Source organism: Marinomonas sp. 5E14-1, assembly GCF_039939215.1.
In the GTDB taxonomy this organism is placed as follows: domain Bacteria; phylum Pseudomonadota; class Gammaproteobacteria; order Pseudomonadales; family Marinomonadaceae; genus Marinomonas.
In genome coordinates, this window is the sequence record NZ_JBDXMW010000017.1 from 1 (window position 1) to 57,671 (window position 57,671).

At 43.3% G+C, this 57,671-nt stretch carries 58 protein-coding genes, 4 tRNA genes, 1 rRNA gene and 1 pseudogene (1 of these 64 running past the window's edge); 54 read left to right on the plus strand and 10 right to left on the minus strand.

Annotated features, from left to right (window positions below):
• Positions 1–88 (plus strand): 5S ribosomal RNA (gene rrf, locus ABFY09_RS13535); the annotation flags it as partial.
• A 348-nt stretch (positions 89–436) separates the two neighbouring features.
• Here the strand turns inward: rrf and ABFY09_RS13540 are convergent.
• Positions 437–877: a GNAT family N-acetyltransferase gene (locus tag ABFY09_RS13540; RefSeq protein ID WP_347984830.1), complete on the minus strand. Its 441-nt coding sequence runs from the start codon at positions 875–877 to the stop codon at positions 437–439.
• A gap of 69 nt (positions 878–946) precedes the next feature.
• On the opposite strand from ABFY09_RS13540, the gene ABFY09_RS13545 reads away from it, so the two are divergent.
• From ABFY09_RS13545 to rplQ, 49 genes are all read left to right on the plus strand, one after another.
• Positions 947–2,125: an alpha/beta fold hydrolase gene (locus ABFY09_RS13545; RefSeq protein WP_347984831.1), complete on the plus strand. Its 1,179-nt coding sequence runs from the start codon at positions 947–949 to the stop codon at positions 2,123–2,125.
• 16 nt (positions 2,126–2,141) lie between these two features.
• Entirely contained in the window at positions 2,142–2,573 is a 432-nt protein-coding gene (locus tag ABFY09_RS13550) for a phytanoyl-CoA dioxygenase family protein (RefSeq protein ID WP_347984832.1), read from the plus strand.
• Positions 2,574–2,866: 293 nt separating this feature from the next.
• Positions 2,867–3,820, plus strand: a complete 954-nt coding sequence (locus ABFY09_RS13555; protein ID WP_347984833.1) for a biotin--[acetyl-CoA-carboxylase] ligase — start codon at positions 2,867–2,869, stop codon at positions 3,818–3,820.
• The gene (locus ABFY09_RS13560) at positions 3,804–4,538 is read left to right on the plus strand and encodes a type III pantothenate kinase (RefSeq protein WP_347984834.1); all 735 of its coding nucleotides are present in this window, start codon (positions 3,804–3,806) and stop codon (positions 4,536–4,538) included. The genes ABFY09_RS13555 and ABFY09_RS13560 overlap by 17 nt, the downstream gene beginning before the upstream one ends.
• On the plus strand, positions 4,535–5,239 hold the full coding sequence (locus ABFY09_RS13565; RefSeq protein WP_347984835.1) for an SPOR domain-containing protein: 705 nt from the start codon (positions 4,535–4,537) through the stop codon (positions 5,237–5,239). The genes ABFY09_RS13560 and ABFY09_RS13565 overlap by 4 nt, the downstream gene beginning before the upstream one ends.
• Before the next feature lie 74 nt (positions 5,240–5,313).
• A tRNA-Tyr gene (locus ABFY09_RS13570) sits at positions 5,314–5,397 on the plus strand.
• Between the two features lie 3 nt (positions 5,398–5,400).
• Positions 5,401–5,475, plus strand: a tRNA-Gly gene (locus ABFY09_RS13575).
• 2 nt (positions 5,476–5,477) lie between these two features.
• Positions 5,478–5,553, plus strand: a tRNA-Thr gene (locus ABFY09_RS13580).
• Positions 5,554–5,669: 116 nt separating this feature from the next.
• Positions 5,670–5,745: transfer RNA gene (locus ABFY09_RS13585), tRNA-Trp, on the plus strand.
• Between the two features lie 43 nt (positions 5,746–5,788).
• Positions 5,789–6,157: a preprotein translocase subunit SecE gene (gene secE / locus ABFY09_RS13590; RefSeq protein WP_347984836.1), complete on the plus strand. Its 369-nt coding sequence runs from the start codon at positions 5,789–5,791 to the stop codon at positions 6,155–6,157.
• A gap of 9 nt (positions 6,158–6,166) precedes the next feature.
• Positions 6,167–6,700 (plus strand): transcription termination/antitermination protein NusG, encoded by a 534-nt coding sequence (gene nusG / locus ABFY09_RS13595; protein ID WP_347984837.1) that lies wholly within the window; start codon positions 6,167–6,169, stop codon positions 6,698–6,700.
• A 50-nt stretch (positions 6,701–6,750) separates the two neighbouring features.
• Complete coding sequence (gene rplK, locus ABFY09_RS13600) at positions 6,751–7,185, plus strand: 50S ribosomal protein L11 (protein ID WP_317005406.1); 435 nt, start codon at positions 6,751–6,753, stop codon at positions 7,183–7,185.
• Positions 7,185–7,880, plus strand: a complete 696-nt coding sequence (gene rplA, locus ABFY09_RS13605; protein WP_347984838.1) for a 50S ribosomal protein L1 — start codon at positions 7,185–7,187, stop codon at positions 7,878–7,880. Before rplK ends, rplA begins: the two co-directional genes overlap by 1 nt.
• A 213-nt stretch (positions 7,881–8,093) precedes the next feature.
• A complete protein-coding gene (rplJ, locus tag ABFY09_RS13610; RefSeq protein ID WP_347984839.1) occupies positions 8,094–8,594 on the plus strand; it encodes a 50S ribosomal protein L10 in 501 nt (166 codons plus the stop codon).
• An 81-nt stretch (positions 8,595–8,675) separates the two neighbouring features.
• Positions 8,676–9,047: a 50S ribosomal protein L7/L12 gene (gene rplL / locus ABFY09_RS13615; RefSeq protein WP_347984840.1), complete on the plus strand. Its 372-nt coding sequence runs from the start codon at positions 8,676–8,678 to the stop codon at positions 9,045–9,047.
• 187 nt (positions 9,048–9,234) lie between these two features.
• Positions 9,235–13,335: a DNA-directed RNA polymerase subunit beta gene (gene rpoB / locus ABFY09_RS13620; RefSeq protein ID WP_347984841.1), complete on the plus strand. Its 4,101-nt coding sequence runs from the start codon at positions 9,235–9,237 to the stop codon at positions 13,333–13,335.
• Positions 13,336–13,400: 65 nt separating this feature from the next.
• Positions 13,401–17,603 carry a DNA-directed RNA polymerase subunit beta' gene (gene rpoC, locus ABFY09_RS13625; protein WP_347984842.1) on the plus strand — a complete coding sequence of 1,401 codons (4,203 nt, stop codon included), beginning with the start codon at positions 13,401–13,403 and terminating at the stop codon, positions 17,601–17,603.
• Between the two features lie 137 nt (positions 17,604–17,740).
• Complete coding sequence (gene rpsL / locus ABFY09_RS13630; protein WP_013659444.1) at positions 17,741–18,112, plus strand: 30S ribosomal protein S12; 372 nt, start codon at positions 17,741–17,743, stop codon at positions 18,110–18,112.
• Between the two features lie 99 nt (positions 18,113–18,211).
• Entirely contained in the window at positions 18,212–18,685 is a 474-nt protein-coding gene (gene rpsG, locus ABFY09_RS13635) for a 30S ribosomal protein S7 (protein ID WP_317005403.1), read from the plus strand.
• Positions 18,686–18,706: 21 nt separating this feature from the next.
• Positions 18,707–20,800, plus strand: a complete 2,094-nt coding sequence (gene fusA / locus ABFY09_RS13640; protein ID WP_347984843.1) for an elongation factor G — start codon at positions 18,707–18,709, stop codon at positions 20,798–20,800.
• Between the two features lie 35 nt (positions 20,801–20,835).
• Complete coding sequence (gene tuf, locus ABFY09_RS13645; protein WP_347984844.1) at positions 20,836–22,059, plus strand: elongation factor Tu; 1,224 nt, start codon at positions 20,836–20,838, stop codon at positions 22,057–22,059.
• A gap of 196 nt (positions 22,060–22,255) precedes the next feature.
• Positions 22,256–22,567 carry a 30S ribosomal protein S10 gene (rpsJ, locus tag ABFY09_RS13650; RefSeq protein WP_012071937.1) on the plus strand — a complete coding sequence of 104 codons (312 nt, stop codon included), beginning with the start codon at positions 22,256–22,258 and terminating at the stop codon, positions 22,565–22,567.
• 127 nt (positions 22,568–22,694) lie between these two features.
• Complete coding sequence (gene rplC / locus ABFY09_RS13655) at positions 22,695–23,333, plus strand: 50S ribosomal protein L3 (RefSeq protein WP_347984845.1); 639 nt, start codon at positions 22,695–22,697, stop codon at positions 23,331–23,333.
• Positions 23,334–23,345: 12 nt separating this feature from the next.
• Positions 23,346–23,951 carry a 50S ribosomal protein L4 gene (gene rplD / locus ABFY09_RS13660; RefSeq protein ID WP_347984846.1) on the plus strand — a complete coding sequence of 202 codons (606 nt, stop codon included), beginning with the start codon at positions 23,346–23,348 and terminating at the stop codon, positions 23,949–23,951.
• Positions 23,948–24,244, plus strand: coding sequence for a 50S ribosomal protein L23 (gene rplW, locus ABFY09_RS13665; RefSeq protein ID WP_191596020.1), 297 nt, complete (start codon positions 23,948–23,950; stop codon positions 24,242–24,244). The genes rplD and rplW overlap by 4 nt, the downstream gene beginning before the upstream one ends.
• A gap of 14 nt (positions 24,245–24,258) precedes the next feature.
• A complete protein-coding gene (rplB, locus tag ABFY09_RS13670) occupies positions 24,259–25,083 on the plus strand; it encodes a 50S ribosomal protein L2 (protein ID WP_347984847.1) in 825 nt (274 codons plus the stop codon).
• Between the two features lie 15 nt (positions 25,084–25,098).
• The gene (gene rpsS, locus ABFY09_RS13675; RefSeq protein WP_036163121.1) at positions 25,099–25,374 is read left to right on the plus strand and encodes a 30S ribosomal protein S19; all 276 of its coding nucleotides are present in this window, start codon (positions 25,099–25,101) and stop codon (positions 25,372–25,374) included.
• 14 nt (positions 25,375–25,388) lie between these two features.
• Positions 25,389–25,721, plus strand: coding sequence for a 50S ribosomal protein L22 (gene rplV / locus ABFY09_RS13680; RefSeq protein ID WP_110577367.1), 333 nt, complete (start codon positions 25,389–25,391; stop codon positions 25,719–25,721).
• A 14-nt stretch (positions 25,722–25,735) separates the two neighbouring features.
• Positions 25,736–26,416: a 30S ribosomal protein S3 gene (rpsC, locus tag ABFY09_RS13685; protein ID WP_317005398.1), complete on the plus strand. Its 681-nt coding sequence runs from the start codon at positions 25,736–25,738 to the stop codon at positions 26,414–26,416.
• Positions 26,417–26,426: 10 nt separating this feature from the next.
• A complete protein-coding gene (rplP, locus tag ABFY09_RS13690) occupies positions 26,427–26,840 on the plus strand; it encodes a 50S ribosomal protein L16 (protein ID WP_133004497.1) in 414 nt (137 codons plus the stop codon).
• Positions 26,841–27,032: a 50S ribosomal protein L29 gene (rpmC, locus tag ABFY09_RS13695; protein WP_317005397.1), complete on the plus strand. Its 192-nt coding sequence runs from the start codon at positions 26,841–26,843 to the stop codon at positions 27,030–27,032.
• Position 27,033: 1 nt separating this feature from the next.
• Positions 27,034–27,294, plus strand: coding sequence for a 30S ribosomal protein S17 (gene rpsQ / locus ABFY09_RS13700; RefSeq protein ID WP_013797833.1), 261 nt, complete (start codon positions 27,034–27,036; stop codon positions 27,292–27,294).
• Between the two features lie 51 nt (positions 27,295–27,345).
• Positions 27,346–27,714, plus strand: coding sequence for a 50S ribosomal protein L14 (gene rplN / locus ABFY09_RS13705; RefSeq protein WP_067020125.1), 369 nt, complete (start codon positions 27,346–27,348; stop codon positions 27,712–27,714).
• Between the two features lie 16 nt (positions 27,715–27,730).
• The gene (gene rplX / locus ABFY09_RS13710; RefSeq protein WP_317005395.1) at positions 27,731–28,048 is read left to right on the plus strand and encodes a 50S ribosomal protein L24; all 318 of its coding nucleotides are present in this window, start codon (positions 27,731–27,733) and stop codon (positions 28,046–28,048) included.
• A 17-nt stretch (positions 28,049–28,065) separates the two neighbouring features.
• Positions 28,066–28,605 carry a 50S ribosomal protein L5 gene (gene rplE / locus ABFY09_RS13715; RefSeq protein ID WP_347984848.1) on the plus strand — a complete coding sequence of 180 codons (540 nt, stop codon included), beginning with the start codon at positions 28,066–28,068 and terminating at the stop codon, positions 28,603–28,605.
• Between the two features lie 12 nt (positions 28,606–28,617).
• The gene (gene rpsN / locus ABFY09_RS13720; protein WP_347984849.1) at positions 28,618–28,923 is read left to right on the plus strand and encodes a 30S ribosomal protein S14; all 306 of its coding nucleotides are present in this window, start codon (positions 28,618–28,620) and stop codon (positions 28,921–28,923) included.
• 131 nt (positions 28,924–29,054) lie between these two features.
• Positions 29,055–29,447 (plus strand): 30S ribosomal protein S8, encoded by a 393-nt coding sequence (gene rpsH, locus ABFY09_RS13725; RefSeq protein WP_347984850.1) that lies wholly within the window; start codon positions 29,055–29,057, stop codon positions 29,445–29,447.
• 8 nt (positions 29,448–29,455) lie between these two features.
• Positions 29,456–29,989, plus strand: coding sequence for a 50S ribosomal protein L6 (gene rplF, locus ABFY09_RS13730; RefSeq protein WP_347984851.1), 534 nt, complete (start codon positions 29,456–29,458; stop codon positions 29,987–29,989).
• 10 nt (positions 29,990–29,999) lie between these two features.
• The gene (gene rplR, locus ABFY09_RS13735) at positions 30,000–30,350 is read left to right on the plus strand and encodes a 50S ribosomal protein L18 (RefSeq protein ID WP_347984852.1); all 351 of its coding nucleotides are present in this window, start codon (positions 30,000–30,002) and stop codon (positions 30,348–30,350) included.
• Between the two features lie 10 nt (positions 30,351–30,360).
• Positions 30,361–30,861 (plus strand): 30S ribosomal protein S5, encoded by a 501-nt coding sequence (gene rpsE, locus ABFY09_RS13740; protein WP_317005390.1) that lies wholly within the window; start codon positions 30,361–30,363, stop codon positions 30,859–30,861.
• Positions 30,862–30,867: 6 nt separating this feature from the next.
• Positions 30,868–31,053, plus strand: coding sequence for a 50S ribosomal protein L30 (rpmD, locus tag ABFY09_RS13745; RefSeq protein WP_036163144.1), 186 nt, complete (start codon positions 30,868–30,870; stop codon positions 31,051–31,053).
• A 1-nt stretch (position 31,054) separates the two neighbouring features.
• On the plus strand, positions 31,055–31,489 hold the full coding sequence (rplO, locus tag ABFY09_RS13750; RefSeq protein WP_317005389.1) for a 50S ribosomal protein L15: 435 nt from the start codon (positions 31,055–31,057) through the stop codon (positions 31,487–31,489).
• Positions 31,490–32,818 (plus strand): preprotein translocase subunit SecY, encoded by a 1,329-nt coding sequence (gene secY / locus ABFY09_RS13755; protein ID WP_347984853.1) that lies wholly within the window; start codon positions 31,490–31,492, stop codon positions 32,816–32,818.
• 22 nt (positions 32,819–32,840) lie between these two features.
• The gene (rpmJ, locus tag ABFY09_RS13760) at positions 32,841–32,957 is read left to right on the plus strand and encodes a 50S ribosomal protein L36 (protein WP_347984854.1); all 117 of its coding nucleotides are present in this window, start codon (positions 32,841–32,843) and stop codon (positions 32,955–32,957) included.
• 128 nt (positions 32,958–33,085) lie between these two features.
• Positions 33,086–33,442 (plus strand): 30S ribosomal protein S13, encoded by a 357-nt coding sequence (rpsM, locus tag ABFY09_RS13765; protein ID WP_347984855.1) that lies wholly within the window; start codon positions 33,086–33,088, stop codon positions 33,440–33,442.
• 65 nt (positions 33,443–33,507) lie between these two features.
• Entirely contained in the window at positions 33,508–33,900 is a 393-nt protein-coding gene (gene rpsK / locus ABFY09_RS13770; RefSeq protein WP_036163153.1) for a 30S ribosomal protein S11, read from the plus strand.
• 16 nt (positions 33,901–33,916) lie between these two features.
• Entirely contained in the window at positions 33,917–34,537 is a 621-nt protein-coding gene (rpsD, locus tag ABFY09_RS13775) for a 30S ribosomal protein S4 (RefSeq protein WP_347984856.1), read from the plus strand.
• A 33-nt stretch (positions 34,538–34,570) separates the two neighbouring features.
• On the plus strand, positions 34,571–35,575 hold the full coding sequence (gene rpoA, locus ABFY09_RS13780) for a DNA-directed RNA polymerase subunit alpha (protein WP_347984857.1): 1,005 nt from the start codon (positions 34,571–34,573) through the stop codon (positions 35,573–35,575).
• A 42-nt stretch (positions 35,576–35,617) separates the two neighbouring features.
• Positions 35,618–35,995, plus strand: coding sequence for a 50S ribosomal protein L17 (gene rplQ / locus ABFY09_RS13785; RefSeq protein WP_212653851.1), 378 nt, complete (start codon positions 35,618–35,620; stop codon positions 35,993–35,995).
• A 143-nt stretch (positions 35,996–36,138) separates the two neighbouring features.
• Here the strand turns inward: rplQ and uvrA are convergent, their stop codons facing one another.
• On the minus strand, positions 36,139–38,961 hold the full coding sequence (uvrA, locus tag ABFY09_RS13790) for an excinuclease ABC subunit UvrA (protein ID WP_347984858.1): 2,823 nt from the start codon (positions 38,959–38,961) through the stop codon (positions 36,139–36,141).
• 157 nt (positions 38,962–39,118) lie between these two features.
• Here uvrA and ABFY09_RS13795 point away from each other — a divergent pair, with 157 nt between their 5' ends.
• The 3 genes and pseudogenes from ABFY09_RS13795 (at position 39,119) to ABFY09_RS13805 (ending at position 41,975) form a co-directional block, all read left to right on the plus strand.
• Entirely contained in the window at positions 39,119–40,477 is a 1,359-nt protein-coding gene (locus ABFY09_RS13795) for an MFS transporter (RefSeq protein WP_347984859.1), read from the plus strand.
• A 49-nt stretch (positions 40,478–40,526) separates the two neighbouring features.
• Positions 40,527–41,228, plus strand: coding sequence for a single-stranded DNA-binding protein (gene ssb, locus ABFY09_RS13800; protein WP_347984860.1), 702 nt, complete (start codon positions 40,527–40,529; stop codon positions 41,226–41,228).
• Positions 41,229–41,310: 82 nt separating this feature from the next.
• Positions 41,311–41,975 (plus strand): annotated as a pseudogene (locus ABFY09_RS13805) (transposase).
• 238 nt (positions 41,976–42,213) lie between these two features.
• Here the strand turns inward: ABFY09_RS13805 and ABFY09_RS13810 are convergent.
• The 8 genes from ABFY09_RS13810 to ABFY09_RS13845 are packed head-to-tail and all read right to left on the minus strand — an operon-like array spanning position 42,214 to position 52,114.
• The gene (locus ABFY09_RS13810; protein WP_347984861.1) at positions 42,214–42,837 is read right to left on the minus strand and encodes a response regulator transcription factor; all 624 of its coding nucleotides are present in this window, start codon (positions 42,835–42,837) and stop codon (positions 42,214–42,216) included.
• Positions 42,837–44,180, minus strand: a complete 1,344-nt coding sequence (locus ABFY09_RS13815; protein ID WP_347984862.1) for an HlyD family type I secretion periplasmic adaptor subunit — start codon at positions 44,178–44,180, stop codon at positions 42,837–42,839. The genes ABFY09_RS13810 and ABFY09_RS13815 overlap by 1 nt, the downstream gene beginning before the upstream one ends.
• A 2-nt stretch (positions 44,181–44,182) precedes the next feature.
• A complete protein-coding gene (locus ABFY09_RS13820; RefSeq protein ID WP_347984863.1) occupies positions 44,183–46,357 on the minus strand; it encodes a type I secretion system permease/ATPase in 2,175 nt (724 codons plus the stop codon).
• Entirely contained in the window at positions 46,354–48,279 is a 1,926-nt protein-coding gene (locus ABFY09_RS13825; protein WP_347984864.1) for an EAL domain-containing protein, read from the minus strand. Before ABFY09_RS13825 ends, ABFY09_RS13820 begins: the two co-directional genes overlap by 4 nt.
• A gap of 33 nt (positions 48,280–48,312) precedes the next feature.
• Complete coding sequence (locus tag ABFY09_RS13830; protein WP_347984865.1) at positions 48,313–48,990, minus strand: transglutaminase-like cysteine peptidase; 678 nt, start codon at positions 48,988–48,990, stop codon at positions 48,313–48,315.
• 18 nt (positions 48,991–49,008) lie between these two features.
• Positions 49,009–49,893 carry an OmpA family protein gene (locus ABFY09_RS13835; protein WP_347984866.1) on the minus strand — a complete coding sequence of 295 codons (885 nt, stop codon included), beginning with the start codon at positions 49,891–49,893 and terminating at the stop codon, positions 49,009–49,011.
• An 18-nt stretch (positions 49,894–49,911) separates the two neighbouring features.
• Entirely contained in the window at positions 49,912–50,772 is an 861-nt protein-coding gene (locus ABFY09_RS13840) for a hypothetical protein (RefSeq protein WP_347984867.1), read from the minus strand.
• A gap of 13 nt (positions 50,773–50,785) precedes the next feature.
• Entirely contained in the window at positions 50,786–52,114 is a 1,329-nt protein-coding gene (locus tag ABFY09_RS13845) for a TolC family outer membrane protein (RefSeq protein ID WP_347984868.1), read from the minus strand.
• 320 nt (positions 52,115–52,434) lie between these two features.
• Here ABFY09_RS13845 and ABFY09_RS13850 point away from each other — a divergent pair.
• The coding region annotated (locus tag ABFY09_RS13850) for an Ig-like domain-containing protein (RefSeq protein WP_347984869.1) crosses the window boundary (this coding region is incomplete at its 3' end): on the plus strand, positions 52,435–57,671 show 5,237 of its 10,123 nt. 4,886 nt of the annotated region lie beyond the right edge of the window.

Consider the following 57,671-nt stretch of genomic DNA (forward strand, 5'->3'; position numbering starts at 1 on the left):
CCTGATCCCATCCCGAACTCAGAAGTGAAAAGCGCCATCGCCGATGGTAGTGTGGGAGATCCCATGTGAGAGTAGGTCGTCGTCAAGCTTTATTATATGAGAACCCCACATGGTCTATGCTGTGTGGGGTTTTTTATTGCAGATACGCATGTAAGAGAAGTAAGTCGTTAAGCTTATAATTAAGAGAAGCCCGTTCTGCTAACGCAGAGCGGGCTTTTTCGTTTTGGCCTATTTGGAAATGAGAAGGTCTGGTAGAGAGTGTCTTGCTGTTCATTTACTTGCGCCTGTTTCGTGAACTCAACGCGTCTGCGAAAACGACCACTAAGGGGCTCTACTGCCTGCCTCATTCTTCATGTGCCAATGTTAATTAATTTATCACCTATAACACCAGACCTTTCCCCACCAGTTTGGCGAGTCGTGTGGCTTTTTGTTTGGTCTATAGATTAGGTTGTTTATAGAGCATGGGAGTAATGTTTCGTCCTTGTGCTTGATAGGCTTTAAAGCGACCTAGTAAGGTGGCAGGTAATTCTTTGGGCAATATCCTAGTAAAGCCATTGTGCGTGTAAAAAGGAACAAGAGGGGTAAGGGCAAAGCAGTAGCTTGCTTGTTTGCTTAGTTCGTCATGTAGGCATTTAATGAGATGGCCGCCTAATCCTTTATTACGGTAGGATGGTTCTGTCACCATAGCGGTAAGTAGTTGGGCTTGGTCGAGTTGCTTTAGTCTTAATGAGCAAACTATTTTGTTGTTATCGCGAATTACCCAAATTGGGTCAGCTTTATTAGGTTTTCCGCTGGGGTAATGTTCTTGGTAGAACTTTTTTACGAGTGGAAACCAAAGTGAAGGAACAAGCTCTGCATCTGAGTAGTTTTTTTTCATGCTTTAATAGACTTGGGTGATGTTGCTTTGATTATAGCAAGTTTGCATGGTTCATAGTGAGGGTCTGGTATGTGGAAGAGTTTTGTCTTTTTGTGTGTTGTATTTATGGTTTTACCTGCCTATGCAGAAAAACATAAGCACCTTTTTTTCAAGTCTGATGAAGCGTTTTCCGATTATGTGGCAAGGGCTGAGATGTATTTGCAGGCGCATAAAGTATGGGTGAATCCGGATAATCAAATTCATGAGCTTGCTGCTGTGATGCCGTTTGAATTACTGCCTGATGCTTCTCGTTGTGATGGAGATCAGAAAGTAGGGGTTTTGTTGTCTCATGGGTTGTCTGATTCTCCTTTTTCTATGAGAGACCCTGCACGAGCATTGCAAGATACTTGCTATCATGTACGAGTAATTTTGTTGTCAGGTCATGGAACTGAGTCATCTAGTCTGCTGAGTGTGTCCAGAGAGGACTGGAGAGAGACCTTTTATAACGCAGCAAACCAATTTAAAAATGAAGTGGATTTTCTGTATGTCGGTGGTTTTTCTACCGGTGGTGCATTAGCGGCTGAATATGCATGGAAAAATCCGAATCAGCTTTCAGGTGTGCTTCTTTTTTCTCCTGTATTTAAGGTGAATAGTAGTATTGACTGGTTGTCTCCATGGTTGACTTTGGTGATGGACTGGCTCGATAACGAACCATCCGATGATTTTGCTAAGTATGCTTCCATTCCTGTTCCTGCTATTGCAGAGGTCTATAAACTGGCTAAAGAGGTACGTGGCTTCATTTTAGAAAACTCTAAGTCGCTTCCAGTATTTATTGCTATGTCGGATGAAGATCAGACGGTGGATTCTTCTGTTACTTTGGAAGTATTTGAGCAAGGAATGGTTGGATCGACGAGCCAGGTCGCACTTTATAGTCAAGATCAAAATAAAGTCAGTTCAGACCGAGTTAAGGTTTATAATTCCCATTGGCCTGAGTCGAATATTTTGGGTCTTTCTCATATGGCTGTTCATGGTGACCCAAATAATCCATATTATGGTGCGTTTGGGGAATACCGAATATGTGGTTGGTATCTATCAGACAAGGCTTTGTATGATGCTTGTCGAACAGATGAAAGTAACTGGTTTGGTGAGCGCTCTAAAGCCTTATTTGAAAAGAGCCCCCATGCTGCGAGAGTATCTTGGAATCCCGAGTTCGCGTCTTTGATGCAAGAAATGGTTACTTTCATGCGGTCAAATACATTGCCAAATTAAGAGGAAGTAAGGCGTTATGTCTGCAGATATCAAAATGTATTTACCTAACCTGACGTTGGCTCAACAACAGGTTGGGCAATATCACTGTGATGGTTATTTGATATTGGATTCCCTCATTTCTTCTGAAGTATGTGATGCGTTAAAAAGTAGAATGTCAGAGTTAATAGGCGGCTTCGGGACTGAATCTGTTCGCTCGATCTTTACAACCAATGAACAGGCTCGATATACAGATCAATATTTTATGGACTCGGCCGAGGTGATTTCTTTTTTCTTTGAAGAAAAGGCATTCGATGAGTCTGGGATTTTTAAGCAATTTTTAAGTGCTTCGGTCAATAAATTTGGTCATGCTCTTCGTGTAAAAGATGATGTCTTTCGTCAATTTTCTTTGGCGGCTGTTTGGGGAAATATACTTTGTCAATTGGGTATGGCTGAGCCTCACGCAGTATAATCTATGTGTATTTTTAAACAGCCAAATATTGGTGGCGTTAGAGGGGTATCAGTGGCATCAAGATGAATTAGTTGCTCTGCCTATACTAAAAGTGTCCTTGGTTATACTTAAATGGCGAATTTCCTCACCTCAGTTACGCCAACCGCTCGGATAAATCTCGTCATGCTTATGTTTTGCATGCGATAGATCGGGCTTGTGAGTATCTAAAAGGAAATTGGCTTCAATCTAATGTTAATAATGGTTTTCAGCTTTTTCATTTGTAGGGTTGAAACTTAGCTAAGTGGAAAAATAATATGCAAACGGTTCTTGCGTTACTTAGTGATAATGAATTTCACTCTGGGGAAGACCTAGGGGCTGCGATGGGAATAACTCGAGCGGCAGTATGGAAAAAGCTGAAGAAGCTTGAGTCTATTGGAGTTACTGTACATTCCGTTAAGGGACGAGGTTATCGCTTGCCAACGCCTATAGAGTTGTTGTCTGAGTTGGCTCTTCGTGATGGTGGTGTGCCTAACTCTGTTCAGCTGCAATTGGCTTTTGAAACAGAATCGACTAATAACGATGCAAAACAGTATATTAGTGAAGGTGGTCAACTGCCTGCGTTGTTTTCAGTGGAGCGTCAGACAAAAGGTCGTGGAAGACGTGGGCGCCAATGGGAGTCTGGTGTTGCGAAAAACCTTACCTTGTCTTTTGCTTGGGGTTTTGAAAATGGCCCAAGTGTTGTTGAGGGGTTGAGTTTGGCTGTTGGTGTTGCGGTTGCTAGGGTACTTAAAAAAGCGGGCATTCCCAATCCTGGCCTTAAGTGGCCAAATGATATCCAAGTAGATGGGCAAAAAATTTGTGGTATTTTATTAGAGATGATTGCTGATCAAGATGTGTGTCACGTGGTGATTGGAATCGGGCTTAACGTTGAGATGGATGAAGCCTTTATGGAAAGTGTGGATCAGCCGTGGACAGATTTGGTTTCTAGGTTAGAGAACCGCCCTAGTCGAAATCTCATTTTGGCAGAGTTGACGCAAGAGCTTGTTGGGGTGTGTACGCTATTTGAAGAAGGTAATGGAATGAAGCACTTTCAGCATCATTGGCAGGCTTATGATGTGTTATTTAATCAACCTATTACGGTCAGTACGGTTAATAAACAACGTCAGGGTATAGCGAGAGGGATTGATGAAAAAGGTGCGTTGTTAATCGAAGAGAATGGTGAGATTTCAGCTCTCCATGGAGGCGAGATTAGTGTTCGTCGCAACTAATGTATTGGTGATTGACGCAGGTAACACAAGTATAAAATTTACTGCCTTTGAAGGCGAAAAATTACTTTGGGTTGTTGCTGGCGCGCTTGATGTTTTGGAATCAGGTTTTGTGCCAGATGCGGTTTATTTTGCTAGCGTTCGTTCCAAAGAAGAAAGTATTGTTGAGATTGAAAGGGTTAAAGAGGCTTTTTCAAACTGCGCTTGGCTTGAGCTTTCAAGTCAGAGTCAAGCGTGCGGTGTCATGAATGCGTATTTCGAGCCGGCGCGGCTTGGAGTTGATCGTTGGCTTGGAGTGATTGCTGCTCATCATCTGTATAAAAAAAATGTGGTGGTTGTGGATGCTGGAACCGCAATCAAAGTTGACCTGGTCAGTGGGGGCGGTAAGCACTTAGGTGGGTATATTGTGCCTGGCCTTTCTATGATGGAGAAAGCGTTGTTATCTAACACTGCGCGCATTCGATATTCTGCTAGTGAAGTAGTGATGAGTGAAAGGCTTCCTAACTCGACAGCGAGAGCGGTAACAGAAGGTTGTCATGAGATGGCGTTAGGTTTTTTAGAGCGTATTTATCGTAACTACTCCGATAGTCAGTGGGTTGTGACGGGCGGGGATGCGCGTACTTTGTTGGATTTATTGAAAATACCATTGGATAGTCAGCCTAACCTTGTAGCTCTTGGGGCTAAATCGGTTGGTGATGAGTTAATGAGAGGCAAGGAATGAAGTGGCTGTTTTTGTTTATAGTGTTAATTAATGCTGCGTTTTTAAGTTGGCATAATTTTATTCAAGATAAGCCGCAGGTGTCAAAGGAGTCGGTATATGGCCCACCTGTTAGCGAGAAAATTTACCTGTTGTCAGAGGAAGTGCCAGTAACAGGATTAGAGTCTGAGGAAACAGTCGCGCGACAAGAGAGTTTTGAGGTTGCAATGGATAGGGCGGCTACTCAAGTTGAAGGTTCTACAGAGAGTGCATTTTGTCCTCATGTTGAAGTGGAGCGTCAGGTAGAGAAAGAGCAAATTCAGAATGCTTTGGATGATCTTGCTTGGTCTTATGAAATAAATGAAATTTCGGGTAAAAGAACAAAATTCTGGCTATATGTTGCGGCTCCAGAGACGCAAGCAAAAGCGAGAGAAATCGTGAAAGAGCTTACGTCGAAATCCATTGATAGCTTTGTGATCAATCGAGAAGAAATGAAAAATCGTATTTCATTGGGCTTATATTCTTCGGTCGAACGTGCGAATCAGGCTAAAAGTCGTATAGAGGAGCTGTCTGGTTATACTGTGAATATTTATGAGCATATGCGAAATGTTTCGCTGCAGCAGATTAAAGTAGGGCAGCCGATTGATGAAAAAGATTGGGCGTTATTTGTTTCACAGTTCGATCTTACACAGATGACAATAAAAGTTGAAAAAAATCCATGCTAGCCCTTGCATTTGCTAAAGCGATTCATATAATGGCTCCCACCTTTTGGGGTGTTGCGTTGCAGCGTTGAGTATGTGGAGGGGTTCCCGAGTGGCCAAAGGGAGCAGATTGTAAATCTGCCACGAAAGTTTCGGTGGTTCGAATCCACCTCCCTCCACCATTTGCGGGTATGGTATAGTGGCTATTACCTCAGCCTTCCAAGCTGAAGAGGCGGGTTCGATTCCCGCTACCCGCTCCAATGCTCATGTAGCTCAGTTGGTAGAGCACACCCTTGGTAAGGGTGAGGTCGGCAGTTCAAATCTGCTCATGAGCTCCAGCTATTCTGATGCAAAAGACAGGTGGTTTATCCACCTTTTTTATTGTCTGTTTTTTGGGCAGGTACCCTTGCAAGTTGGACTTTGTTTCGGTATTATCCTCCGCCCATACGAATGTAGGCCAATAGTTCAATTGGTAGAGCACTGGTTTCCAAAACCAGCTGTTGGGGGTTCGAGTCCCTCTTGGCCTGCCATCTTTCGTATCCTATTTTTTAGTTTTTAGGGATCACCTGAAGTATGAGTTCGAGTGCTGAAGCTCAATCATCTCGCGGAGATGTATTTAAGTGGGCGATTGTTGTTCTGCTAGTTGCGGTAGGCGTGATTGGTAATAACTATTATTCTACTGAGTCACTATTGTATCGTTTGATTGCTATATTGGTGTTGGCTGTAGTTGCTGGTTTTGTTGCGTTGCAAACTGTGAAAGGTCGGTCTTTTTTTACTTTGGCAAAAGAAGCTAAAGCCGAAATTCGTAGGGTTGTGTGGCCGACTAGGCAAGAAACTGTACAGACAACCTTAATAGTATTGGCGGTTGTTATTTTTATGTCTCTTGTACTGTGGGGAGTGGATTCGTTCCTTGGTTGGGGCGTTTCCTCGGTAATTAGTTAGGAGTTGCTCGTGACCAAACGATGGTATGTAGTACAGGCGTACTCAGGGTACGAAAAGCACGTAATGCGTTCGCTGATTGAGCGAGTGCAGGTTATGGGGCAAGAAGAGAATTTTGGCGATATTTTGGTGCCTACTGAAGAGGTGGTCGAGATTCGCGAAGGCAAAAAGCGCAAGAGCGAAAGAAAGTTCTATCCAGGTTATGTTTTGGTTCAAATGGATATGAATGATGACTCTTGGCATTTGGTTAAAGGTACATCTCGTGTGCTTGGTTTTATTGGTGGTACGGCAGATAAGCCATCTCCAATAACATCACGAGAAGCTGATGCTATTTTGCAGCGCGTTAGTGACGGTGTTGATAAGCCTCGTCCTAAGACATTGTTTGAAGTGGGTGAAGTGGTTCGAGTTAATGAAGGGCCGTTTGCAGACTTTAATGGTGTGGTTGAAGAAGTAGATTACGATAAAAGCCGAATCAAGGTTGCAGTGCTTATTTTTGGGCGCTCTACACCGGTTGATTTGGAATTTAGTCAGGTTGAAAAAGCCTGATTTTGTTGAACGGGTAGCCTTCGGGCAGTGACCCATCTGGAGTTAAAAAAATGGCTAAGAAAGTCCAAGCTTATATCAAGCTTCAAGTTAAAGCGGGTCAAGCGAACCCAAGTCCACCAGTTGGTCCAGCACTTGGTCAACACGGTGTGAATATTATGGAATTCTGTAAGGCATTCAACGCCAAAACTCAAGGTGTTGAGCCAGGTCTTCCTACGCCAGTTATCATTACTGTTTACAGTGATCGTAGCTTTACATTCGAAACGAAATCTACTCCTGCGTCTGTTCTGTTGAAAAAAGCAGCTGGTCTTAAGAGTGGATCTCCTCGTCCAAACACTCAGAAAGTTGGTACGGTTACTCGTGCTCAGCTAGAAGAGATTGTTGAGGCTAAGAAAGCTGACTTAACAGCAGCTGATATGGATGCAGCGGTTCGTACTATCGCTGGTAGTGCACGCGCTATGGGTCTTGAAGTTGAGGGTGTGAACTAATGGCTAAGCTAACTAAACGCGCTCGCTTGATCGCAGAAAAAGTAGAAGCAACTAAGTTGTACTCTGTAGAAGAAGCTGTTGCTCTTTTGTCTGAGCTTTCTACTGTTAAGTTCAAAGAATCTATCGATGTATCTGTTAACCTAGGTGTTGACCCTCGTAAGTCTGATCAGGCTGTACGTGGTTCTACTGTTTTGCCTAACGGTGCTGGTAAAGATGTTCGCGTTGCTGTATTTGCACAAGGTGCTAATGCTGAAGCTGCGAAAGAAGCTGGTGCAGATGTTGTTGGTTTTGATGACTTGGCTGAACAGGTTAAAGCTGGCAATCTAGATTTTGACGTTGTTATCGCTTCTCCAGACGCGATGCGTATCGTTGGTCAACTAGGTCAGGTTCTTGGTCCGCGTGGTCTGATGCCTAACCCTAAAGTTGGCACAGTAACTCCTGACGTTGCTACAGCAGTTAAAAACGCTAAAGCAGGTCAAGCGCGTTACCGTACAGATAAAAATGGTATTATTCATGCGGGTGTTGGTTCTATTGAATTTACTGCTGAATCTATCAAGGGCAACCTAGAAGCGCTTTTGGCTGACTTGCGTCGTGCTAAGCCTGCTTCTGCTAAAGGTGTCTATATGAAGAAAGTGACTTTGTCTTCTACAATGGGGCCTGGTCTACAAATTGATTTAGGTGCGTTAAGCTTCTAAATTATACACTTTGGGGTCTGCCTTTGAGCAGGCCGTCAAAGACCGCAGGAACCCCTTGAGGGTTTAATGAAATGTTGAAAAATATTTGTCCTGCGCAGATGGTGTGGCCCGATTCAGATTAACTGGATCTAACTCACCAGCAAGTACTTCGAGTAATCGGAGAGTTGGTAAAAAATAGGGGAATTTATTCCCTGCTAATCCAGGAGAAAACCAATGGCATTAGGTCTAGAAGACAAAAAAGCCATTGTCGCCGAAGTTAGCGAAGTTGCTAAAACTGCGTTGTCTGCAGTCGTAGCTGATTCTCGCGGTGTTACCGTGAGCGGCATGACTCAGTTGCGTAAAGAAGCACGCGAAGCAGGTGTTTATGTACGTGTCGTACGTAACACATTGGCTCGCCGTGCAGTTGAAGGCACTGACTTCGAATGTCTAGCTGAGAGCTTTGTTGGTCCTACGTTGATCGCTTTCTCTAACGAGCACCCAGGTGCGGCTGCTCGTTTATTGAAAACTTTCGCGAAAGATCAGAAAGAGTTTGAAGTTAAGGCGTTGGCGTTCAACGGTGAGTTGATCCCAGCAGGCGACATTGATCGTTTGGCAACACTGCCTACATACGAAGAAGCTATTGCGAAACTGATGAGTGTTATTCAGGGTGCAACAAGCAAGTTTGTACGTACTCTTGCAGCGGTTCGCGATCAAAAAGAGCAAGAAGCGGCATAATACGGATTTCCGTAACCCTTCTTGATAATTATTTTGTTTTATTGCCTTCGGGTAATTATAAAAATGCTAGGAATCTGAGTCATGGCTCTAACTAAAGAAGATATCATCAATGCAGTAGCAGAAATGTCTGTAATGGATGTTGTTGAATTAATTTCAGCAATGGAAGAAAAATTCGGTGTGTCTGCAGCAGCTGCTGTAGCTGCAGGTCCAGCTGCTGATGCAGGCGGTTCTGCTGAAGCGCAAACTGAATTTGACGTTGTTCTTACTGCTGCTGGCGATAAGAAAGTAAACGTAATCAAGGCTGTACGTGCAGCGACTGGCCTAGGTTTGAAAGAAGCTAAAGCTATCGTTGACGGCGCTCCAATGACTGTTAAAGAAGCAGTATCTAAAGAAGATGCGGACGCTCTTAAAGCAGCTCTTGAAGAAGCTGGTGCATCTGTCGAAGTCAAGTAATGATACTTGTATTTCCAGATTTCGACCAATAGTCGAAATGGCTGGTGACGTTTTTGTCACCGGCCTTTTTGGGTTTTTGAAACTCAAATAAAGCTTAAAGAATTTTTAAGTGGGAGATAATTCTCCCATAAATGGTAAGGCCTGATTTGGGCCTTTTGCGTCAATGTGCACAAGCTGGGGAATGCTGATGGCTTACTCATACACTGAGAAAAAACGTATCCGTAAGGATTTCGGTAAACTGCCGCCCGTTTTGGATGTGCCATACTTGCTGGCAATTCAGCTTGAATCCTACCGTAATTTTCTGCAAGAAGGTAAACCTCTTGCGGAGCGTGGGGAATTAGGTCTGCATGGGGCTTTTAAATCTGTCTTTCCAATGGTTAGTTTTTCTGGTAGCGCGGCGCTTGAATACGTCGATTACCGTTTAGGCAAGCCAGTATTTGATGTTAAAGAGTGTCAGTTGCGTGGTGTTACTTACGCGGCACCTTTGCGCGTTCGTGTACGACTTATCATTTATGATAAAGAATCGTCCAACAAGGCAATCAAAGACATCCGAGAGCAAGAAGTCTACATGGGTGAAATTCCGCTCATGACAGATAATGGTACGTTTGTTATTAACGGAACAGAGCGTGTAATCGTATCTCAATTGCATCGTTCTCCTGGTGTGTTTTTTGATCACGATCGTGGCAAAACACACTCTTCAGGTAAATTGCTTCATTCTGCCCGTGTTATTCCTTACCGCGGTTCTTGGTTGGATTTCGAGTTTGATCCAAAAGATTGCGTATTCGTTCGTATTGACCGTCGTCGTAAGTTGCCTGCAACTATTTTGTTGCGAGCTTTGGGTTATGGGGCGGAAGAGATTTTAGAAACTTTCTTTGATACAACACGTTTCTACATGAGCCGAGATGGCTTTGAGATGGATTTGATTGCAAATCGTCTGCGTGGTGAAACAGCATTGTTTAATATCGCTGACGCTAATGGTGAATTGATTGTTGAAGAAGGGCGTCGTATTACGGCTAAGCACATTCGCGTAATGGAGAAGGCTGGTCTTGAACGCCTATCTGTGCCGCTTGAGTACATGCTTGGTAAAGTAACGGCGAAAAATTTAACTCATCCATCAACTGGAGAGTTAATTGCGGAAGCAAATACTGAGTTGTCTGTTGATCTGTTAGAGGCTCTAGTTTCTTCTGGTATTACAGAAGTAGACACACTTTATACGAACGATCTAGATAATGGTCCATTCATTTCTGACACGCTTCGTATCGACCCAACAAGCAACCAGCTTGAAGCATTGGTCGAAATTTACCGCATGATGCGTCCTGGCGAGCCGCCAACCAAAGAGTCTGCTGAAGGTTTGTTCCAAAGCTTGTTCTTCTCTGAAGATCGTTATGACTTGTCTGGTGTAGGTCGAATGAAATTCAACCGTCGCTTGGGTCGTGAAGAAGATACTGGCGCTGGTATCCTAGATAGTGAAGACATTGTTGCTGTTCTTAAAACATTGCTAGACATCCGTAATGGTAACGGCATGGTTGATGATATCGACCACTTGGGTAACCGTCGTGTGCGTTCTGTTGGTGAAATGGCTGAGAACCAGTTCCGTGTTGGTCTTGTTCGTGTTGAGCGTGCTGTAAAAGAACGTTTGTCTATGGCGGAAGCTGATGGCTTGATGCCTCAGGATCTGTTGAATGCGAAGCCAGTTGCTGCTGCAATCAAAGAATTCTTTGGTTCTAGCCAATTGTCTCAGTTCATGGACCAAAATAACCCGCTTTCTGAAGTAACACACAAACGTCGTGTTTCTGCATTAGGGCCTGGTGGTTTGACTCGTGAGCGTGCGGGATTTGAAGTTCGTGACGTACATGCCACTCATTATGGTCGTGTGTGTCCAATCGAAACGCCTGAAGGACCAAATATCGGTCTGATCAACTCTTTGTCTACTTATGCTCGTACGAACAGTTATGGCTTCCTTGAGACACCATACCGTAAGATCGTCGATGGTAAGATGACAGATGAGACTGTTTATATCTCTGCGATCGATGAAGCGAAATACGTTATTGCCCAAGCATCTGCAACAGTAGATGAAGAAGGCCGTTTGGTGGATGAGTTGGTTCAGGTGCGTCATATGCACGAAACAACTTTGATTCCAAAAGAAAAAGTAAACTTGATGGACGTATCTCCTCGTCAGGTTGTATCTGTTGCGGCATCTTTGATTCCGTTCCTTGAGCATGATGATGCCAACCGAGCTTTGATGGGCTCGAACATGCAACGTCAAGCCGTACCAACGCTTAAGGCTGATAAGCCTGTAGTAGGTACGGGTATGGAGCGTAATGTCGCGAAAGACTCTGGTGTTTGTATTGTTGCTAGCCGTGGTGGTGTGATTGAGTCTGTAGATGCAAGCCGTATTGTTGTTCGTGTTAACTCGGAAGAAACCATTGCTGGTGAAGCCGGTGTTGATATCTACAACTTAACAAAATACGTTCGTTCTAACCAAAATACCTGCATTAACCAGCGTACTTTGGTCATGAAAGGTGAAAAAGTAGCGTCTGGCGATATTATGGCCGACGGTCCTTCTGTTGATATGGGTGATTTGGCACTTGGTCAAAACATGCGTATCGCTTTCATGCCTTGGAATGGTTTCAACTTCGAGGACTCGATCCTAGTATCTGAGCGCGTTGTTGAAGAAGATCGTTTCACGTCGATCCACATTCAGGAGCTAACCTGTGTGGCGCGTGATACTAAGCTTGGGCCTGAAGAGATTACATCTGATATTCCTAACGTAGGTGAAGGTGCGCTTTCTAAGCTTGATCAGTCTGGTATCGTTTATATCGGTGCTGAAGTTGAGCCTGGTGATATTTTGGTTGGTAAAGTGACACCTAAGGGTGAAACTCAGCTAACCCCTGAAGAGAAACTTTTGCGAGCGATCTTTGGTGAAAAAGCGTCTGACGTGAAAGACACGTCTCAGCGTGTTAAGACAGGTACGCGCGGTACAGTTATCGACGTACAAGTCTTTACTCGTGATGGCATCGAAAAAGATGAACGCGCTAAATCTATTGAGAAGGCACAGCTCGATCAAGTTCGTAAAGACTTGAACGAAGAATTTCGTATTGTTGAAAAAGCAACTTTTGAGCGTTTGGCTGAAGCGTTGGTTGGACAGCAAGCAGAAGGTGGCCCAAGTTTGGCGCGCAATGCAATCATTACGGAAGAATATCTATCAAATCTAGATCACCCCGAATGGTTTAACATTCGTGTTGCAAGCGAAGAAGCTAGCGAGCAGCTTGAAAAAGCGCAGGTGGCTCTGGTTGAGCGTCGTAAAGAGCTTGATGCGAAATTTGAAGATAAGAAACGCAAGCTGCAAACTGGTGATGATCTTGCGCCTGGCGTATTGAAAATTGTTAAAGTTTACGTAGCAATCAAACGTCGTATCCAGCCTGGTGATAAAATGGCCGGTCGTCACGGTAATAAGGGTGTTATCTCTAAGATCATGCCTGTTGAAGATATGCCGTACGATGAAAATGGTGACCCAGTTGATATCGTGTTGAACCCGCTTGGTGTTCCTTCGCGTATGAACGTTGGTCAGGTACTGGAAACTCACTTAGGTGCAGCCTCTAAAGGGTTGGGTCGTAAGATTAATGAGATGCTAGTCGTTGAGCGTGAGAAAGCAGAAGCAGTTGCTGAACTACGTGTTTTCCTAGACGAAATCTACAATGGCTACGAAGGCGACTTGCGTTGTGCACGTACTGAAGATCTAGAAAGCTTCACAGACGAAGAAATCCTAACCTTGGCACAAAACCTGACAGGTGGTGTACCAATGGCGTCTGGTGCTTTTGATGGTGCAAAAGAAGCTGAAATCAAACGTATGTTGCGCCTGGCTGGCATCAACGAAAGCGGACAGGTTAAGTTGTTCAATGGTCGTACGGGTGATGCTTTCGAGCGTCCAGTAACGGTTGGCTACATGTACATGCTTAAGTTGAATCACTTGGTTGACGATAAGATGCACGCGCGTTCTACAGGCTCTTACAGCTTGGTAACTCAGCAGCCATTGGGCGGTAAAGCTCAATTTGGTGGCCAGCGTTTCGGTGAGATGGAGGTATGGGCACTAGAAGCATACGGTGCCGCTTACACGCTTCAAGAAATGTTGACAGTTAAGTCCGATGACGTGAATGGCCGTACTAAGATGTATAAGAACATCGTAGACGGTGATCACAGAATGGAACCTGGCATGCCTGAGTCCTTCAACGTATTGGTGAAAGAGATTCGTTCTCTTGGTATCGATATCGAGTTGGAAACCGAATAAGCACGAATCACATTTGACCTGCTGGGGAGTAAGACTCCCCAGCCTTACGAGTGGGGCGAATACACATGAAAGACTTATTAGGTCTTCTAAAATCACAAGGGCAATCTGACGAGTTTGATGCGATCCGTATCGGCTTGGCGTCACCAGATATGATTCGTTCATGGTCTTACGGTGAAGTTAAGAAACCGGAAACTATCAACTATCGTACGTTCAAACCTGAGCGTGACGGCTTGTTCTGTGCAAAAATCTTTGGTCCTATTAAGGACTACGAATGTTTATGTGGTAAATATAAGCGTTTGAAACACCGCGGTGTTATCTGTGAGAAGTGTGGCGTTGAAGTGGCTCTGTCTAAAGTGCGTCGTGAACGCATGGGGCACATTGAACTTGCATCGCCAGTTGCGCACATTTGGTTTCTAAAATCTCTTCCATCACGTATTGGTCTTATCATGGATATGACTTTGCGTGACATTGAGCGAGTATTGTACTTTGAATCTTTCATCGTGATTGATCCAGGTATGACGACGCTTGATAAAGGACAATTGTTGAATGACGAGCAATATTTTGAGGCACTAGAAGAATTCGGTGACGAATTTGATGCCCGTATGGGTGCTGAAGCAGTTCAGATGTTGTTACGCGATTTGGACATGCCTGAAGAAATCAATCGCATGCGTGAAGAGCTAAATAGCACGAATTCTGAAACTCGTATTAAGAAGCTATCTAAGCGTCTTAAGCTTGTTGAGGCTTTCTATCATTCTGGCAACAATCCTGAGTGGATGGTGTTAGATGTATTGCCTGTTCTTCCGCCAGATCTGCGTCCTTTGGTGCCTCTTGAAGGTGGCCGTTTTGCGACGTCTGATTTGAACGACCTTTACCGTCGTGTGATTAACCGTAACAACCGTCTAAAACGCCTACTAGAGCTTTCTGCTCCAGATATCATCGTACGTAACGAAAAGCGTATGTTGCAAGAGTCTGTTGATGCATTGCTTGATAACGGTCGTCGTGGTCGTGCAATTACAGGTTCTAACAAGCGTCCTCTGAAATCTTTAGCAGATATGATCAAGGGTAAGCAGGGCCGTTTCCGTCAGAACTTGCTAGGTAAGCGTGTAGATTACTCTGGTCGTTCTGTAATCACAGTAGGTCCTTCTTTACGTTTGCATCAGTGTGGTCTTCCTAAGAAGATGGCACTTGAGTTATTTAAACCGTTTATCTTCTCTAAACTTGAACTTCGTGGCATGGCGACGACGATCAAGGCAGCGAAGAAAATGGTTGAGCGTGAAACGCCTGAAGTATGGGATATCTTAGACGAAGTTATCCGTGAGCATCCGGTTATGTTGAACCGTGCGCCAACACTTCACCGTTTGGGTATCCAAGCATTTGAACCAATGCTAATTGAAGGTAAGGCGATTCAGTTGCACCCACTTGTGTGTGCAGCTTATAACGCTGACTTCGATGGTGACCAAATGGCGGTACACGTTCCGTTGACGATTGAAGCACAGCTAGAAGCGCGTGCTTTGATGATGTCTACGAACAATATTTTGTCTCCAGCTAATGGTGAGCCAATCATTGTTCCTTCTCAGGACGTTGTATTGGGTCTGTACTATATGACTCGTGAGAAAATCAATGCCAAAGGTGAGGGCATGGCGTTTTCTGACATCAAAGAAGTACACCGTGCTTACGGTGCGAAACAAGTTGAGTTGCACGCTAAAGTAAAGGTTCGTATCAGCCAAGTTGATACAACATTAGAAGGTGAAAAAGTGCCTTCCACTTTCGTTGCAGATACAACTGTTGGTCGTGCGCTATTGTTTGATATTGTTCCTGATGGCCTACCATTCTCTGTGGTTAACCAAACCATGAAGAAGAAAGCGATCTCTAACCTTATCAACGAGTGTTACCGTAAAGTTGGTTTGAAAGAAAGCTGTATTTTTGCTGATCAGTTGATGTACACAGGTTTTGCTTACGCAACAGCTTCTGGTTCCTCTGTTGGTGTTGATGACTTTGTTATTCCGCCGGAAAAAGCAGAAATTATTGCTAAAGCAGAAGCAGAAGTTAAAGAAATCGAATACCAATATGCAGACGGTCTTGTAACGCAAGGCGAGAAGTACAACAAGGTAATCGACTTATGGTCTCGTACTAACGAAACTGTTACTGACGCTATGATGAAAAACTTGGCGAAAGAAACGACGATCGATAAAGAGGGTAATGAGGTTGAGCAACAATCTTTCAACTCTGTTTATATGATGGCCGATTCTGGTGCCCGTGGTAGTGTTGCGCAGATGCGTCAGTTGGGTGGTATGCGTGGTCTGATGGCGAAACCAGATGGTTCCATCATCGAAACACCTATCACTGCGAACTTCCGTGAAGGTTTGTCTGTATTGCAGTACTTTACCTCTACTCACGGTGCTCGTAAGGGCCTTGCGGATACGGCATTGAAAACGGCGAACTCTGGTTACTTGACTCGTCGTCTAGTGGATGTTGCTCAGGATTTGGTTATCACTGAAACTGACTGTAATACATCTAACGGTATCGTGGTTAATGCCATGATTGAAGGTGGTGATGTTGTTGTTCCTCTAGGTCAGCGTGTGTTGGGTCGTGTTGTAGCTCAAGATGTAAATGATGCTAAAGGTAACCTTGTTCTTTCTGCTGGCACTTTGATTGATGAGCATGACGTTCGTGCAATTGAAGCAGCTGGTGTGGACGAGATGATTATTCGTTCTGTTATCACTTGTGATACACGTCATGGTGTTTGTGCTAAATGTTACGGTCGTGACTTGGCTCGTGGTCATCAGGTTAATATCGGTGAAGCAGTAGGTGTTGTTGCTGCTCAATCTATCGGTGAACCAGGTACACAGTTAACCATGCGTACGTTCCACATCGGTGGTGCAGCATCTCGAGCGTCTGCTGTTGACAGTGTTCAGGTTAAGAGCGCGGGTACTGTTCGCTTCCATAAGATGAAGAGTATCGAGCGTGATACTGGTCATTTGGTTGTGGCTTCTCGTTCTTCTGAATTGGCAATTGCTGATGAAGCGGGTCGTGAGAAAGAGCGTTATAAGCTTCCTTATGGTGCGGTATTGAGTGTTCGTGAAGGTGACACAGTGGCGGCGGGTCAAATCGTTGCAAACTGGGATCCACACACCCACCCAATCGTTTCTGAGATGGAAGGTCGTCTTGAATTCAGTGGTATGGAAGAGAACGTTACTATCCGTCGCCAATCTGATGATATGACTGGCTTGACTACGATTGAAATCATGGAAGTGAAAGATCGTCCTTCTGCAGGTAAAGATCTACGTCCAATGATTGCGGTAGTTGATGCAGAGGGTAACCCGGTATTGATTCCAGGTACGGATTCTCCTGTGCAATACATGCTTCCAGAAAAAGCTCTATTGAGCTTGGATCATGGTGCAACCGTGAAATCTGGTGAAGTGTTGGCTCGTATTCCACAAGAATCACAAGGTAACAAAGATATTACCGGTGGTTTGCCACGAGTTGCTGACTTATTTGAAGCGCGTCGCCCGAAAGATCCTGCTGTTATGGCAGAGGCAAGTGGTGTGGTGAGCTTCGGTAAAGAGACGAAGGGCAAGATCCGTTTGGTTATCACGCCTCAAGATGGCAGTGATCCAATTGAGACTTTGATTCCGAAATGGCGTCAAATCAATATCTTTGATGGTGAAGAAGTGGCGAAAGGCGAGATTATTGCCGATGGTCCTTTGAGCCCTCATGACATTTTGCGCCTAAAAGGTGTAGAAGCATTAGCTGACTACATTAGTAATGAAGTGCAAGAGGTTTATCGCTTACAAGGTGTTGTGATTAACGATAAGCACATTGAAGTTATCGTTCGTCAGATGCTACGTAAAGTGGAAGTGGGTGAGTCTGGTGATACAGATCTTATCCAGGGTGATCAGGTTGAATTAACTCAACTTCTTGATGCAAACGAGAAGGCGGAAGCAGAAGGTAAATTCCCTGCTAAGTTTGAACGTGTGCTTCTGGGTATCACTAAAGCATCTTTGGCTACTGAGTCCTTTATATCAGCAGCGTCTTTCCAAGAAACAACTCGAGTTCTTACGGAAGGTGCGGTAACTGGTAAGAAAGATCACTTACGTGGCTTGAAAGAAAACGTTGTAGTGGGTCGTTTGATACCAGCAGGTACAGGCTTGGCTTACCACAATGAGCGCAAGAGAAAGAAAGAGCTTGCGCAAGCAGCAAAAGAAGGAAGTTCAGCGGTAAGTGCGTCAGATGTGGAAGAAGCATTGAGCGCAGCACTGAAAGACTAGTTATTTGCTGTTAAATCGTGAGGGAGGTGATTTTTTAGTCACCTTCCTCTTGACTGTTTTATAGGCGCAAATTAAACTTGCGCCTCCTTAATTTTGGCGATTTCCGCCATAAGAATTGGATTTGTGGAGCTTGTCTAATGGCAACCGTTAACCAGTTGGTTCGTAAACCACGTAAACGTAAAGTGGCAAAGAGTGACGTACCTGCGTTACAAGCTTGTCCGCAACGCCGCGGTGTCTGCACTCGCGTATATACTACTACACCTAAAAAGCCTAACTCGGCTTTGCGTAAAGTATGTCGTGTTCGCTTGACTAACGGCTTTGAAGTAACTTCCTACATTGGTGGTGAAGGTCACAATCTACAAGAACACAGTGTTGTACTGATCCGTGGCGGTCGTGTAAAAGATTTGCCAGGTGTTCGTTATCACACAGTTCGCGGTAGTTTAGATACTTCAGGCGTACAAAATCGTAAGCAAGGTCGTTCTAAATACGGTACTAAACGTCCTAAGTAAGTTAATACTGCTTAGGTCATCGTTTAGACATAATTTTGTAATACAGTAAGGCCGAGCAATTGTTGAATTGTCTCGGGCGAACCTGAAGAGGGTATAGAAATGCCAAGAAGACGCGTCGTCGCAAAGCGTGATGTCCTTCCGGATCCTAAACACGGAAGCCAACTACTCGCTAAATTCATTAACCACGTAATGGTTAGTGGTAAAAAATCTGTTGCAGAGAGTATCGTATATAACGCTCTAAACACTGTTGCAGAGCGCGCTAAAACTGAAGAGCCTATGGCTGTCTTCGAAAAAGCACTAGAATCTATCCAACCAATGGTTGAGGTTAAATCTCGCCGCGTTGGTGGTGCAACTTATCAAGTTCCTGTTGAGGTACGTCCAGCTCGTCGCGCAGCTTTGTCTATGCGTTGGTTGGTTGATGCTTCTCGCAAACGTGGTGAGAAATCAATGGCTCTACGCCTAGCTGGCGAAATTTTAGATGCTGCTGAGAATAAAGGTTCTGCTGTTAAGAAACGTGAAGACGTTCATCGTATGGCAGAAGCGAACAAAGCATTTTCTCATTACCGTTTCTAATCTCCTGGAGAGCTATACACAGTGGCACGTAAAACACCTATCAACCGCTACCGTAATATTGGTATTTGTGCGCACGTTGATGCAGGTAAAACGACGACAACTGAACGCGTTCTTTTCTATACAGGTCTGTCTCATAAAATAGGTGAGGTGCACGATGGTGCGGCTACTATGGATTGGATGGAGCAAGAACAAGAGCGCGGTATTACAATCACTTCAGCCGCAACAACTTGCTTTTGGAGTGGTATGAGTAAACAGTTTGAACAGCATCGTATCAATATTATTGATACGCCTGGGCACGTAGATTTCACTATTGAAGTGGAGCGTTCTTTGCGTGTTTTGGATGGTGCCGTTGTTGTGCTTTGTGGTTCTTCCGGTGTGCAGCCTCAGACAGAGACTGTATGGCGACAAGCGAATAAATATGAAGTGCCTCGTATGGTGTTCGTCAATAAGATGGACCGAACAGGTGCGGATTATTTTTCGGTTGTTGAGCAGCTTAAAACTCGCCTAGGAGCAAATGCTGTTCCTATTCAAATTAACATCGGTACTGAAGATGACTTCAAGGGTGTTGTTGATTTGATTCTCATGAAAGCCATTATGTGGAATGAAGAAGATCAAGGTATGTCTTACGCATTGGAAGATATACCTGCCGACCTTCTTGAGACTGCTGAAGGATGGCGAGAAGAGATGGTGGAAGCGGCTGCGGAAGCAAATGAAGAGTTAATGGATAAGTACCTTGAAGAAGGTGAGTTGTCTATTGAAGAAATTAAAAGTGGCTTGCGTGCACGAACTTTAGCGAATGACATTGTTCTCGTTACTTGTGGTTCGGCCTTTAAAAATAAAGGTGTGCAGGCTGTTTTGGATGCTGTTGTTGAATACATGCCTTCACCGCTTGAAGTTAAAGCGATTGAAGGGACACTTGAGGATGGCGAAACGGCTGTTACTCGAGTGGCTGATGATGAGGCTCCTTTCTCTGCATTGGCGTTCAAAATAGCAACCGATCCGTTTGTTGGTACTTTGACATTCATGCGTGTGTACTCTGGTATGTTGCGTTCAGGTGATGCAGTTTACAACTCTGTTAAACAGAAGCGTGAGCGTATCGGTCGGATGGTTCAGATGCATGCAAATGATCGTGAAGAGATTAAAGAAGTGTTAGCGGGTGACATCGCTGCAGCTGTAGGTATGAAGTACGTAACTACAGGAGATACTCTTTGTGATATGAGTGATGTTGTTGTACTTGAGCGTATGGAATTTCCTGAGCCTGTTATTTCGGTTGCGGTTGAGCCTAAATCTCAAGCGGATCAAGAAAAAATGGGTGTCGCGTTGGGTAAGCTGGCGCAAGAAGACCCTTCTTTTCGTGTGGAGACGCATGAAGAGACGGGGCAAACAATTATCTCAGGTATGGGTGAGCTGCACCTAGATATTCTTGTTGACCGTATGCGTCGAGAGTTTAAGGTGGAGGCGAACATTGGTAAGCCTCAAGTTTCCTACCGAGAAAAAATTCGCAAAGAAGTGGTGGTTAATCACAAGTTTGTGCGTCAATCTGGTGGTCGTGGCCAATACGGTCACGTCGTAATGAAGTTGATTCCATCTGATAAGGATGGTCTTGAATTTATTAACGAGATTGTTGGTGGTGTTATTCCTAAAGAATACATCCCTGCGATAGAAAAAGGTGTTTCAGAGCAAATGAAGAATGGTGTCATTGCTGGGTATCCTTTGTTGGGTCTTAAAGTGGTATTATTCGATGGTTCATTCCATGATGTTGACTCTAATGAAATGGCCTTTAAAATTGCAGCTTCTCAAGGTTTGAGGAAAGGAGCGGTTGATGCTGATCCTTGTGTTCTTGAGCCGGTAATGAAAGTGGAAGTTGTGACTCCTGAAGAATATATGGGCGATGTGATGGGTGACTTGAATCGTCGTCGAGGTATTGTTCAGGGGATGGACGATTCCCCGTCAGGGAAGATTATTCGAGCTGAAGTTCCTCTCGGGGAGATGTTCGGATATGCAACTGACGTGCGTAGCTTGTCGCAAGGGCGTGCAAGTTATGCGATGGAGTTTGAGAAATACGCTGAAGCACCGGCTAGTGTGGCAGACGCGATCATCAAAAATGAAGATTAATCATCATACTTACTATTACTTAAGGTGTATGTATCATGGCAAAAGAAAAGTTCGAACGTAGTAAACCACACGTAAACGTTGGTACTATCGGTCACGTTGACCACGGTAAAACAACTCTAACAGCAGCACTTACTCGTGTATGTGCAGAAGTATTCGGCGGCGAAGCTGTTGCTTTTGACGGTATCGATAATGCTCCTGAAGAGCGTGAGCGTGGTATCACAATCTCTACTTCTCACGTAGAGTATGATTCTCCAACTCGTCACTATGCACATGTAGACTGTCCTGGACACGCCGATTATGTTAAAAACATGATCACTGGTGCGGCTCAAATGGACGGTGCTATCCTTGTTTGTGGTGCGACTGATGGTCCTATGCCTCAAACACGTGAGCACATCCTTCTTTCTCGTCAAGTAGGTGTACCTTACATCGTTGTTTTCCTAAACAAAGCTGACTTGTTGGCTGAAGACTGTGGTGGTGCGGATTCTGAAGAATACGCTGAAATGCTAGAATTGGTTGAAATGGAGTTGCGTGACCTTCTTTCTGAATACGACTTCCCGGGTGATGATACTCCAATCATCCCAGGTTCTGCTTTGATGGCATTGAACGGTGAAGACGGCAACGAAATGGGTACTACTGCAGTTAAGAAACTAGTTGAAACTCTAGATTCTTATATTCCAGAGCCAGAGCGTGCAATCGACGGTGCATTCATTATGCCTATCGAGGATGTATTCTCTATCCAGGGTCGTGGTACGGTTGTAACTGGTCGTGTTGAGCGCGGTATCATTCGTGTTCAAGAAGAAGTTGAAATCGTTGGTATCGTTGATACTACGAAGACAACTTGTACTGGTGTTGAGATGTTCCGTAAACTTCTTGACGAAGGTCGTGCTGGTGAGAACTGTGGTATCCTTCTGCGTGGTACTAAGCGTGAAGACGTTCAGCGTGGTCAAGTATTGGCTAAGCCTGGTTCTATCACTCCTCACACTGAGTTTACTGCAGAAGTATATGTGTTGGGTAAAGATGAAGGTGGTCGTCATACTCCATTCTTCAAAGGCTACCGTCCACAGTTCTACTTCCGTACAACTGATGTAACTGGTGCTTGTTCTCTACCTGAAGGTGTAGAAATGGTTATGCCTGGCGATAACATTCAGATGACTGTTGAACTAATTCATCCAATCGCGATGGACGAAGGTCTACGTTTCGCGATCCGTGAAGGTGGTCGTACAGTTGGTGCTGGTGTTGTAGCTAAAATTCTTAAATAATTAGACTTTGTTCTAGTTAGGTAAGTTTTAAAAGCCGTCCTTAGTGGGCGGCTTTTTTATTGGTTTATTTTTGTTGCTTATAAATTGGTTACTTGACAACCAGTTTCTGAGTGGCTAATATTCGCCGTCCTTAAAAAGGATTGTGGTTTAATAAATGTACAGTTAAACCATAAATACACAGTATTTGGAGTTGGAAATGCAAAGCCAAAAAATCCGTATTCGTCTGAAAGCGTTTGATCATCGTCTGATTGATGCTTCAACACAAGAAATTGTGGACACAGCGAAACGTACAGGTGCACAAGTTCGTGGGCCAATTCCACTTCCTACTCGCAAAGAGCGTTATACAGTATTGATTTCACCACACGTAAACAAAGATGCGCGTGATCAGTATGAAATCCGTACACACAAACGTGTTCTAGACATTGTTGAGCCAACTGAAAAAACAGTTGACGCTTTGATGAAGCTGGATCTTGCGGCAGGCGTGGAAGTACAAATTTCTTTAGGTTAATAACCTAAAATCTGGGGTGCGAGAACCGATTGGTTATCAGTCGGCTTATGCACATTAGTGGAATGATCTGGAATGGTCAGCCGTAGCGGGTGATAGCCCCATACACAACTGGCAAGTGAGGTAAAAAATGGCTATTCAATTAGTCGGACGCAAAGCCGGAATGACACGTGTCTTCACAGAAGAGGGTGTATCCGTGCCAGTAACCGTCATCGAGGTTGAACCGAACCGCGTTACTCAGGTGAAAACAGCGGAAACTGACGGCTATCAAGCCGTTCAAGTGACTGTGGGTTCTCGCCGTTCGAGCCGCGTTAACAAAGCTGCTGCGGGTCATTATGCAAAAGCAAATGTTGAGGCAGGTCGTGGTTTGTGGGAGTTCCGCCTGGCAGGTGATGAAAAAGAAATCAATGTTGGTGATGAGCTAACTGTTGCTGATTTCGAATCTATCCAAACGGTTGATGTAACTGGTCAATCAAAGGGTAAAGGGTTTCAGGGTGCCATCAAGCGTCATAATTTTTCTATGCAAGACGCTACGCATGGTAACTCATTGTCTCACCGTGCACCTGGCTCCATCGGTCAATGTCAAACACCTGGTCGTGTTTGGAAAGGCAAGAAGATGGCTGGCCACATGGGTGCTGCACAAGTTACTACTCAATCACTAGAAGTGGTTCGTGTAGACGCAGAGCGTAACCTTATCCTAGTGAAAGGTGCCGTACCTGGTGCAGTGAATGGTGATGTTATTCTTCAATCAGCTGTTAAAGCTCGCTAAGAGGGGTAGACAATGAACTTGAATCTAACAGGCGCAAAAGGAACAGTAGAAGTTTCTGATGTAGCCTTTGCTCGTGAATACAACGAAGCGCTAGTGCACCAAGTAGTTACATCTTACTTGGCTGGCGGTCGTCAAGGTTCTCGTGCTCAAAAAACTCGCTCTGAAGTAGCCGGTGGTGGACGTAAACCTTGGAAACAAAAAGGTTCTGGTCGTGCACGTGCAGGTACTATCCGTAGCCCATTATGGCGCTCAGGTGGTGTTACCTTCGCTGCGAAACCACAAGATCACTCTCAGAAAGTGAACAAGAAGATGTACCGTGCAGCAATGCGCACCATCTGGTCTGAGCTTGTACGTCAAGACCGTCTTGTTGTGGTTGAAGATCTTAAATTGGAAGCCCCAAAAACTAAGCTCTTCATAGCAAAAATGACAGAGTTGAATGTTGAGAATGCTTTGATTGTTTCCCATGAATTGGATGACAATTTGTTTTTAGCAGCTCGCAACATTCCTAGCGTAGATGTGCGTGATGCAGCGTCTATCGATCCTGTTAGCTTGATTGCTTACGACAAAGTGTTGGTGACAGTTGGTGCTCTGAAACAAGTTGAGGAGGCACTAGCATGATCGGCGAACGCATTTATAAAGTTCTGTTGGGTCCACACATTTCCGAAAAAGCAACGATCGTAGCTGAGGGCAACGGTCAGTATGTATTTCGTGTAACGGGTGATGCGACAAAACCTGAAATCAAACAAGCTATCGAAGCGCTTTTTGAAGTCAAAGTTGAGTCTGTACGTACGTTGAACCAAAAAGGTAAGACTAAGCGCACAGTTCGTGGTCTAGGTAAGCGTAGTGACGTGAAAAAAGCGTACGTTCGTTTGGCCGAAGGTCAAGACATTGATTTCATGGTCGCTGAATAAGGGGAGATAGGTCAATGGCTGTTGTAAAAAGTAAGCCAACGTCTGCAGGCCGTCGTCACGTTGTTAAAGTTACCAACAGTGACTTGCATAAAGGCGCACCTTATGCACCTTTGCTAGACAAAAAGAGCAAGTCAGGTGGACGTAACAATAACGGACGCATCACTACGCGTCACGTAGGTGGTGGTCATAAGCAGCATTATCGTATGGTTGATTTTCGTCGTAACAAAGATGGAATTCCTGCGGTAGTTGAGCGTTTGGAATATGATCCAAACCGTTCTGCAAATATTGCATTGATTAAATATGCTGATGGTGAGCGTCGTTACATTATCGCTTCCAAAGGTATGGTTGCAGGCAATGTTGTTTTTAGTGGTGCAGATGCGCCTATCAAAGCTGGTAATACTTTGCCTCTGCAAAATATTCCAGTTGGTAGTACGGTTCACTGTATTGAGCTTAAGCCAGGTAAAGGTGCACAAGTTGCGCGTTCTGCCGGTGCTTCAGCTCAGCTAGTTGCACGTGAAGGTCGTTACGTTACTCTTCGTCTACGTTCAGGCGAAATGCGTAAAGTATTGACTGAGTGTCGCGCCACTTTGGGTGAAGTATCAAACTCTGAGCATAGCTTGCGAGTTCTTGGTAAAGCTGGTGCTACGCGTTGGCGTGGTGTTCGTCCTACCGTTCGCGGTGCGGCAATGAACCCAGTTGATCACCCACATGGTGGTGGTGAAGGTCGTAGTAAGGGTGGTCGTCATCCTGTTTCGCCTTGGGGTATTCCTGCTAAAGGGTACAAAACACGCAGCAACAAGCGTACTGATAAACTTATTGTACGTCGCCGTACTAAGTAATAAGAGGAAACGACTGTGCCACGTTCACTAAAAAAAGGTCCTTTTATCGACCTTCATTTGTTGAAAAAGGTAGAGGCTGCGGTAGAGAAAAAAGATCGTCGTCCAATTAAAACTTGGTCGCGCCGTTCTACTATCTTCCCTGATTTTGTAGGGTTGACTATCGCTGTCCATAATGGTCGCCAGCATGTTCCAGTTCTAGTAACTGAAGATATGGTCGGTCATAAATTGGGTGAGTTCGCTCCGACCCGTACATATCGTGGTCATGCTGCGGACAAGAAAGCCAAACGGTAATAAGGGGTATTAACATGAGTGAAGTAAGCGCTTCATTGAAGGGTGCTCGCCTCTCAGCGCAGAAGGCCCGTTTGGTTGTAGATCAAATCCGCGGCAAATCTGTTAGCGAAGCACTGAACATTTTAACGTTCAGTCCTAAAAAGGCGGCAGTAATTGTCAAGAAGGTACTTGAGTCTGCGATAGCAAATGCTGAGCATAACGAAGGTGCTGATGTAGATGACTTGCGTGTTTCTACGGCGTATGTGGATGAGGCAATGACTCTGAAACGTATTATGCCACGTGCTAAAGGCCGTGCTGACCGTATTTTGAAACGCGGTTGTCACATAACAGTTAAAGTCGCTGACTAATTAGGAGAAACCCAATGGGTCAGAAGGTTCATCCAACTGGTATACGCCTAGGGATAGTTAAAGATCATACTTCTACTTGGTATGCGAATAATCAAAACTACTCTAAGCTGCTATTAAATGATCTTCAGGTTCGTGAGTACTTGGAGAAAAAATTGGTTCAGGCATCTGTTTCTCGTATCGAGATTCAACGTCCTGCTCAGACAGCTCGCATTACTATTCATACTGCCCGTCCAGGTATCGTGATTGGTAAGAAAGGCGAAGATGTTGAAAAGCTACGTAATGCTATTTCAGAAATGATGGGCGTTCCTGTGCATATCAATATCGAAGAAATTCGTAAGCCTGAAATGGACGCAAAATTGGTTGCAGCAAATATTGCGAGCCAACTTGAGCGCCGCGTAATGTTCCGTCGTGCAATGAAGCGTGCAGTACAAAACGCTATGCGTGCCGGTGCAAAGGGTATCAAGGTTCAGGTAAGTGGTCGTCTAGGTGGTGCAGAAATTGCCCGTGCTGAGTGGTACCGTGAAGGTCGTGTGCCTCTACATACACTACGTGCAGACATCGACTACGCTCCTTATGAAGCAAACACAACTTACGGCATTATTGGTGTAAAAGTGTGGATCTTTAAAGGTGAAATCTTGGGCGGTATTGAACAAGTGCGTGCTGATAAAGGCGCACAAAAGAAGAAGTCTAAGTAGGGGGTAAGTCATGTTACAACCGAAACGTACTAAGTTCCGTAAAATGATGAAAGGCCGTAATCGCGGTCTTGCATTACGCGGGAACCAAGTTAGCTTTGGTGAATTCGGATTGAAGTCCACAGAGCGTGGTCGTATTACTGCTCGTCAAATTGAAGCGGCGCGTCGTGCAATGACTCGTCACATCAAACGTGGTGGTAAAATCTGGATTCGTGTTTTCCCTGATAAACCGATTACTCAGAAGCCTCTTGAGGTTCGTCAGGGTAAAGGTAAGGGTAATGTAGAATATTGGGTTGCACAAATTCAGCCTGGTAAGATGCTTTATGAAGTTGAGGGCGTTTCAGAGCAACTAGCACGCGAAGCTTTTGCGCTAGCTGCAGCTAAACTTCCTTTGTCCACAACTTTCGTAACGCGTACGGTGATGTAGATGATAGCAAAAGAACTGCAAGAAAAGTCTGTAGCAGAGCTACAAGCGACCTTGATTGAGCTTTTACGTGAGCAATTCACATTGCGCATGCAGAAAGCGACTGGTCAGTTGACGCAAACTCATTTGCTTTCTCAAGTCCGCCGCAATATCGCACGTGTTAAAACCGTGCTTAATGATAAGGCAGGTAACTAAGATGGCAGAAACAAAAGCGCGTACAGCTACTGGTAAGGTAGTCAGCGACAAAATGGATAAAACCATTACAGTACTAGTTGAGCGTACAGAAAAACACCCTCTATACGGTAAGTTCGTACGTCGTTCAACAAAATTACACGCTCACGATGAAAACAATGAGTGCCAGATCGGTGATACAGTTAAGGTCGTAGAAACACGTCCTTACTCTAAGTCTAAGACTTGGAATCTGGTTCAAGTTGTAGAGAAAGCGGCAGCTGTATAGGCTGCTCCTTCCTTCGTGAGACTTGTTATCTAATTTGATTGGAGAGCAGTAATGATTCAAACAGAATCGATGCTTGATGTTGCAGATAACAGCGGCGCAAAGCGTGTTCAGTGTATTAAAGTACTGGGTGGCTCACATCGTCGTTATGCTGCTATCGGTGACATCATTAAGGTCACAGTGAAAGAAGCGATCCCTCGTGGTCGTGTTAAAAAAGGGCAGGTTCTTAACGCTGTTGTCGTTAGAACTAAGAAAGGTGTTCGTCGCTCTGATGGTTCCGTAATCCGCTTTGATGTAAATTCAGCGGTATTGTTGAACGCTTCAGGACAGCCTATTGGTACTCGTATCTTTGGCCCTGTAACACGTGAATTGCGTACAGAGCAGTTCATGAAAATTGTTTCTCTTGCACCTGAAGTGCTGTAAGAGAGAGGGGGACATTATGCGAAAAATCAAACGTAACGACGAAGTTATTGTGATTGCTGGGAAAGACAAAGGCAAGCGCGGTAAAGTTGTTAAGGTAGTAGACGAAAACCGAGTTTTAGTTTCTGGCATTAACACTGTTAAGAAACATGAAAAACCAAACCCTATGAAGGGTTCAACTGGTGGTATCGTTGAACAAGAAGCACCTATCCAGGTTTCGAATGTAGCCATTTTTAACAATGCTACTGGTAAAGCGGATCGCGTCGGCTTTAAATTGAATGAAGACGGTACGAAAGTACGTATCTTTAAATCAAATAGTGAAGCGATCGACGCCTAAGAGCGAGAATTATAGCCATGGCGAGACTTAAGCAAGTTTATAAAGATCAAGTTGTAACAAAACTTACTGAAGAGTTTAGTTACAAGAACGTGATGGAAGTGCCGAAAATCACTAAAATCACACTAAATATGGGTGTAGGTGAAGCTATTGCTGACAAGAAACTTCTTGAGCATGCAGTAAATGATCTAGAAGCACTTAGCGGCCAAAAAGTTGTAGTGACTAAGGCGCGTAAATCGGTAGCAGGCTTTAAAATCCGTGACGGTTACCCGATCGGTTGTAAAGTGACTCTACGTGGTGAGCGTATGTGGGATTTCTTTGACCGTTTGGTTGATGTTGCTATTCCACGTATCCGTGACTTCCGTGGACTTAATCCTAAGTCTTTCGACGGTCGTGGTAACTACAGCATGGGTGTTAAAGAGCAAATCATCTTTCCTGAAATCGACTACGATAAAGTAGACCGTGTACGTGGTATGGATATTACCATTACAACGACTGCTCGTACCGATGAAGAAGGTCGTGCTTTGTTAGCCGCCTTTAGTTTCCCTTTCAAGAAATAAGAGGTAGGAATCATGGCAAAGATCTCAATGATTCAGCGCGAAGCAAAACGTACTAGATTAGTAGCTAAGTACGCTGAAAAGCGTGCTGCTCTAAAAGCGATCATTAGCGACGTTAATGCATCGGACGATGAAAAGTGGGAAGCAACGCTGAAACTGCAAGCGCTTCCACGCGATTCATCTTCTTCTCGCCAGCGTAACCGTTGTCAAGTAACGGGTCGTCCGCACGGTGTTTACCGTCGCTTCGGCTTATCTCGTATCAAACTGCGTGAAGCAGCGATGCGCGGTGATGTGCCAGGCTTGAAGAAAGCTAGTTGGTAAGCAAGTAGAGCGCGATCATAATACATTGCAGTGAGTGGGGTGTCTAAAAGCTGGACATTCCGCTCGCTGCTGTGTACTATGCGCGAGCTCTATTTGCTGCACAATGGTTTTTTTAAATTAGGAGCTCTTAAATGAGTATGCAAGATACCCTTGCGGATATGTTTACACGTATTCGTAATGCACAGATGGCTTCAAAGACATCTGTGAGCATGCCTTCATCAAAAATGAAAGCATCTATCGCTGCAGTTTTACGCGAAGAAGGTTACGTAGGTGACTTCTCTGTAGACGAAGCGGTGAAACCGACTCTTACTATCGAATTGAAATATTACGAAGGTAAGCCGGTTATCGAACAAATTAAACGCGCATCTCGCCCAAGTTTGCGTCAATACAAAGGCACTACTTCACTTCCTAAAGTAGAAGCAGGTCTTGGTGTTGCTATCATATCTACTTCTAAAGGTGTGATGACAGATCGTGCAGCTCGTGCTGCTGGTATCGGTGGCGAAGTAATCTGCACAGTATTCTAGGAGTTAGTATGTCTCGAGTTGCTAATAGTCCCGTGACGCTTCCTAGTGGTGTAGATTTGACACTAAATGGCCAAAATGTCGTCGTTAAAGGCGGTAAAGGTTCTTTAGAGTTTAACATTCACACAAGCGTACAAGTGTCTAAAGAAGAAAATGTAATCACTTTCGCTCCACGCGATGGTGCAAAACAAAGCCGTGCCTTAGCTGGTACAACTCGTGCTTTAGTTAACAACATGGTTGTTGGTGTTAGCCAAGGTTTCGAAAAAAGATTGCTTCTTCAAGGTGTTGGTTACCGTGCTGCCGTTAAAGGTAAAGTACTGAACCTTTCTCTGGGTTTTTCTCATCCAGTAGATTACGAACTACCTGAAGGCATAACAGCTGAATGTGCTTCTCAAACAGAGATCGTGATCCGCGGTATTGATAAACAAGCCGTTGGTCAGGTTGCTGCAGAAGTTCGCGGTTTCCGTCCGCCTGAGCCTTATAAAGGTAAAGGTGTTCGTTATGCTGACGAGATTATTCGTCGTAAAGAAGCTAAGAAGAAGTAGGTAAGCATTCATGAACACTAAAAAACAATCTCGGATTCGTCGTGCACGTCGTGCTCGTTTGCATATTCGTGACTTAGGTGCGAATCGTCTTGCTGTACATCGCACGCCTCGCCATATGTATGCTCAAGTGATTTCTCCTTGCGGTAGTAAAGTGCTAGCTAGTGCTTCTACTCTTGAAGAAGCTCTTCGTAGTACAGCGACTGGTAACAAAGCAGCAGCTAAAGAAGTTGGTACTTTGATCGCTACTCGCGCGAAAGAAGCAGGTGTCACTTCGGTCGCTTTTGATCGTTCTGGCTTCAAATATCATGGTCGCGTTCAAGCTCTTGCTGACGCTGCACGTGAAGCCGGTCTAGAGTTTTAAGGGGTAGCAAATGGCTGTTAATGATCAACAAACTAGCGACCTCCAAGAGAAGCTAGTTCAAGTAAACCGCGTTGCTAAAGTTGTTAAGGGTGGTCGTATTTTCTCTTTCACAGCTTTGACAGTTGTCGGTGATGGAAATGGTAAAGTTGGCTTTGGTCGCGGTAAGGCGCGTGAAGTTCCACAGGCTATTCAAAAAGCTATGGAACAAGCACGTCGCAATATGGTTTCTGTAAAACTTGACGGTGATACGCTTCAGTATCCTGTTAAAGCATCTCATGGTGCTTCAAAAGTTTACATGCAACCTGCGTCTCAAGGTACTGGTGTTATCGCCGGTGGTGCAATGCGTGCGGTTCTTGAAATCGCTGGCGTACACAACGTATTGGCGAAATGTTACGGTTCTACAAACCCTGTAAACGTGGTTCGCGCTACGATCAAGGGTTTGCAGGATATGAAAGCGCCTGAGCAAATCGCGGCAAAACGCGGTAAGTCAGTCGATCAAATTTTGGGGTAATGTGTTATGGCGAATAATACCATCACAGTTCAACTAACCCGTAGCCCGATCGGTCGTCTTCCAAAGCACCGTGAAACTGTAAAAGGTTTGGGTTTACGCAAAGTTGGCCAAACTCGTGAGTTGGAAGATACACCAGCGGTACGTGGTATGGTTAATAAAGTTTATTACATGGTTAAAGTGGTAGGAGAGTAATATGTTTTTAAATACAATTAGTCCTGCCGAAGGTAGCAAACATGCTCCTAAACGTGTTGGTCGCGGTATTGGTAGCGGCTTGGGTAAAACTGGCGGACGTGGTCATAAAGGTCTTAAGTCTCGTTCGGGTGGCTCAGTAAAACCTGGTTTTGAAGGTGGTCAAATGCCTTTGCAGAAACGTCTGCCAAAATTTGGTTTTACTTCGCGTCAAGCAAAATATGTTGCTGAGGTTCGTCTAAACGAGCTTGCTGCTGTAAATGCTGAAGTTGTAGATTTAGCTGCTCTTAAAAGCGCTGACATTCTTGGTCACCAAATTAAAACTGCACGTGTAATTTTGTCTGGTTCTATCGACAAAGCCGTTACCGTTCGTGGTCTTAAAGTGACTAAAGGTGCTCGTGCTGCTATCGAAGCAGCTGGCGGAAAAGTCGAGGAATAAATGGCAAAGCGTGGCTCACTACCTGCTGGGATGCAAAACGGATTAAGCGAGCTTTGGGCTCGTATTCGCTTTGTGTTTTTAGCGATTATTGTATATCGAATCGGTGCTCATATTCCTGTTCCTGGTATTAATCCGGATAGACTGTCTGCATTGTTTGATCAAAATGAAGGCACGATTCTGAGTTTATTTAACGTATTCTCAGGGGGCGCTCTAGAGCGAATGAGTATATTTGCTCTTGGTATTTTGCCCTATATTTCTGCTTCTATTATTATGCAGTTGTTGACGGTTGTGAGCCCTCAGCTCGAACAGTTGAAAAAAGAGGGTGAGGCGGGGCGTCGAAAGATTACTCAATACACTCGTTACGGTACAGTGCTTCTTGCTCTTGTCCAATCCGCCAGTATGTCGGTTGGGCTTGCAAGTCAAGGTATATCATTTAGTAGTGGCATAGAGTTCTATGCTGTTGCTGTTGTGACACTTGTTGCTGGTACTGTCTTTTTGATGTGGTTAGGCGAGCAAGTTACTGAAAAAGGTATAGGTAATGGTATTTCTATCCTTATCTTTGCAGGTATTGTTGCAGGTCTTCCAGCAGCTGTTGGTCAGTCATTTGAATCGGCACGCCAAGGTGATATTAAAATTTTAGCTTTGTTGTTAATTGCTATTTTAGCTGTTGCAACGGTTGCTGCTATCGTCTTCATTGAACGAGGTCAGCGTCGTATTACGGTTAATTATGCAAAACGTCAACAAGGTAAAAAAGTGTTTGCTGCACAAAAAAGTCATTTGCCTCTTAAAGTGAATATGGCTGGTGTTATTCCAGCTATATTTGCTTCAAGTATCTTGCTGTTTCCTGCATCAATAGGGACATGGTTTGGTCAAGGTGAGGGGATGGAATGGTTGCAAAATGTGTCTTTGGCACTTGCTCCAGGGCAGCCACTCTATGTGTTGTTGTTTGCAATTGCAATTGTATTCTTTTGCTTTTTCTATACAGCACTAGTGTTTAACCCTAAAGATGTAGCTGACAATTTGAAAAAATCCGGTGCTTTTTTACCGGGTATTCGTCCAGGTGATCATACAGCTCGATATGTTGATGGTGTAATGACTCGCTTGACACTTTTTGGTGCCTTATATATCACCACAGTGTCTTTGATGCCTCAGTTTTTGAATGTTGCGTGGGATGTTCCGTTCTACCTTGGTGGTACTTCTATGTTAATCGTAGTTGTTGTCGTCATGGACTTTATGTCGCAAGTTCAAAGTCATTTGATGAGCCAGCAATACGAATCATTAATGAAAAAGTCAAACCTCACTGGTTATGGTCAAAATGGCCTAATGTGATAAACATTAGTTGGAGATGAACATGAAAGTACGTGCATCTGTAAAGAAAATTTGTCGTAACTGTAAAATCGTTCGCCGTAACGGTGCAGTTCGAGTGATTTGTAAAACAGAACCTCGTCATAAGCAACGTCAAGGTTAATAGCCTAGCGTTCTAGATGATAGGAAAGTGCGGTTGATTTATGTCTTGATTATAGGCATAATCAGCCGCCCTTATGAAAGTAAAGTGATGAGTATTAATTAATCATCAATAACAACGGAGTAATATGGATGGCTCGTATAGCCGGTGTCAATATTCCTGACAATAAACATGCGGTCATTTCTCTGACTTACATCTTCGGTATTGGTCGCACTCGTTCACGCGCTATTTGCGCGGCTTCGGGTGTTGCTGAAACTGCGAAAATCGGTTCATTAAGTGATGATGTCCTTGATGAACTTCGTGGTGAAGTTGCTAAGTACACTGTAGAGGGTGACTTACGTCGTGAAGTCAGTATGTCTATCAAACGTTTGATGGATTTAGGTTGTAATCGCGGTATTCGTCATCGCCGCAGCCTACCAGTTCGTGGTCAACGTACTAAAACGAACGCTCGTACACGAAAAGGCCCACGTAAGCCTATTCGTAAGTAATTTAAACGCGTTTCGCTCTGGCCCCAAGTTAGGCTAGAGCTGAGCATTAAACAGGAAAGTGCAATATGGCTAAGCCAGCAGCGCGCAGCACCAAGAAGAAAGTCAAAAAGACGGTCGTCGACGGTGTTGCTCATGTACATGCCTCATTCAATAATACGATCGTGACGATCACTGACCGTCAAGGCAATGCTTTGTCTTGGGCAACGGCAGGTGGTTCAGGTTTTCGTGGTTCTCGTAAAAGTACTCCTTTCGCAGCTCAAGTAGCAGCGGAACGTGCAGGTACTGTCGCACAAGAATTCGGCCTTAAAAATGTTGATGTAATGATTAAAGGACCTGGTCCTGGTCGTGAGTCTGCAGTTCGCGCATTGAACTCATTAGGCTTGCGTATTAATAACATCACAGATGTGACGCCAATTCCGCACAACGGTTGCCGTCCACCTAAGAAACGTCGCGTTTAATTGAGGAGACAGATACATGGCTCGTTATATAGGTCCAACTTGTAAGTTGTCTCGTCGTGAAGGTACCGACTTGCAATTGAAGAGCGGTTCACGTGCTCTTGAGTCGAAATGTAAAGCAGAAACAGTTCCAGGTGTGCACGGTGCACGTCGCGGACGTCTTTCTGATTACGGCTTACAATTACGTGAGAAACAAAAAGTACGTCGTATGTACGGTGTTCTTGAAAAACAATTCCGTAATTACTACAAATCTGCGGCTCGCCTTAAAGGCGCAACAGGTGAAAACTTGTTACAACTTTTAGAGTCTCGTTTGGATAACGTTGTTTATCGCGCAGGTTTTGGTTCTACACGTGCGGAAGCTCGTCAGTTAGTAGGCCATAAAGGCATTCTAGTAAATGGCGCTACGGTTAACATCCCATCTTACCAAGTTAAAGCTGGTGATGTTGTGTCTATCCGTGAAAAAGCTAAGAAGCAATTGCGTGTACAAAGCGCACTAGAGCTATCTAAAAGTCGTGCAGCGATCCATTGGATCGAGGTTGATTCAACCAAATTGGAAGCAACTTATAAAGCGCTTCCAGAGCGTGCCGATTTATCAGCTGAAATTAATGAGAACCTAATTGTCGAGCTTTACTCTAAGTAAGCCGGTAATTAGGATTAAGAAATAGGTGGATCTATGCAGCGTTCAGTGAGCGAATTGTTAACCCCACGCAACATTGAAGTGCAAGAGTTAGGGAATAGCCGAGCTAAAGTTACACTACAACCTCTAGAACGTGGTTTTGGTCATACTTTAGGTAATGCGCTACGCCGTATTCTCTTATCTTCTATGCCAGGTTGTGCGATTGTTGAAGTTGAAATCGACGGTGTATTGCATGAATACAGCGCAATCGAAGGGGTTAAAGAAGATGTAATTGAGATTCTTCTTAACCTGAAAGGAGTTGCGATCGCTCTACACGGGCAAGATGAAGCAACTCTTACTCTAAGCAAAAAGGGTCCTGGTGTCGTAACTGCTGGAGATATCCAGTTGGTTTCTGATGCAGAGATCGCTAATCCTGATCATGTAATTGCGCATTTAGATGATACTGCAGAGTTATCTATGCAGATCAAAGTTGCGCGTGGTCGCGGTTATGAGCCTGCTGATGCCCGTACTGCCGGCGACGATGAGACTCGTCCTATCGGTCGCTTGCAACTGGATGCTTCATTCAGCCCTGTTCGTCGTGTTGCTTACAGTGTTGATAATGCTCGTGTTGAGCAACGCACTGACTTGGATAAATTGGTCCTAGACATTGAGTCTAACGGAACGATTGATCCAGAAGAAGCAATTCGTAGAGCGGCAACTATTCTTCAACAACAGATTGCTGTATTTGTCGCTCTTGAAAGCGAAAGTGAAGCGCCTGTTGAAGAAGAAGAAGATGAAATTGATCCAATTTTGCTACGCCCGGTTGATGATCTTGAGTTGACCGTTCGCAGTGCTAACTGTTTAAAAGCAGAGAACATTTATTACATCGGTGATTTGATTCAACGTACTGAGGTTGAGCTTCTGAAGACGCCTAACCTAGGTAAGAAGTCGTTAACTGAAATCAAAGATGTTTTAGCACAGCGTGGTTTGTCTTTGGGAATGCGTCTAGAAAACTGGCCTCCAGCTAGTTTGAAAGACGATAGCAAAGTTCTAGCTCGCTAGGTCATTGTTCCCTGACCACCGTAGTTTGGTAAGGAATGTAAAATGCGTCATCGTAAGAGTGGACGTCACTTAAACCGTACTAGCTCACATCGTAAAGCGATGTTTAAAAATATGGCTGCTTCTTTGTTTGAGCACGAAGTTATTAAAACTACGTTGCCTAAAGCAAAAGAATTACGTCGTGTTGCTGAGCCGTTAATCACATTGGCGAAAGTTGATTCCGTAGCGAATCGTCGCCTTGCCTTTGCTCGTACTCGTAGCAAAGATGCAGTAGGTAAATTGTTCTCTGAACTTGGTCCTCGTTACCAAGCTCGTCCTGGCGGTTATGTTCGCATTCTAAAATGTGGATTCCGTGCAGGAGACAACGCACCTATGGCTTACGTTGAATTGGTCGACCGACCAGTTACAGAAGCCGCTGAGTAATATCAGTTTGTAATAAAAAAGCCGAGCTTATGCTCGGCTTTTTTTTCGCTGAAATTTATTATTCGTAATGACTTAAAGGTAAAAAAGGCTGATGAAACTCAATTCATCAGCCTTTTATCATTTCATTGTTTGAAATTAATAACTCAGTTCAGCATGTCTTTTAAGAATCTACCTGTGTGAGATTTTTCAGATTTGGCTATTTCTTCAGGTGTACCTTCCGCAATGATGAAACCACCACCACTTCCGCCTTCAGGGCCTAAGTCTACAACCCAGTCTGCAGTTTTAATGACATCCAAGTTATGTTCAATTACAACGACAGTGTTGCCGTGATCTCTTAATCTGTGAAGTACTTTAAGTAGCTGTTCTATATCCGAAAAATGCAGTCCAGTCGTTGGTTCATCAAGAATGTATAAGGTTGTTCCTGTATCTCGTTTAGATAGTTCTTTTGCTAATTTAACACGTTGTGCTTCGCCACCTGATAAGGTGGTTGCCGCTTGTCCCAAGCGAATATAGCCTAGACCCACATCAATGAGCGTTTGCAGTTTGCGAGCAATCGAAGGTACAGCATCAAAAAACTCACGAGCATTTTCAATGGTCATTTCTAGACACTCATGGATATTTTTGCCTTTATAGAGTATTTCTAATGTTTCTCGGTTGTAGCGCTTACCTTTACAGGTGTCACATGGGACATACACATCTGGTAAGAAGTGCATTTCCACCTTAATTACCCCATCACCCTGACAAGCTTCACAGCGTCCACCTTTAACGTTAAAGCTAAAACGACCGGGTTTATAGCCACGCGAGCGAGCTTCCTGTGTTGCAGAGAATAACTCGCGCATAGGAGTGAAAATGCCAGTGTATGTCGCTGGGTTAGAGCGAGGAGTACGACCAATTGGGCTCTGGTTAATGTCGACACATTTGTCGAATAATTCTAACCCTTGAATTCGATCATGAGGCGCGGCTTTTAGTGTTGTTGCACCGTTTAATGCTGTCGCGGCAAGCGGATACAATGTTCCGTTTATTAAGGTTGATTTGCCTGATCCAGAAACCCCTGTAACACAGGTCATTACACCGACAGGAATATTTAAATCAACAGAGTTGAGGTTGTTGCCAACGGCTCCAATGAGATTCAGTGACTGGTTGTCTTTTGACGTATGGCGAATACTCGGAATCTCAATTTTGCGTTTGCCAACTAAATATTGGCCTGTAATGGATTTTTCGCAGTTCATAATGTCTTGCGGTGTTCCGCTAGCAATAATTTCCCCACCATGAACACCAGCGCCTGGTCCTATGTCGACGACAAAATCCGCGACACGAATAGCGTCCTCATCATGCTCTACAACAATTACGGTATTCCCTAAGTCTCGTAATCGTGTAAGGGTTGCAATAAGGCGTTCGTTGTCTCTCTGATGAAGACCTATGGAAGGTTCATCCAGTATGTACATGACACCAACAAGGCCAGCGCCAATCTGGCTTGCCAAGCGTATCCGTTGAGCTTCACCACCAGACAATGAATCTGCTTTTCTGTCTAAAGTAAGATAGTCCAAACCGACATTGACTAAGAAGGTCAGTCGATCGCGAATCTCTTTTAATATCTTAGACGCGATTTCACCTCTGGCGCCTGGTAAATTAAGATTTTCAAAATAACTTAAGCATTCGGCGATAGGGTAAGTAACAATCTCAGGTAGCGTCTGTTCATTGATGAAAACATGTCGAGCAGAGCGATTAAGTCGAGCACCGTGACAATCTGGACAAGGCTGTATGCTGATGTATTGTGATAAATCATCGCGAACACTATCTGACTCGGTCTCGTGATAACGGCGTTGAAGATTTGGAATGACTCCCTCGAAAGAGTGAGAGCGTGTCATTTTGTCCCCACGTTCATTGATATAAACGAAGTCGATCTTGTCTTTGCCTGAGCCTTTTAAAATGCGTTTCTTGAACTCGTCTGGAATGTCTTTGTACTTGGCTTCAATATCAAAACCGTAATGCTTTGCTAAAGCGCTAAGTTGCTGATAGTAAAAAATGCTGCGTCGTCCCCAGCCTCGAATGGCGCCTTCTGCCAAGGTAAGTGTTGGGTCTTGAATAATACGATCAGGGTCGAACATTTGGTGAGTACCAAGACCGTCACAAGTCTGACAAGCTCCATTCGGATTATTAAAAGAGAAAAGCCTTGGTTCCAGCTCAGTTAGGCTATAACCACAAACAGGACAAGCAAACTTACTGGAGAAGATGTATTCTTCAGACTCGTCATCCATATTAATGGCTTTGGCGATTCCGTCAGATAAGCCTAAACAAGTTTCAAACGACTCAGCTAATCTTAGCTGTAAATCAGAGCGTACCTTAAAGCGGTCGATCACGACTTCAATCGTGTGCTTTTTGTTTTTTTCCAGTGTGGGCGCGTCATCTAAATCCACAACAATGCCGTCAATACGCGCACGAATGAAACCTTTGGATAGCAGATCACTGATAGTATGTAAGTGCTCACCTTTACGATCTTTGACGATCGGAGCGAGCAGCATCATTTTTGTTTCCTCTGGAAGAGATATAATTTTATCTACCATTTGTGATATGGTTTGCGCTTCTAACGGCTCGCCATGATCAGGACAACGTGGTTGCCCTGCGCGAGCAAATAACAAGCGCAAATAGTCATATATCTCAGTGATGGTGCCTACTGTCGATCTTGGGTTGTGAGATGTGGATTTTTGCTCGATAGAGATGGCTGGGGACAAGCCTTCAATATGGTCTATGTCTGGTTTTTCCATCATAGATAAGAATTGTCGAGCGTAAGTGGATAGGGATTCTACGTAGCGGCGTTGGCCTTCGGCATACAAGGTGTCAAAAGCGAGAGAAGATTTGCCCGAGCCAGATAAACCTGTGATAACGACAAGTTTGTCTCTTGGAATGTCTAAATCCACATTTTTTAGGTTGTGGGTGCGGGCCCCGCGTATCGTAATGGTATCCATGAGTCTCCCAAGTGAAATTGATCAACAGAGATAAATCTGTCAGTAATTTAAATAACTGTCTATTTTTACAGTAGTTGAAATGGAGCTTCAACGGTATTTTGAGTAAAATAGCTATCTTTTTTCCTTAACCCCTAAGTTAAGTGGTTGTAACTTCCTTATGGATCTACTTGAACGTCGCTCAGTCTTTGCTTTAGCGCTGATCTATCTATTTAGAATGTTAGGCTTATTCTTGATTATGCCTGTCATTAGTGTTGCCGCAGACGGTTTAACCGGTGCTGACGCAGCTTTAATTGGCACCGCCATTGGCATTTATGGTTTGACACAAGCTAGCCTGCAAATTCCCATGGGCATGTGGTCCGATAAGATCGGGCGCAAGCCTGTCATTATTATTGGCTTAATCCTATTTGCCATAGGCAGTTTGATTTGCGCCAATGCAGACGATATAAACACTTTGATTGTTGGTCGAGCGGTGCAAGGGGCTGGCGCCATTGCGAGTACTCTAATGGCATTATTAAGTGATGTGACGCGTGAGCAAAACCGCACCAAAGCCATGGCTATTGTTGGCATCAGTATTGGTGCTTCCTTTATGATTTCCCTAGTTTTGGGGCCTTGGATATTCTCTTTAGTCGGCCTTTCAGGGCTGTTTTATTTATCCTTTGCTCTATCTGTATTGGGAATTGGACTGATCCTATTTGCCGTGCCAAATATTGTTCAACATACCTTTCGAAGAGATACGACCCCGAGTTTAATCGCATTAGGGGAAGTGTTGAAAGATAAGCGATTAGGCTTTTTGAATGTCAGCGTATTATTGCTGCATGCTAGTTTAACTGCGTTATTTATAACGATACCAAACTTGCTCATTGAGCACTTTGATTTACCTCTGCCTCAACACAGTTGGCTCTACTTAACCGTCATGGGTTTTGCCTTTGTAGGTATGTTACCATTGGTGATTATTGCCGAATCAAAAGGCAAAATGAAAAGCGTTTTAATTTTCGTGCTGATGCTACTGGGCGCAAGTGCGATCTTGTTACAATGGACTCATTCTATTTGGTTGTTTAGTGTCTTGCTTTGGGGTTACTTTGTTGGCTTTAATGCATTGGAAGCAACATTGCCTTCCTTAATAAGCAAACAAGCGCCAGTGGGTTATCGTGGCACGGCAATGGGTGTGTTTTCGACGCATCAATTTATAGGTTCTTTTTTGGGTGGTGTCGGTGGTGGTTGGTTACTACAGAACTACTCAAATAGCGGCATATTCTGGGTAGTTGGTGTTGCCTTCTTAGCTTGGTCACTGGTCGCTTTAGCACAAGCAGCACCTCGTCAGCTAAGCAGTCTTGCGTTCAGCTTACCGAACATGACAGAAGAAGAAATAACCCAATTAGCGGATCAATTAACAGCAATCCAAGGAGTGGAAGGCATGCAAATTTTTAAAGATGAGCAAACGGCTTATCTGAAAGTCGATAAAAAGATATTAGACAAAGACACCTTGTCGCGTCTCGCGCCGCAAGTGGCGCTTTAAACCGAACAGATCAAAAGAACATTATTCTATATTTTAGTTGGAGAACATCATGGCTCGTGGAGTAAACAAAGTAATCATCGTTGGTAACGCAGGCAATGATGCCGAAGTGCGTTTTATGCCATCAGGCGGTGCGGTTGCAAACGTCAGCTTAGCAACCACAGAAAGCTGGAGAGACAAGCAAACAGGCCAAATGCAAGAGCGTACAGAATGGCACCGAGTGTCTTTCATGGACCGTGGTAATTTCCGCCTTGGTCAAATCGCGGGTGACTTCATCAAGAAAGGCTCCAAAGTTTACGTAGAAGGCTCGTTGCGTACGCGTGAGTGGGAAAAAGACGGTATCAAACGCTACACCACAGAAATCATCGCGAATGAAATGCAATTGTTAGATGGCCGTGCTGATGGTGCAGCAGGACAACAAGGCGGATACGACGCGAGTCAACAAGGTGGTTATGGTCAAGCGCCACAACAAGCACCTCAGCAAGGTGGCTATGGTCAAGCACCAGCACAACAAGCCCCACAAGGTTTTAATCAACCTCAAGGTGGCTACGGGCAAGCACCACAGCAAGCTGCGCCTCAGGCTCAACCACAATCCTTCGGTAGTTGGGGAAATGCACCGCAACAAGCTCCAGCACCACAGCAACGCGCTCCTCAGCCGCAACATGCACCTCAACAGCAAGCACCTAAAGCGCCTGCTCAGAAACCACAACAAGCACCAAACTTTGACGACTTTGATGACGACATTCCGTTCTAAAACAGACATTTGGAAGTAATTAGATGGCCCGCCTCACCCCTGAGCTATGCTTAGGGGTGGCTAAATAAAGAGGCGAGCCATCATGTTTAATATTAGAGTCATTGGAATCGATTTAGGAAAATTTTCTTTTCATATTGTTGCTCACGATCGATCATGCTGAACGAGAGCTGCACCGCCAAAGTCTTACACAAACTAAGCTGCTAGAACATCTTATCAATAGCCCGTTGATAACCATTGTCATGGAATCCTGAGGCGGTTCTCATTGGCTTGCTCGTCAATGTCAAAAACTTAGACATGACGTCAAGCTCGTTCCTTCTCAATACGTAAAAATCAATAAAAATGACTACATTGATTCAGAGCTATTGCGGAAGTATCAATGCGTCCAAACATGCGCTTTGTTAGCGTTAACCCAGAAGAAGCTCAAGTCATCTTTGTGATACACAAAATACGTTCGAGCTATATCAAAGAACGAACGGCATGTATGTCTCGGATAGGCACTATTTTATTAGAGTTTGGATTAGTCCTTCCGACAGGTCATAACAAGATGAGGTTATTGTTTCGGTAATTGGCAGAGAAAAATGTTCCGTTGCCTCCTATGCTCATGCAAGAGTTGATAGAGCATCATGAGTATTACCATTATCGTAAGAACGGATCGATTTTGGACTGTGGATTATAGAGCTACGAATGAAAAAGCCATTTAATGTTGCCGCCGTGGCGCTTGCGAATAAGTTAGTATGGATTGCTTGATCAGTGTTGAAAACGAAACAAGCATTTGCAATAACGAGGCGGACCATACATTTTTTATGTAAACAATAAATAGTTGTGTCAACTTAATACATTCGTGGATTTATTGCTGTTGGATGAGTATGGCGTTTATTGTTTTTGTCGATGCAGACTCGGTTACTAATACTTGGAGAAGAGTTATTTAATTGGCTATTGATTAAGATATTTTCTGACATGCGAGATGTGCTAAGGAGGTGCTATCTTATGTATCAAGAGATTTGATTTTTAGCACTAATGCTAAACGATCATTGACATGAAATTTATCAAACAGCTTGCGAATATGGGACTTCACAGTACGTTCAGAAATCGCCATAAGTTTGGCTATTTCTTTGTTGCTTTTGCCTTGTAGTACAGCATTGGCTGTTTCTTTTTCACGGGGGGTTAAGTTGTTTGACCATTGTTGTGAAGCTGTCTGTGCTTTTTTCATTGGCTGCATTTGTACACCATGTATAAAGTCGCTCATGATATCCTGGCTGATCCAGATACTGCCTTGCTGAACTGTTGCAATTGCTTGTTCTAAAGCTGATAAAGGCATATTAGATTGCACGTAGCCTTTTACGCCCATTTTAAAGAGCTCGATACCTTCAGCTGAATTGCTTTTTGTTGTAACAACAACTACCCATTGGTGGTGTTTAATACACAGGGCTAGCTTCTGGTTTTGATGGGTAAGGTTGTGTAAATGAAATATCGCTACTAAGGATGGCTCTAGGTTACCAACAAACTCTGGAGCTACTCTTAGACTATGCCAATGAAATAGCCAATTTTTAAAAGCTCTAGGGTCATGGGTATAGAGTATACAGCGATCACGCAATTCTACTGTACTCATTAGGACTCTCGCAAAGCTAGTTCTTTGGTTTTTAAGATAGGTTTTAGTAGGTAATCTAGGATAGTGTGCTTACCAACGATAATATCCACACTTGCCACCATCCCAGGCATTAGCTTAAGTGGTTGCTCCTTTGAACCAAGGTAGTTCTTTTTAGTTCGGATGCGAACAAGATAGTAACTTTTACCTTCTTCATCCGTAATGGTATCGGCCGACACTCTTTCAACTGTACCATCTAATCCACCGTAAACAGCGAAATCGTAGGCTGTGAATTTTACTTTCGCAGGAAGGCCTTTTTTGATAAATCCTATATCAGAAGGTTGAACTCTTGTTTCTAGTATCAGCGAGTCTTCGATAGGAACTATTTTTACTAGGTCACTGCCAGGCTGTACTACTTCCCCAAGAGTGTTAACTAACAGCTCGGAAATAATACCACTAACCGGTGATTTAATATTGGTACGCTCTACCTTGTCTTCTAGTGCAATATTTATATTTTCAAGCTGAGAAATACGTGCCAAAGTTTCATTTAATGATTCTTGGGCTTCATTGCGTTTTATTTGGCGGATTTCGGCAATTTTCTGTTCGGTTTCTGAGATTAATGCGCGATATTTCGAGATTGATTGCTCAATAGAGTTGAGTTTACCGAATGTATCGTTACGCTCACGACGGGTTTTCAGTAAGCTTACTTCTGAGGCAAAGCCACGTTGTACAAGTGGCTCTGTCATTTCAATTTCTTGATCTAGAAGCTCTAGAGAATTTTGTAGTTGATCTAATTGTTCGCGGGCGTTATCAAGCTCAGTTTGGTGCTGTACGATTTGTTGTAGAATAATTTCAATTGAAATATCTTGTTGTTTTTGACGTTCTAGCAGTAAGTTTTGTTCACGTATATTAAATTGTTTTTCAAAATCAGAATCATAATGCTCTGGCGTAATAAAATCGGTTGTATTGGCTTCGGCCGTAAGGCGTGCTGCTTTAGCTTGAAGTGCTTGCATCTCCAATAGTTTCTCGCTAAACGAGCTGGAAAATTGAGTATTATCTAACAGAATTAGGAGTTGGTCCTTTTCAATAATATCGCCTGATGACACTAGAATCTCACTGATAATACCACCTTCTAGATTCTGAACGATTTGTACTTTATTAGATGGTACAACTTTCCCTGAACCGCGTACGATTTTATCTAACTCTGCCATATTCGCCCATACTATTAACCAAAGAATTGCGAACAAAATGGTCCATGTAATAAGAGTAGAGTGGCGTTTAGGGTGTTCAAGGGTAGCTTGGCTAAGGCTTGAAATAAACTCAATATCTTCGTTCGGGAGCTTCTGATTAGGTTGCTCTGATGGCATGCTTAGGCTCCTGTCTGTGCATTTGAAGGTGTCTTTTTCTGTAAACTTTTAAGTACAGCATTTTTTTCGCCATCAGCAACTAATTTACCGTCTTCTAATACAAGTAGACGATCCACCAAAACCAAAAGACTCATCTTATGGGTCACAAGTAAGAATGTGGTATTCAATTCAACTTGTTTTAAGTTTTTCAGCAATGCTTGCTCGGTAGTTCCGTCTAAGGTATTAGTGGGTTCATCTAATAATAAGAAGGGAGCATCTAGCAGTAGAGCACGTGCAATACCAATACTTTGGCGTTGCCCACCAGAGATATTATGCCCGCTCTCGCTAATTTGTAATCCGTAGCCTGCAGGATGGCGTTTTACGAAATCGTCTACACCAGCAAGTTTTGATGCTCGAATAATTACATCATCTTCCACATAGGGAGCACGATATGCGATGTTCTCACGTATATCTCCGCGGAAAAGTACAACATCTTGTGGTACATAGTTAATACTTCGACGCAGCTCAGCAGGATCAAGTTGCTGAATGTCAAGACCATCGATTAGAATGCTGCCAGAGTCGATTTGATATAAGCCAAGAATAAGCTTTTCGATAGTTGATTTACCCGAGCCGATACGCCCAATAATACCAACTTTTTCGTGCTTATCGATCTTAAATGATACGTTTCTAAGAGACGGCTTGGTTTCTCCTGGATAAGTAAATGTTACGTCGACAAACTCTACTCTACCCTCAAAGCAGGGATGGGCAATGAATCGTTTGTCTGCTGGTCGCTCAACATCTTTCGACATCAATTCATTTAATGAGTTATAGGCCGTTTTGGTTTGTTGATAGCTGCCAAGCAAGCCTGCAACTTGTCCCATCGGAGATATAGCTCGCTGGCTTAGAATAACTGTAGCGATGAGTCCTCCGAGCGTTAAGTCGCCATCAGCAATTAAATAAACGCCAGTGAGTACAATTAAAACGGTACTCATCTGTTGCATATAACCAGTCATGCGGGATACAGAGCTCTGCAACATTTTTGATTTAAGGCTGGTACGAGATATTTCTCCGACAGCTTGTTCCCACTGCCACTGCATCTTAGACTCAACACCTAAAGACTTAATAGTAGACATGCTTGAGAGAGATTCGATCAAAACGCTGTTTTTTTGATCTTGAGCTTCATAAGTCGCCTCAATACTGCGTTGTATAGGCTTTTTTAGAATCAAACTGTAAGAGACCATTAGCAGAATGATAATTATTGGAACCCAAACAATTTGCCCTGCTATGTAAAAAATAACAGCAAGGAATATCGAAACAAAAGGTAAATCTACGAGAGCAGAAATTGCACTTGAAGTAATGAAGTTACGGATACTATCAAACTCTTTTAGCTTGTTGGCAAAGCTACCTACGGTGCCCTTGTTACTCGATTGAGTTAAATTGAGTGTTTGTTCAAAAAGTTTAGATGAGATAAGGACGTCGCTCTTTTTGGCTGCAGTCTCTAAAAAATGGGTACGTAAATATTTAAGAGCTAGATCAAATAGGTAAATAACACTGATACCAAGTACCAGCACCCAGAGAGACTCCACTGCATTATTCGGCACCACTCGGTCGTAGACATTCATAACAAATAATGGATTGGCTAAGACGAATAAGTTGATGATAAAAGAGGCTGCGATGACATCTCTATACATGGATTTACTTTGCCAGATAGATGACCAAAACCAGTGTTCATCTGAATTGTTCATTAGTGGTTTTGAGGTACTGCTATGTTGATGAACATGGCTAAGGTAAATAGCGTAGCCAAGGTACTCTTGGTTAAGCGCATCTAGAGTAATATATTTCCAGCCCTCTGGTGCCGAGCTAGAAATAACCTTCGCTTGTCCTGACTGATGATCAATTTCTTGTAAGACGCAAGCAGAATGATCTTTAAGGATTAGGATGCAAGGTAGCACAAGATTAGGAATGCTTTCTATTGTACGTTTTTTGAAGCGGGCTTTTATTCCTGCTCGCTTTGCTGCACGCTTAAATAGATCTGGTGTTAGTGTTCCATCTTTTAGTGGCAAGCCTGCTATCAAGGCGTCTTTAGTGTAAGGAGTCTGTGACAGTTTAGTATAGATTACTAAACACTCTAATAGTGGGTCATGAGACTCGATATGTTTTGCATCTTGGTTTATTTCATTAATCAATGTGTTGCTCATAGTGGTGTCGGTGTGCTGAAGTGGTAACCTTGAAAGTAAGATACACCAGCTTTCTTAAATGCGTCTAATTGAGCTTCTTTCTCAATCGACATGGCAAAAACATCAATATCCAAATTGCTGGTCACTTCGCAGATACTAATTACATAAGAACTTGTGCTCGCATCTGATTCAATCTGATTGCTAAATGAAGCATCGAGTTTGATATAATCCGGATGAATATCGCAAAGGTACTGTAGATCCGCGATTTGGATACCAAAGCGGTCAATACCTACTTTGAAGTCCATCTGACGCAATGTGCTGAAAATGCTCTTAGCCGCCGTAAGGTTTTCATATACAGCTGTTTCAGGAAACTCAAAAGCCAAATTAGCACCTTGTGCTTTCTTAAACTGTGGTAATAGCTTTTCAAACAACTGAATATCCTTAAGTAATGCTTCGCTAAGGTTTATGGAATGATATGAGTTGCTATTATTTTCTTGTAGGTGTGTTGTCACTAGTTGTAAAACTAACTCATCAATCTTACTTTGCATGTTCAGTTGTTTGACTGCCGGCATAAAGTAGGCTGCTGACTGAATTTTATTGTCTTCTGTTACCATACGTACAAGTAATTCGCTTTCATAAACGCTTTCATCAAGCCCATAAGCTTCTTGTTTGAATAGTTTAAAGTTCTGTTCCGTTATCGCGCTATCGATAAGTTTTTGCCAATGATTATTGTTGAATGTACTGTCCACGTTATCTTTTTGTAACAGCACAGGTTCATAGTGTTTGGCTTCTGCTTGTTGGATCAAGAAATCCAATTGACTAAAAAGATTAGATTTAGATTCGTTTGGCTCATAGCGTGTGATAGCTGAAGTCAGTGATATCGGCATCGTTTCAAGATTTAATTCTTTTTGAAGCGCTCTTGGGTAAGTCAATAATTTGGCTACCCTATCTCTCAGCTCTATTGGTTGTGTATTTGGCAGTAAAGCAATAAGTTCGATACCATTTAAGCGTGCGTAGAAGCCGGCATGATTATTCAATGTGGTATGGAATTGCTTAGCAATGTGTTTAACTAACTCATTTCCTAACTGATAGCCATATTGAGTGTTAAGTTCTTTCAAACCATCAATGCGTAGCAAGCAAGCGCTACCTTGAGCTGAGGCCTGTTCTTCGTCAACGATACTGGTAAAAGTCATATCAAAATAGTGTCTGTTATAGAGCCCTGTGACACTATCTTCATAAGCTATTGAGCGGAGTTTTTCTACTATCTGTGCTTCTCGAGTGAATACCTGTTGTAATTTGGAAACCATACTATTCATAGCTTCCGCTAACCTACGGAACTCAGTTGTTGATGGCAATGGATCCTGTAAAAGATACTCCTTATTTACAATAGCGTGCGCTTGTTCTTGAGTTTTGTTGAGCGGCTGAAGTAAAACTCGAATCGTAAAATACGCGACATTTAAAAAGATTACAGCAGCGACAAGAAACCACTGAACGAGAGTTTTAAATACAAGCCACAGCTCGATGTATGCATAGTTTTTCTGAGATTGAACTTTAAGTTCACCAATAGGGCTCCAGCCTTTTTGTACGACAGCAAGAGAAGGTGAAACATTGATATCAACTAAAGCAATAAACCAGCTAGGAATCTTTGGCTCAGAAATTTGATTGGTTCGTTTATAAATTAATTGGCCATCCATACTTACCAGTTCAATTATCGAAAAGTGCCCCCTATCAAATACAGCATCAATCATGGTTGTTATACTGACAGGGTTATCAGCGACCGTACTTAAAGAAAGCCCGAGAGAATTTGCACTATCGTAAGAATGAGATTGGAGCTGCTTCTCCAGAAAAGCTTTTGTGTGGGATATATTCAATGTAAATGAACCAACTAATAACACCAAAAGCATGACGCTTATAAAAATTAGAATGTTTGATTTAAAAGTCATAATGAATCCATCACTGGGTAAATAATTAAACGGTTATTTCAAAATACCTTGCTTCATACGAGTAACCATCTGTCCCCATTGGTGTATGGAGTTGTCGAAATCTTGTTTGCTTGATGTTTGGTCCGAATTTCTTAAATCTTTGGCGTTAAAACTGTATATCGGTATTAAGTCTGAACGAGCACTAGCCTTTAGCACCCGATCAGTTAAACTGTCCATTATTAGAGGCTCTGAATTAGGGGATCTGAAGTAAGTTAGAACTATGTGCGAGCGCTTGATTCGTGTTGCGTTAACATAAGAGAAGTAGAGTTTTTTTTCATCTATGCCCATTGCTAATAAAGTAAAAAATTTGGCTATAGCAAAGTCTTCTGCGTCACCTTTATCTTTGGCAAGCAATTCAGCAGGGGTCGCCCAAAAATCATTTGTCTTCCAGACTTGTTTATCCTCCATATAGGTAACTTTGCTAAAAAAACTGTTCACTAGGTTGACTTTAAGACGTTCTGGGCGATTTGAATTTTCAGCTATTAATGTTAGCAAAGCTTGCATACGTCGTGTAGCAAGCACTCCATATTCCTTACTTGCTGCATCGATCTCTTTTTTAGAAATGACAGCATTAGAAGGGGGAGCACTTTGCACGAAAAGAGTGAATATCAAAGCAAACAATAGCCATTGTTTGCTTTGATATTTTAATATTACTCTTTTAACCCATAGCAAGGTGCCATTCCTTAAATGTTATTTACGTGTCTCTAGTATAGCTGATTGTGGTAACGCTTCTTGTGTCATCACTTCAAGCTCAATACGGCGGTTTTCTTGACGCCCAACACTCGTTGAGTTATCTGCAATAGGTGATGATTCACCTTGCCCTATTAGGTAGATTTTCGAAAAATCTACCTCAGAGTGTGCCATTAAATATTGCTTAACACTTTCTGTTCTATTCCAAGAGAGACTTATATTGTCAGAAATGCTACCAATATTGTCAGTATGACCTACAATTAAAATAACTTCACCTTCTTGTAAGTCTTTTAAGGTATTTAAATCCTTAGCTAAATAATGTTCTTGGTCAGAGCGAATATTATAAGATGCCGTATCAAAAACAATATTGATAAGCAAAGACGTACGAGGTTGACAGCCAAACTGATTGACTTCAACTTCTAGAGGAGTATCTAGGCATTGGTCAATGTTATCTGTAACGCCATCATGGTCTGAGTCGTCAATAATTTTGCAGCCATTTAAATCAATTTTTGTTCCTAAAGGCGTTAAAGGGCAATGATCTTGCGAATCGACAACACTATCGTAATCTGTATCCGCTGCGCAACCAAGGAAGTTGACAGCAATGCCTTCAGTCGTGTTTGGGCACTGATCACTTTTATCATAAATACCATCTTGATCAGAGTCTAAATCACATCCTATGCTATTCACTGCGCCGAATAGCTCTGTATTTTGGCACTGATCATTTTTAGTTGGTACTTTATCTTGATCGAGGTCAGCGTAAATTTCATTTACCTCTTTTGGTGAGAGGTCTTTATCGGCTAAGTGCGGTTGCTTATTTTTTTCTGCGAACGCAATAGTACCAGTAGCTAACAACGCAGCAGTCAGTGGTAACCATACAAACTTCATACGAACAATCCTTTTGATCTATTTAACGTTATTAACGTTGTTGATGCGAGTAGTGGCTTTTTCGAGCAGTTGTTTCGAAATATCGTTCGCTAAAGATGAAAAAGCATTCTTTTGAGCTTGATCGCCATCATTCGATGAGTAAGTAGTCTCATGGCTTAGAGTATGAAAGGTCCGAGCACTACGGTCTTTAAATTCGAAATCAGCGATCAGTTCAACTTCTCCTTGATCAGTATAAGTTTCAATAAAGTATTCTAAAGTCAGAGATGGATGGCGAGCACTAATATTTAATCCCTCAGACTTAAGCCCATCAACTAATAAACTTTCAAACTGTTCTGTTTCCAATGTAAGAGCATCAAGACTGACGGTAAAACCACCAAATAAACGATTAAGTTGCAAGTCCATTAGCTCTGCCATTTTATCATTCGGCAAATTAGGGGTCTCATCAAAGCGCTCGTTTAAGGCCACTTTTATTGCTTTACGCTGTTCAAGTGTTGGAAGCGCTGGTAATAGAGCCCATAGTTGCTCCAAATCACTGCCGTGGTGACTGGCATGTTTGAAGTGTGCAAGATGTGTATCTTCTTTAATTAGTGCCAATAATAGCTCAGATTCTTGGGCATTTTTCAAGTAACCAAAGTCGATATTTAGTTCAGAACGAATACTATCTCTTAGCTTTGCTTCAAATGAATTTTCCTCGATATCACCCGGCTTTCGATGTGCCAAAGCGGTTTTTTCAAAACTGCTTTGTAACATTTCAGCTGAAACGGAAGCTTCATCATTTGGGGTTGTGTTTGAGCTAGCTTGACTGTTACTGCAAACAGTTAAAGCAACTCCGCTGGAGATTAATAAACCAATTAAGTGTTTTTTTGCTGTTGGAATCATGGCGTAAATCCTTTTATTGGTCATTGTGAACTAACAGGGAGTCGGCTTCTATAAAGTCATAGTTCAGGTCGAAACTTGGCAATAATGTGCCCATTCCAGCCATTACTCGGTAGTTAGCTTTTAGTAATTCGTACTCACTACTAATTAAGTTCTGTGTGGCGCTGTAGTACTCGTTTTCTGTATTTAGTAAGTCGAGTAATGTACGACGACCTAAAGTAAATTGATTACGGTAGCCTGTCAGTGTGTCATATGTGAGTTTTATGTGTTTTTCAATATAAGATAGTTGCTGTTCAACATAAATTTTTGCGTTCCATGCGTAACGTAAGTTTTCTATCACTTGACGACGTGTGTTGTCCCGTACTTCGTTTGACGCTTGGTATTCATGTTGAGTACGGTCTTTATCAGCAGAGTCACTGCCGCCATTGTACAGGTTATAACTTAACCGAAGCATCGCTTGGAAGTTATGATCTTTACCCTCTACACCTGAAATGTCATGATCAAATGTTTGTTCAACAACAAAATCGACACTTGGATAATGGAAGCGACTTGCTGCTTTATATTGATATTCAGTTTCCAGAACATCATTGTTTGCTGTACGCAGTGTTGGATGCTCATTAAGAGCAAATTTGGTTGCATCTTCCAAAGATTTTGGTAATTCTTCTCGAAATACTGGTTTCACCAGAAGGTTGTCAGGGTCTCGCCCTAGCACGCGACGAAAACGAGCTTGTGTATCGTAGTAGTTATTTTCAGCAGCTGCATAATTCGATTCTGCTAAAGCTAAACGAGCGCTGGCTTGGTCTAGTTCTACTTGGTCGCCTATACCAGCATCATTACGCTGAGTGATTTGCTCAAGAATTTGTTGATGAGTGCTCATGTTTTCTTGTGCTAACTGATGAAATTCTTGCTCTTTTAGTAGCTCTATATACGCTTCAATCATCTCTAGAGCAATATCATTTGCTTGTGCAATAGCTGCAAATGCTTGAGCATTTGTGCGGTATTCTTGACGCTTTACTTCATTCACATCGCCGAAACCATTAAATAAGTTTTGAGTGAGTGATATTGAAGCTTCCTTACGTGTTAGGCCATGTCCAACATTATCGATACTCTGATCGTCGACTTCTTCGTAGCCAATGCCAGCGTTTAAATCAATGGTCGGTAAATAGCTGCTTTTTGCATTACGCACATCAGACTGGTAAGAGTGATAGCGTTTTACTTCGGCCCTGAACTCAGGGTTGCTGAGGACAGCATCACTAACGGCTGACTCTAAGGTCATACCAAAACTAAAGTTAGACAAGCCAAGAGAGGCAGCTAGAGCTGTATAATGTAAAATTGCTATTCGCATAATATTCTGTTTCGGCATTTTTAATTCAAGGTGCGCAAATTTAAACCAATTAAGTTTTTTCCAATGTTTTATTGTGTGTCGTATTGTAACTGTATGTATGATATTGGTGTTCTATTGATGTTTTTTACTGGTGTGGGTGTTGTTTTCTCTGCTCTGACATGGTTTGCCTGAACTCAATGGGAATGTGCAAGCATAAAGGATGTGTTTTTTCTTTGTAAATAGAGTCTGGATACTGTCCTTGAGTACACTATTTATCCTTATTCATTCTGCTGTATATTGGCGCCAATGTACTTTTTATACTTATTTAAATGGAGTTCGATATGGCTATAGCAGCTGGTAGAATCATCAGCGTAAAAGGCGAGGTTTTAGTCTTAGATACTGATACTCAAGAAGTTCGTGTCGTAGAAGAAGGGTCGGAGATCTTTCTTAATGAAGTTATTATGACACAAGAAGGTGCTGCTGTAGCCGTAGAAACGATAGATGGCAATACCATTACGTTAGGCGGCGATTCACAATTTTTATTAGATGACAGTGTTTTACCTTTGCAAGGTTTTGAGAGTCTTCCTGATGAGTTAACAGGTGATTTTGAGTCCTTGCAGCGAGCAATTATCGATGGGCAGTTTCAAAGTGCCGACGGTACTCAAATTACGCTGGAGGCTGCTCAGCAACAAGTAATCCAAGATCAAGCAGAAGCGATAAACTTATCTAATCAAGCTGGAGAAGAGCTTAGTTCTTCAAATCAAGTCGGTGTAGAAGATGAGCGTACTGCAGGAGAAGGTGAAATTACAGCTGGTTTTGTAACAGAAACGCGTGATATTGAAACCGAAGTGGAAGCTGAGCAAACAACTGATAATTCGCCGCAGCTATTGGCTGAAGAAGTCGTAGTGGAAGAGTCAGAACCAGAAGAAGAGCCAGAACCAGAAGAAGAGCCAGAACCAGAAGAAGAGCCAGAACCAGAAGAAGAGTCAGAAGAAGAGTCAGAAGAAGAGCCAGAAGAAGAGCCAGAAGAAGAGCCAGAAGAAGAGCCAGAAGAAGAGCCAGAGGATCCAGTAGCTGTAGTGACGCCTACTGAAACACTGATTAAAATCGTTGCTTCTGCGTCTGATGGCACCCCACTCGAAGATGATGATGGTAACTACATTGAAGTAAATGAAATGCCAGAGGGTGGTGATGTCTATTATGTCGCGCTAGCGTTTTCCCCGGGCACAACAGTCTTTAATGATGATTCTGTACTTGAGATACAAGAAGGTACGGTTGACTTTACGTTTACGGATGATTCCGCGACGAGAGACAGCGCGATCGTCGCTGGAGACGACTTTTTGCCACAATCTAGCCTAGAGAGTATAGCGCTAGGTGTTGCTGTTTCTGCTGCTGCTGTAGATGACTATCTTTCAGACAATGGTGAATCTTTCACTGTCACTATTGATAACTACCAAGATCCTGATCCTGTGCTTCACACATCAGTATCAATTGTAGAAAGCAATGTTGAAACCACCATCACAGATAACGGTGCTATTGATACACCAAACAATACAACAGATGGTGACGAATCAGACCCTGAAATCGTTCAAATTAAGTTAGTTGCTCTGGACCTTAACGGTAATCCCGTTGTTGATGATGCTGCTGGTGAATATGTTCTAGTGAATGAGGCTTTAGAAGGCACCGAAGCGCGATATATGGTGTTGGCATTTGACCCGGCAGAAACCACTTTTAGTCCATCTACACTTTTATCAGAGCAAGTAGGAACGGTTGAAGTGATTTTGACCAGCGCTTCTTTAGCGCAGGGAGCTACTGAACAAACAGCAGGCGATGGTTCGCAAGACTTTAACAGCACAAGTCAAACAGTCACGCTCGGGGAGGTTGTCAGTGTAGCAGTATTTGATGATTCAACGCTTGAAACAGGTGAGACATTTAGCATCTCTATTACAGATGGCAGCTATGAACGCCCAACGTCTACAACAGGTTATGAAGATGTAGACATTGATACAACGATTGTGAAGACCGAAATCCTTGATAGCATCGACGCTATACAAATTAAGCTGATTGCTTTGGATGAAAATGGTGATCCTATCTTTGAGGCCGATGGTGTTACATATATGTTTGCCAACAGTACGCCGGAAAGTGATGATGCTAAATACATGGCACTGGCCTTTGATTTGGAGGAAACAGAATTTACTTCGAATACAGTGCTATCGACCCAAATAGGGACTGTCGATATCGAGTTCACAGATGGTACTGCCACAGGTGCAGATTCACAAACTATCGGTGATGGTACTCAAGACTTTGATGATACAACTCAAACGACTATAACCCTAGGTGAAGTGATCTCTACGACTGCATTTGATGATTATCTAAGTGATGACGGTGAAAAATTTACGGTGTCAATCGTAGAGGACAGCTATCTGCATCCCACTGATGGTACTGCTAAATACGTCAGTGTAACCATTGATCCATCGCCAGTCACGACAACCATTACTGACAACCCGGCCTTGACGGAACAGTCAGACGACAATCCAGGTTCGGATGGAAATACAAGTGGTAGCTATGGCCCAGAGGACAGTATTTACGTTGTTATTGAAAATAATGAGACTGTCTACGAAGGTAATGACTTAACTCATACGGTTAAATTGGTTGATGCAAGCGGTAATCCTATCATTGTTCCTACTGGTGAAACTATCTCTGTTACTATTACTTATTCACCTGATGGAACCTCAAACGATGACTTTAGAGATGATACCCCGAAAACAGTCGAGGTAACGATTGTTGGAGGGGAAAGTAGCGCGACCATTACACACGAATCAATAGATGACTTCGTGGCAGACAATAATGAGTCTTATACTGCGACTATTACAAACGTTACCCAAGATCAAGCTACTTATGAGAACATTGTTCTGGGTGCTGAGGATGGCACTGGCAAATCTGTTATAGGAATCATTCGAGATGGTGTGATCCCTGGTAATCCAGATGATGCATCTGTCGATGAAGATGATTTTGTTGCTGGTAACTCAACCAGCACAATCACTGATACTAAGCCGTTAAACAACGTTGCGCCTGATGGTGACAATGGTTATGAATTAAGCTTCGCAGGTAACCCAACCTTCACATCAGGTAATAGCGGTTATACAGAGTTAACATCCAATGGCACTATTGTTGAGTATGTTGTGGACGGTGATACCATTACTGCCTATGCAGGCACTGGTCGTGATGATAGCGATCGTGTATTTGAGATAGTTCTTAATAAAAACGCGGTTGGTGGTAGCGACGATAGCTACACCTATACACAGTATGGGAATATCGATCATCCAACGGTTGATCTTGATCCGGCGATATCTGATGATAATGTGGTATTTACGTTTGCCTACAACGTCACAGATCAGAATGCTACAACTACTAATACGGCTTTAACGCAAGAATTTACAGTAACCGTTAATGACTCTCTACCTGAAGCAGGCTCTCAGAATGTCGTCATGGACGAAGATACGCTAGCGACCGATTCTGACTCAGACATCTTTATTTCCAATGAAGACTTTAAAGACGGACAGATTACCATCAATAATGGTACGGGCGATCAACTTCTTGAAGCCGATGAAACCATAGACCTATATGATTCAAACGATACAGACCATTCAAATCCTATTGGCACTTTAACCAATAATGGTGATGGTTCGCTCACATTTGTACCTGTGGCGAACTATAGCGGCACCCCAACTTTTGCTTACTCGGTAACGGATAACGATGGTGATACGGCTACAGGTAACATTAATATCACTGTTACACCTGTAACGGATACGCCGACAGGCTCGGATAGTAATATCAATATCGTAGAGGACAATGCAAATAGTGAAGAAGGTAGCTATTCTGTTGAATTGGGGCTTGTGTTATCAACCTCTGGAGACACGACGGATGAGACGGCCGATGACGCGGAAAATGATGAACCAGAACGCTTTGGTTTAATCACTTTATCTGGTATTCCAGACGGTATGATAATCGAGCACGCAGACGGTACGGACATATTTGCCGGCACATCGAGTGCTGATTCGTTCACCATCGAAATCACCGACGTGCCACAATACCATTATACGGGTATAGCAACCGCAGACGTATCAATGACTCAAGCTGAATTTGAGGCGCTTAAGTTTATTCATGTTGAAGACGATGCGACCAACGTAACAATCACGCAAAGCGTTACCGCTTATGAAGTGAATGATTCTGGTGCTATTCAAACTGGCGTTTCAGGGGTGACCAAAAACGTTGACATCAACATTGATATACTCGCGGCTACCGATCCAGTCGAACTAGTGTTTGATGATGGTGATGCATCTCCTGGAGATGGTAATGTCGACTCTGACTTAGACAATAAAACCTACTCTAACACTATGGTAGAAGATGAATGGTTTGATATCGGCGCTATTCTCAATAAAACCGTTAATGATGACGATGCGTCTGAAACCTATACTATTGCACTGACAGGGTTGCCTGAAGGGTCAACTATAAAAGTAGGAACGGATGAGTTTACTATCCCTGCGTCCGGCGAATATAGCTTTGAGTTGGATAGTAGTAAAGCCATTCCAAATCTAGAATTTCAGCCACCAGAAAACTTCAGCGGTGATATCGAAGGTATTGGTATTCAACTGATTGCACATGATGATGATACTGACTCAACTCATACCGATGATGACTCAGTTACAGGCGGAACGACGACGATAACCGATCAGGTTATTTACGATACATCCGACTCCGTGACGTTAAATCTTTATGTGAGTCCTGATGCGGATGACGTTAAGCTGTCGGATGTGAGCACAACCGAAGACACGGCTGTGAAAGCCTTTTCAGGTCTAGCTCTCACTGACACGGACGGCTCTGAAAGTATCACAGGCATATCAATTAATGACTTACCTGCTGATTGGATACTAAAAGATGAAAGCGGTAACGTATTATTAACAGGTGATGGAAGCTCTGATTACACTGTTGATTTGACCACCACCGACTTGGCTGACTTTCTAAATTACACGCTAACACCGCCAGCACACAGCAGTACAGATATTGATTTATCAGTAGACGTTACTGTAAAGGATACCGTTCAGTCATCCGACGCCTCTGGAACCGTTACTTATACTACAGATACCGAGACATTTGCGCATATATTGGAAGTAGCGGTAACGCCTGTCGCAGAGGAAACGAATGCTGATGACTCCGTTGAATCAGCAACCGATTCGGATGGCAACAGCACCTCTGATTTAACCATCAACCCAGACCACACCTACACAGAGAAACTGTTAGAGGATGGCGATGCTGGAACAGACACTCCAGTTTGGTTTAATCTGCATACAGATGGCACTTTTAAGCTAACAGATGGCTGGACTAACGAGGACGATACAGATTTACAATACAGTTCTGTTGCGCAAACTAACTCAGAGGAAACCTTTGCGCTATTTACCGTGATGGACTTGGATGGTAACGCGATTACCGGCTCTCAGTATCGTTATTCTACTGACGGTGGCTCTACTTATATCACAAAAACAGACACCAGTGGGCGTGTAGAAATACCGGTAGAATA

Bases quoted from the DNA above. Each gene is read 5' to 3' on its own strand.
- ABFY09_RS13540 (WP_347984830.1), bottom strand. From the start codon at position 877: ATGAAAAAAAACTACTCAGATGCAGAGCTTGTTCCTTCACTTTGGTTT.
- ABFY09_RS13545 (WP_347984831.1), top strand. From the start codon at position 947: ATGTGGAAGAGTTTTGTCTTTTTGTGTGTTGTATTTATGGTTTTACCT.
- ABFY09_RS13550 (WP_347984832.1), top strand. From the start codon at position 2,142: ATGTCTGCAGATATCAAAATGTATTTACCTAACCTGACGTTGGCTCAA.
- ABFY09_RS13555 (WP_347984833.1), top strand. From the start codon at position 2,867: ATGCAAACGGTTCTTGCGTTACTTAGTGATAATGAATTTCACTCTGGG.
- ABFY09_RS13565 (WP_347984835.1), top strand. From the start codon at position 4,535: ATGAAGTGGCTGTTTTTGTTTATAGTGTTAATTAATGCTGCGTTTTTA.
- secE (WP_347984836.1), top strand. From the start codon at position 5,789: ATGAGTTCGAGTGCTGAAGCTCAATCATCTCGCGGAGATGTATTTAAG.
- rplK (WP_317005406.1), top strand. From the start codon at position 6,751: ATGGCTAAGAAAGTCCAAGCTTATATCAAGCTTCAAGTTAAAGCGGGT.
- rplA (WP_347984838.1), top strand. From the start codon at position 7,185: ATGGCTAAGCTAACTAAACGCGCTCGCTTGATCGCAGAAAAAGTAGAA.
- rplJ (WP_347984839.1), top strand. From the start codon at position 8,094: ATGGCATTAGGTCTAGAAGACAAAAAAGCCATTGTCGCCGAAGTTAGC.
- rplL (WP_347984840.1), top strand. From the start codon at position 8,676: ATGGCTCTAACTAAAGAAGATATCATCAATGCAGTAGCAGAAATGTCT.
- rpoB (WP_347984841.1), top strand. From the start codon at position 9,235: ATGGCTTACTCATACACTGAGAAAAAACGTATCCGTAAGGATTTCGGT.
- rpoC (WP_347984842.1), top strand. From the start codon at position 13,401: ATGAAAGACTTATTAGGTCTTCTAAAATCACAAGGGCAATCTGACGAG.
- rpsL (WP_013659444.1), top strand. From the start codon at position 17,741: ATGGCAACCGTTAACCAGTTGGTTCGTAAACCACGTAAACGTAAAGTG.
- rpsG (WP_317005403.1), top strand. From the start codon at position 18,212: ATGCCAAGAAGACGCGTCGTCGCAAAGCGTGATGTCCTTCCGGATCCT.
- tuf (WP_347984844.1), top strand. From the start codon at position 20,836: ATGGCAAAAGAAAAGTTCGAACGTAGTAAACCACACGTAAACGTTGGT.
- rpsJ (WP_012071937.1), top strand. From the start codon at position 22,256: ATGCAAAGCCAAAAAATCCGTATTCGTCTGAAAGCGTTTGATCATCGT.
- rplC (WP_347984845.1), top strand. From the start codon at position 22,695: ATGGCTATTCAATTAGTCGGACGCAAAGCCGGAATGACACGTGTCTTC.
- rplD (WP_347984846.1), top strand. From the start codon at position 23,346: ATGAACTTGAATCTAACAGGCGCAAAAGGAACAGTAGAAGTTTCTGAT.
- rplW (WP_191596020.1), top strand. From the start codon at position 23,948: ATGATCGGCGAACGCATTTATAAAGTTCTGTTGGGTCCACACATTTCC.
- rplB (WP_347984847.1), top strand. From the start codon at position 24,259: ATGGCTGTTGTAAAAAGTAAGCCAACGTCTGCAGGCCGTCGTCACGTT.
- rplV (WP_110577367.1), top strand. From the start codon at position 25,389: ATGAGTGAAGTAAGCGCTTCATTGAAGGGTGCTCGCCTCTCAGCGCAG.
- rpsC (WP_317005398.1), top strand. From the start codon at position 25,736: ATGGGTCAGAAGGTTCATCCAACTGGTATACGCCTAGGGATAGTTAAA.
- rplP (WP_133004497.1), top strand. From the start codon at position 26,427: ATGTTACAACCGAAACGTACTAAGTTCCGTAAAATGATGAAAGGCCGT.
- rpmC (WP_317005397.1), top strand. From the start codon at position 26,841: ATGATAGCAAAAGAACTGCAAGAAAAGTCTGTAGCAGAGCTACAAGCG.
- rpsQ (WP_013797833.1), top strand. From the start codon at position 27,034: ATGGCAGAAACAAAAGCGCGTACAGCTACTGGTAAGGTAGTCAGCGAC.
- rplN (WP_067020125.1), top strand. From the start codon at position 27,346: ATGATTCAAACAGAATCGATGCTTGATGTTGCAGATAACAGCGGCGCA.
- rplX (WP_317005395.1), top strand. From the start codon at position 27,731: ATGCGAAAAATCAAACGTAACGACGAAGTTATTGTGATTGCTGGGAAA.
- rplE (WP_347984848.1), top strand. From the start codon at position 28,066: ATGGCGAGACTTAAGCAAGTTTATAAAGATCAAGTTGTAACAAAACTT.
- rpsN (WP_347984849.1), top strand. From the start codon at position 28,618: ATGGCAAAGATCTCAATGATTCAGCGCGAAGCAAAACGTACTAGATTA.
- rpsH (WP_347984850.1), top strand. From the start codon at position 29,055: ATGAGTATGCAAGATACCCTTGCGGATATGTTTACACGTATTCGTAAT.
- rplF (WP_347984851.1), top strand. From the start codon at position 29,456: ATGTCTCGAGTTGCTAATAGTCCCGTGACGCTTCCTAGTGGTGTAGAT.
- rplR (WP_347984852.1), top strand. From the start codon at position 30,000: ATGAACACTAAAAAACAATCTCGGATTCGTCGTGCACGTCGTGCTCGT.
- rpsE (WP_317005390.1), top strand. From the start codon at position 30,361: ATGGCTGTTAATGATCAACAAACTAGCGACCTCCAAGAGAAGCTAGTT.
- rpmD (WP_036163144.1), top strand. From the start codon at position 30,868: ATGGCGAATAATACCATCACAGTTCAACTAACCCGTAGCCCGATCGGT.
- rplO (WP_317005389.1), top strand. From the start codon at position 31,055: ATGTTTTTAAATACAATTAGTCCTGCCGAAGGTAGCAAACATGCTCCT.
- secY (WP_347984853.1), top strand. From the start codon at position 31,490: ATGGCAAAGCGTGGCTCACTACCTGCTGGGATGCAAAACGGATTAAGC.
- rpmJ (WP_347984854.1), top strand. From the start codon at position 32,841: ATGAAAGTACGTGCATCTGTAAAGAAAATTTGTCGTAACTGTAAAATC.
- rpsM (WP_347984855.1), top strand. From the start codon at position 33,086: ATGGCTCGTATAGCCGGTGTCAATATTCCTGACAATAAACATGCGGTC.
- rpsK (WP_036163153.1), top strand. From the start codon at position 33,508: ATGGCTAAGCCAGCAGCGCGCAGCACCAAGAAGAAAGTCAAAAAGACG.
- rpsD (WP_347984856.1), top strand. From the start codon at position 33,917: ATGGCTCGTTATATAGGTCCAACTTGTAAGTTGTCTCGTCGTGAAGGT.
- rpoA (WP_347984857.1), top strand. From the start codon at position 34,571: ATGCAGCGTTCAGTGAGCGAATTGTTAACCCCACGCAACATTGAAGTG.
- rplQ (WP_212653851.1), top strand. From the start codon at position 35,618: ATGCGTCATCGTAAGAGTGGACGTCACTTAAACCGTACTAGCTCACAT.
- uvrA (WP_347984858.1), bottom strand. From the start codon at position 38,961: ATGGATACCATTACGATACGCGGGGCCCGCACCCACAACCTAAAAAAT.
- ABFY09_RS13795 (WP_347984859.1), top strand. From the start codon at position 39,119: ATGGATCTACTTGAACGTCGCTCAGTCTTTGCTTTAGCGCTGATCTAT.
- ssb (WP_347984860.1), top strand. From the start codon at position 40,527: ATGGCTCGTGGAGTAAACAAAGTAATCATCGTTGGTAACGCAGGCAAT.
- ABFY09_RS13810 (WP_347984861.1), bottom strand. From the start codon at position 42,837: ATGAGTACAGTAGAATTGCGTGATCGCTGTATACTCTATACCCATGAC.
- ABFY09_RS13815 (WP_347984862.1), bottom strand. From the start codon at position 44,180: ATGCCATCAGAGCAACCTAATCAGAAGCTCCCGAACGAAGATATTGAG.
- ABFY09_RS13820 (WP_347984863.1), bottom strand. From the start codon at position 46,357: ATGAGCAACACATTGATTAATGAAATAAACCAAGATGCAAAACATATC.
- ABFY09_RS13825 (WP_347984864.1), bottom strand. From the start codon at position 48,279: ATGACTTTTAAATCAAACATTCTAATTTTTATAAGCGTCATGCTTTTG.
- ABFY09_RS13835 (WP_347984866.1), bottom strand. From the start codon at position 49,893: ATGAAGTTTGTATGGTTACCACTGACTGCTGCGTTGTTAGCTACTGGT.
- ABFY09_RS13840 (WP_347984867.1), bottom strand. From the start codon at position 50,772: ATGATTCCAACAGCAAAAAAACACTTAATTGGTTTATTAATCTCCAGC.
- ABFY09_RS13845 (WP_347984868.1), bottom strand. From the start codon at position 52,114: ATGCGAATAGCAATTTTACATTATACAGCTCTAGCTGCCTCTCTTGGC.